The following is a 54,506-nucleotide window of genomic DNA, read 5'->3' on the forward strand; positions in this document are numbered from 1 at the left end:
CCGCTGCGCCTCGCGCTCGTCGCCGCGCTGGTCCTCGCCGGCCCGGCGGCGGCCAGGGCGCCGACGGATGCGGCCGGCCTCGCGTTCGCCGCCGACCCGGTGGCCGACTGCGACCGGCTGGCCGCCTGGGCGACCGACCCCCAGCGGGAGGCCGCGCCCGTCGCCGGCCCGACCCTTTCCGCCGAGCCCGCCCGCGCCGCCTGCACGGCGGCCGTGGCCGAGCGTCCCGACCTCCCCCGCCTGCGCTTCCAGCTCGCCCGCGCCCTGTGGCGGCTGGGCGACCAGGACATCGCCTACGCGCTGCTGGAGCAGGCCGCGCAGCAGGGCTCGCCCGCCGCCTATCTGGTGATCGGATCGCTGTTCGAGGCCGGCGAGCACGTGCGCCAGGACGACGTCGTGGCCCTCCTCCACTACCTCGAGGCCGCCCGCCGCGGCGCGCCGGAGGGGCTGAAGGCCGCCGCCGGGATCTGGGGGGATCCGCAGAACCCCTCGCACGACGCCCGCCTCGCGGCCACCGCGCAGGGCGCGCTGGACCCAAGGGTGATCGCCGACTGGTAGGCCTCAGCCCCGCCGCCGCGCGGCCAGCGTGGCGGCGCCGAGCCCGCCGAGGATCAGGGCGGCCGCGACCCAGAAGCGGGGCGAGGGCGCCTCGCCCAGCCAGACCGCGCCGCCCGCCAGCGCGATCAGCGGCACCGCGAGCTGCGCCACCGCGGCCATCGACGCCTCGAGCCTGGGCAGCGCCGCGTACCACACCGCATAGCCGCAGCCCGAGGCGAGCGCGCCGGAGGCGACCGCCAGCGCCGCCTCCCGCCCGCCCAGTCCCGGCGCCGCGTCCAGCGCCCAGGCGACCGCCCACAGCGCCGCGCCCAGCGGGGCGGCCAGCACGAAGGCCCCGGCGGTGTCGGCGAGCGGGCGGGAGGACCCCCGCCCGCGCAGCGAATAGACCCCCCAGGCCGCCCCCGCGCCCGCCATCATCAGCGACGCCCCCGGCGGCGGCGCGCTCGCCCCTGGCGCGGCGAGCCAGGCGAGCCCCGCCAGCCCGAAGCCGGCCCCGATCCAGCGCAGGAGCGGCGGCCGCTCCCCCATCCACAGGGCACCCGCGAACATCGAGGTCTGCACCGCCCCGAACAGGATCAGCGCCCCGATCCCCGCATCGAGGTCCAGATAGGCCAGCGAGAACAGCCCCGCATAGGCCAGCAGCGCCAGCGCCGAGACCGGCTGCGCGCGCTTCAGCGCCGGCCCCAGCGGTGCGCGCAGGGCCAGCAGCAGCGACAGCATCGCCGCCCCCGAGAGCAGGCGCAGCGCGGTGAAGGCGGCCGCGTCCGGCGCGGCGCCGCCCAGCGCCGAAGCGTCCAGCGCCGCGCGGCACAGCACCGAGTTCGCCGCGAACGCCGCCAGCGCCGTCAGCGTCAGGCCCAGGGTCCGGATCATGCGCTCACTCCGGCAGACGTTCGAGCCAGTCGCGCGCCAGCGCCGCCCAGCCGGGCGGCGTCTCGTGCCCGCCCGCGTGGAGCGCGAAGGCGAGCGGGGCGCCGGCGCAGCCGGTCCACTCGCGCAGCCAGAAGCGGGGGTCGAGCCGGTAGCCGTCCGGATCGTCCTTCGCGCAGCCGTTCGCCGCGCGCATCAGGCCGAGCCCCGCGAAGAGGTCCCCCTGCGTGATCCGCCCGCCCGCGACCGAGCGTCCCTCGAGCGGGACCACCGGGTCGCTCCAGCCGTGCAGGTGCAGCATCGGGGCGGGGCCGGCGCAGGTCTCGGGCAGGGGGCGCCACAGCAGGCCCGCGACCGGGAGATAGGCGCGGAAGGCGTCGGGCGCCTCGCAGGCGACCCGCCAGGTCATCATGCCGCCGCCCGAGAAGCCGCCCAGCAGCGCCCCCGCGGCGTCGATCGGCGCGCGGCTCGCCGCATCGGCCAGCGCCGCGCGCAGGAAGGCCACGTCGTCGCGCGCGCCGGGCTCGCCGCGCGCGTTCCAGGCGCCTCCCGGGTCGCCCTGGGACCGCGGGGCCCCCTGGGGGGCGATCACGGCATAGCCCGCCGCCAGCCACTCGCCGGCGAGCGTGGGCGAGCGGATCGCGACCGCGGCCTGGCCGCCGTAGCCATGCAGCACCATCACCACCGGCAGGGGCGCGGCGGAGGCGCCTTCGGCGCCCTCCGGCAGGGCGAGGCGATACTCGCCCGCGCCGAAGGGGCCGGAGACGGCGCAGGCCGTCTCCGCCGTGCCGCAGGCCGCGGCCGGCCCCGCCGGCAGCGCCGCCGTCGCCAGCGCCAGCGCGGCGGCGAGGGCCCGTCCGATGCCCGCGCCCCTCATGCCGGCTTCGACGCCCGCACCGTCAGGCTCAGGGGCACGCGGGGCGCGCCCTCGGGCAGGCGGTAGAGCCCGTCGGCGCCCTTCGCGGTCCAGCCCGGCCACATGTCCCAGACCAGGAAGTCGTGCTCCTCGACGCCGTCGATGCGCAGCCCCGCCGCGATCAGCCCGCCGAGAATGTCGGAGACGGGGTGGATCCACTCGTGATCCGCCACCGCCGGCAGCGCGGTCCCGTCGCCGTTGTAGCTCGTCGCCTCCTCGAAGCGCAGGGGCGCCTCGCGCGGGGTGCGCCAGTCGAAGCAGGGGACGAGCCGCCCCTCGACCGGGTCCAGCATCTGGGCGAAGGGGTGGCAGTCGCGGAAGAACAGCCGCCCGCCGGGCTTCAGCAGCGCCGCGACCTGCGCCCCCCAGGCGCGCACGTCCGGCAGCCAGCAGATCGTGCCCCAGGTCACGAACGCCATGTCGAAGCGCCCGGGCCCCATGGTCTGCGCCGCCTGCAGGGCGTCGCCGAGGTGGAAGCTCGCCGGCAGCCCGGCGCGGGCGGCGAGGGCGCGCGCCGCCTCGATGGCGACGGGGGAGAAGTCGAGCCCCTCCACCACCGCGCCCTTGCGCGCCAGGATCAGGCTGTCGAGGCCGAAGTGGCACTGCACATGGGCGATGCGCAGCCCCTCCACCGGGCCGAGGTCCGCGTCGCTCACCCCCTCGAAGCCGCGCGTTCCCGCGACCACGCCCTCGACGTCGTAGAAGCCGGTGCGGTCGGCGAGGTGGATCTCGGCCCGCGCGTTCCAGCGGGCGAGGTTGGCGGCGAGCGGCTGGGACGTCTCCGGGGGCATGGCAGGCCTCGATGGGCTGGATCGCGGGCGGCGGAGCCTGCGCCCCGGCGGCGCGAGCATCGCCCGGCCGGCGTCCCGCGTCCAGCCGCGCGACGGGCCCGCGCCGCCCCGTCCCACGCCGCCCCACGCCGCCCTCGCGCGACCGTGGGCCGGCGAGGGCGGCCGGCGAAGGGCGGGGCGGGCTCCGGGCGGCGGAGGGAGGCGCGCGGCCGGCCCCGCCCTCACGTCTGCGGGAGCGTCGCGGCGGCGGCTTCGTAGAGGCGGAAGCCGTCCTCGATGGCGGGCAGGATGTCGACCACCTCGAAATGGTCCCGGGCGAGGAGGGGCGAGTCGCGCAGCCGCTCCATCGCGCAATGCCAGGCTAGGGGGCCGTCCACCTCGGCCATGGCGATGTCGGAGACGCGGCCATGGAACGCCTCGGCATCGAAGTGGCGAAGGCGGATGCCGCGGGCGCCGAAGGCCTCCGCGAGCGCGGGCCCCGCCAGCGCCTCCCGCGCGGAGCGGTCCAGCGCCAGCCACGAGGGGCGGGCGCGCAGCAGCAGGAACACGGTCAGCGGCACGGGCGCCGGCCCGGTCGTCTGCGGGGGACGGGCAGGGGTCTGGGTCATCGCGAAAGCCTCGTGGGGGTTGCGTCGCGGACCAGAATCCGAGCGGATGCTCGCATCCGCAACTCGCATCCCAGGCCGCCCGCGCCCGATGGCCCATCCCCCGAGAAAGACGCCCAGACAGGCCCGCTCGCGCGCCACGGCCGAGGCGCTGGTCGAGGCGGCCGCTCGCATTCTCGAGACCGAGGGCCGCGGCGCCCTGACCACCAACCGCATCGCCGAGCGGGCGGGGGCGGGCATCGGCTCGCTCTACCAGTATTTCGCGAACCGGGAGGCGATCGTCGCCGCCCTCGCCGCGCGCGAGCGGGCGGCGCTGCTGGCGGAGGTCCGCGCGGCCGCGGCGGCGGGCGGCAGCCCGCGCGCGACGCTGTCGGCGATGCTGGAGGCGGCGCTGCGCCACCAGTTCGCCCGCCCGCGCCTCGCCCTGGCGCTGGAGGCGCTGGAGCAGGAGGTCGACCAGCGCGAGGACGCCGCCGCCCTGGCGCAGGCGCTGGAGGCGGAGGTGCAGGCCGCGGTGCGCGCCCTCGCCCCCGACGCCCCGCCGCAGGCCGCGCGCGACGCGCTCGCCATCGCCCGGGGGCTGGTGGACGCGGCGGCGCGGGCCGGCGAGACCGACCCCGCCCCCCTGCGCCCGCGGCTGGAGGCGGCGGTGCTGGGCTACCTGACCTGGCCCCGCCCGGGAGATGCCGCGGCGGCGCCCGGGCAGGCCGGCGAGGGCGGGGGACCGCAGACCGGGAGCGTCTGACGGGAGGGGCGGGGCCGGGCGGCCGGAGGCCTCGGGCGTCGGCGGCGGGCGTCGGCGGCGGACGGGGCGTCGACCGGGAGGGTGCAGGCCGGGAGGGCCGGACGCCATCGGCGCGCCGGGCGGCCATGGGCAGGGCCTGAAACGCGAAGGGCGCGCGCCTTGCGGCGCGCGCCCTCGGGACGTCGGCAGGGGCCCTGGCCCCGCGCGTCTTACTCGCCGGCGCCGGGCAGGGCGCGGCCGCCGGAGAAGCCCTCGCGGGGCTTGTAGTTGGTCTTCTCGACGATGCGGGCCGATTTGCCGCGACGCGCGCGCAGGTAGTAGAGCTTCGCGCGGCGGACCTTGCCGCGGCGCACCACCTCGATCGAATCGATGTTGGGCGAGTGGATGGGGAACACGCGCTCCACGCCCTCGCCGAACGAGATCTTGCGCACGGTGAACGAGCCGCCGATGCCGTTGCCGCCCTTGCGGCCGATCACGACGCCCTCGAAGGCCTGGACACGGGTGCGGGTGCCCTCGGTGACCTTGTAGCCGACGCGGATGGTGTCGCCCGCCTGGAAGTCGGGGATCGCCTTGCCAAGTTCCTTGGCGTGCTCGAGCTCGAGCGTCTGCAGGAGGTTCATGACCTCTATCCTTATGACTGGCCGTCTTTGTTCCCTTCGCCCGGATGGGCGGGGGACGGACTGTTTCGCGACCGAGCGCTCTGGGCTTCCTTCGGGTCCGGACCGGAGCCTTGCCGCTCCCGGTGCGCCCGCCAGAGATCGGGTCGTCGTTCCTTGGTCAGCCTTTCGGCCTCTTGCCGACGCCACTCCGCGATCCGGGCGTGATTGCCGGAGAGAAGCGTCTCCGGGATCTCGCGCCCTTCCCACACGGGGGGCCTCGTATACTGCGGGGCTTCCAGCAGTCCGTCGGAGAAGGACTCCGTCTCCACGGACTCGGGGTTCCCGAGGACGCGCGGTATAAGCCGAACCGTGGCGTCGATCAATGCCATCGCGGCGATTTCCCCGCCGGTCATCACGAAATCCCCGAGGCTGACCTCGTGGATGCCGCGGGCGTCCAGCACGCGCTGGTCCACGCCCTCGAACCGGCCGCAGATGAAGGTCGCGCCGGGGGCCTCGGCCAGGGCGCGGGCCATGGCCTGGTCGAAGGGGCGTCCGCGCGGCGACATCATCAGGACGGGGCCGGGGCGGGGCGTCTCGTCCAGGGCGGCGGCCACCACGTCGGCGCGCAGCACCATGCCCGGGCCGCCGCCGGCGGGGGTGTCGTCCACCGCCCGGTGTTTTCCGAGGCCGTAGTCGCGCAGATGCACCTTCTCCAGCGCCCAGATCCCTTCGGCGAGCGCGCGGCCCAGCAGGCTTTCGCCCAGGGGACCCGGGAACATGCCGGGGAAGAGGGTCAGCACCGTGGCGCGCCAGGCGTTCTTGACCCGCGTCTCCTCCATCAGGTCGCGCGGGCGGCGCGAGGCGGAGATCGTCAGCCGCCCGTGCGAGCGGCTGGGCGCCGGCGGCTCGGGCGCGTCGGGCTCGGTCTCGTCGCTCACGCCCCGGCGTCCTCGCCGGGTCCGGGGCCGTCGTCCTCGTCGTCGTCGTCGCCGGGGAACACGCCCGGCGGCGGGTCGGCGACGATGCGGTGGGCGGCGAGGTCGACGATCGGCACCGCGGCGCGGGTGAAGGGCAGCATCACCGGCTGGCGGAACTCGGGCGAGACGATCTCGAGCATGTCGCCGGCGCCGAAGTCGTGCACCGCGCGGACCTTGCCCAGCCTGACCCCGCCGCCGTCGTAGACCGGCAGGCCCACCAGGTCGGCATGGTAGAACTCGTCCGTGGGCAGCGAGGGCAGCTTCCAGCGCGGCGCATAGAGGCGCACGCCGCGCAGCGCCTCGGCCTGCTCGCGGGTGGCGACGCCGGTGAGGCGGGCGGCGAAGCCCCCCTTCACCTGGCGGGTGATCTTCACGCCGAACTCGCGCCCGGCCTCGTCGGTCAGGGGCGCATAGTCGCCGATGGCCTCGGGCTGGGCGCAGAAGCTTTTCAGGCGCACGTCGCCGCGCACCCCGAAGGCGCCGGCGATGGCGCCCACGCAGACCTTGCCGATCGGATCTTCGTTCATTTCGCCCGCATCCTGAACGGTCCTCCGTCATTGCCGCGCGTGGCCAGCCCCAGCCCCCGCTCCAGGGCCGATACGCCGGGAGCGTCCTGCCCCTCGGCGGCGACCGCGAAATCCAGCCCGCGGTCGTGTCGGATCTCCCAGGCGAAGCCGGGCAGGTCCATCGCGTCGGCGATGCGGGCGAAATCCTCGCGTCCGATCGCCTTGCGGTCCCGGGCCAGCGAGGCGCGCCAGCGGGCCGCGTTCTTGATGAAGTCCAGCCGGGGGGCGAGCCCCTCGGCGTGGACCGGATGCGCGGGCGCCATCCAGCGGGCCTGCAGGCGGCGGATCACGCCGCCGTCGCGCCCGCGGGTCCAGGCGGTGCCGGGACCGATGATCCCGATCGCCTCGAAGCGCTCGACCAGCTCGGCGGCGTGGTCGGTGGGCCGCTTCACGAACAGCGCCAGCCCGTCGCCGGGATGCATCGCCTCCAGCGCCGTCTCCGTCGAGTGGGAGAGCAGGCAGAAGCTGCGCTGCACCGCCTCCTCGACGTGGTCGCCGGAGCCGACGCCGATCCAGAACTTCCGATCCCGCTTCTTCGTCATCGCCCGGCCTCCGCCTGTCCGCCCCTGAAAGGGCGGCAGCCTAGCGGGTCGGGTCTAACAGAGCCTTGATCGCGGAAGCGGACGCTGACCGGACGGGCGAAGCGGGCGGGCGGAGGGAGACCCTCCGCCTGGCGCCGGTCACTCGGCCGAGGCTTCCTCGGCGGGCGCCTCGGGGGCGGGAGCGGCGGCGGCGGCGGCCGCGGCCTCGGCGGCCTTCGCGGCCTTTTCCTCGCGCTCCTTGGCGCGCTCCTTGGCCTTCTTGCCCGGCTCGGCCTTCTTGAGGTTGGCGCGCTCGGCCTTGTCGCGGACGCCGGCGGCCTCGAGGAAGCGGGCGACGCGGTCGGTGGGCTGGGCGCCCTTGGCGATCCACTCCTGGATCTTCTCGACGTCGAGCTTCACGCGGTCCTCGGAGTCCTTGGGCAGGAGGGGGTTGTAGGTGCCCAGCTTCTCGATGAAGCGGCCGTCGCGGGGGGCGCGGCTGTCGGCGGCGACGACGCGGTAGAAGGGACGCTTCTTGGAACCGCCGCGGGCGAGACGAATCTTGATGGCCATGGTCTTGGTCTCCTTGGGTGTCGGTCCGGCGCAGGGCGCCGGGAGGTCGTGTCGGGCCGCTGGCCCGGGGTTTCGGGTCCGGGCGGGCGCCCGGGGTCTGGGATCCGGGCCTGGGCCCGGTTTGCCGTCCGGGCGTTCCGGCCCGTTTGCGGTCCCGGGCGCGGGGGCCCGGGCGTCTCGATCAGCTCTTCAGCTTCTCGTGGTGGCGGATGACTTCCTGGATGATGAAGGCCAGGAAGGCTTCCGCGAACTCGGGGTCCAGTTCGGCGTCGGCCGAGAGCTGGCGCAGCCGGGCGACCTGGCGGGCCTCCCGGTCGGGGTCGGCGGGGGGCAGGTCGTGCTCGGCCTTCAGCTTGCCGACCGCCTGGGTCGCCTTGAAGCGCTGGGCCAGCGTGTAGACCAGGATCGCATCGAGGTTGTCGATGTCCCCGCGCAGCTTGGCGAGCACCTCGCGCGCGCGCAGCACGTGCGCCGGCTCGCCCAGGGTCCCGGCGGTCTGCGTCGCCGTGTCGGTCCCCGTCTTCGTCATCGTCGTCCCTCCCCCGGTCATGCCGCCGCCCCGGCCGAGGCGCGCGCCGGGTGGCGCCAGACCTCGACCACATGGCCGTCGGCATAGGTGAAATCGCCCGGCTCGCGCACGCAGCCCAGCCGGCGGGCCAGCGCGAGGCTGGGCGCGTTGGCCGGGTCGATCAGGCTGATCGGCGCGTCGATCCCGTGGCGCTGGAAAGCGTCCTCGCGCGCGGCGAGCGCGGCCTCGGCCGCATAGCCGCGCCCCTCGAACCCGTCGAGCAGGGACCAGGCCATCTCCGGCTCGGGGACCTGCTCGTGCCACTGCATCCCGACGCGCCCGACCAGGAGGCCGGTGGCCTTCTCCTCGACGGCGAACATGCCGTAGCCGCGCAGCACCCACATGCCCAGGAAGGACTGGAACTTGGTCCAGGCCTGCTGGCGGGACATCGGGCCGCCGATGAAGCGGGCGCGGGGGCCGGCGTAGAAGGCGGCCAGCGGCTCGAAATCCTCCACGCGCAGGGCGCGCAGCACCAGCCGCTCGGTCTCCAGCGTGGGGATCGTCGCGACGGTGGTCATGCCGAGAGCTCCGCCGCCGAGGGGTGGCGCCAGATCTCGGCGTGCCAGCCCTCCTCGGGGTGGACGAAGTCGCCCTCGCGGTGACAGCCGAGCCGGGTGGCGACCGCCTTGCTGGCGGCGTTCTCCGGCGCGATCAGGCTGATCGCGGTGGTCCAGCCGGCGGAGCGGTAGGCCCAGTCGCGCGCCTCGAGCGCGGCCTCGGTGGCGTAGCCCTTGCCCTCGTGCCCCTCGAACAGGGACCAGCCGATCTCGGGCTCCGGCCAGCCGTCGGGCCGCCACGGGCCGACGCGGCCGATCACGGCGCCCGAGGCCTTCTCCTCGACCATCCACATGCCGAAGCCGCGGAAGGCCCACATGCCCAGCGTCCCCGCCAGACCCCACCAGGCGTCGGAGCGGCCGAGCGGGCCGCCGATATACTCGGTCCGCGGCGCGGCGAAGAAGGCCGCGAAGGGCTCGAAATCCTCCTGGCGCGGCGCGCGCAGGCGCAGCCGGCCGGTCTCGAGCGTGGGGATCTCGAGGCGGAAGGTCATTTCTTCTTCCCGAAGCCGGACAGGCCCGGCGGCATCGGCGCGCCGCCGCCCAGGCCCGGAAGGCCGCCCGGCATGCCGCCGCCCCCAAATCCACCGGGCCCGCCCATGCCCTGGGGCAGCTTCGGCGCCTGGCCCGGCGCGCCGCCCATGCCGGCGGGGGGCGTCATGCCCGCAGGCATCCCGCCTCCCTTGCCGCCGAAGAGCGCGCCCAGGCCGCCCCGCATCAGGCCCTTGGTCCCCATCTTGCCCATCTTCTTCATCATGTCCGCCATCTGGCGGTGCATCTTCAGAAGCTTGTTCACGTCGGCCACGTCCATGCCGCAGCCCGCCGCGATGCGCTTCTTGCGGCTGGCCTTGAGGAGGTCGGGGTTCTTCTTCTCCTCCTTGGTCATCGACTGGATGATGGCGATCTGGCGCTTGAGGATCTTGTCGTCGAGCCCCGCCTCGTCCATCTGCTTCTGCATCTTGCCCATGCCCGGCAGCATGCCCATCAGGCCGCCCATGCCGCCCATGGAGATCATCTGCTCGAACTGCTTCTGCAGGTCGTTCATGTCGAAGCGGCCCTTCTGGAACCGCCTCATCATCCGCTCGGCCTCTTCGGCCTCGATCGTCTCCTGGGCTTTTTCCACCAGCGAGACGATGTCGCCCATGCCCAGGATCCGGCCGGCGATCCGCTCGGGGTGGAATTCCTCGAGCGCGTCCATCTTCTCGCCGAGGCCGACGAACTTGATCGGCTTGCCGGTCACCGCGCGCATCGAGAGCGCGGCGCCCCCGCGGCCGTCGCCGTCCATGCGGGTCAGCACCACGCCGGTGACGCCGATGCGGCCGTCGAAGTTCTCGGCGACGTTCAGCGCGTCCTGGCCGGTCAGGCCGTCGACCACCAGCAGCGTCTCGCGCGGGCGCACGGCGTCGCGCACGGCGATGGCCTCGTCCATCAGCTCGTCGTCGACATGCAGACGGCCGGCGGTGTCGAGCATGTAGACGTCGAAGCCGCCCTGCTCGGCGGTCATCTTGGCGCGGCGGGCGATCTGGACCGGGCTCTCGCCCTTCACGATCGGCAGCACCTCGACGCCGGTCTGCAGGCCCAGGACCTGCAGCTGCTCCATCGCCGCCGGGCGGCGGACGTCGAGCGAGGCCATCAGGACCTTCTTCTTCTCCCGCTGGCTCAGGCGCATGGCGAGCTTCGCGGTGGTCGTGGTCTTGCCCGAGCCCTGCAGGCCGACCATCAGGATCGGCGTGGGCGGGTTGTCGACGCGCAGTTTTCCGATTTCGGCGCCGTCGCCGGCGAGCACCTTCACCAGCTCGTCATGCACGATCTTGACGACCTGCTGGCCGGGCGTGACGGACTTCGTCACCGCCTGGCCGGTCGCCTTCTCCTGCACGGCCTTGACGAAGTCGCGGGCGACGGGGAGCGAGACGTCGGCCTCCAGCAGCGCCACCCGCACCTCGCGCAGCGCGGTCGAGACGTCGGCCTCGGACAGCGCGCCCTGCTTGGTGAGTTTCTCGAAGACGCCCGAGAGGCGTTCGGAGAGGCTCTCGAACATGCCCAGCGCTCCTTCCTTCCTGGCCCGTGTTCCGACGGGGAGGTCGGAAGGGGCGGCGCAAACGTCAAGCGCTCCGGCGGGCGCGACGCGCTGGCCGGAGGCGATCCCCGCGCACGGCGGGGACCGGAAGCGTCGGGCTTCCGGGGATTGGGCCCGGCCTTTACGCGCGAGACGGGGCGGAGTCAACCGCGAGGGGCGGCGGGCGGGCCCGCGGCGGGCGCAGGCGACGGGCGCAGGCGACGGGCGCAGGCGACGGGGGCCGCGCCCGGTCCGGCCGCGCCGCCGGGGGCGCCGGAGTGGGGCAGGGGCGCCGCGCCCCGCCGCCGCCGCGTCGCGGCCGTCGGGGGAGGGCTTGACGGAGGGCGGCGCGGCGGGCTCCCTGTCGCCGTCAGTCAAGGGAGCCGAGACATGATCCGCCAGCGCCGCGACCGCCGCGAAACCCTGCCCGACCGGGCCCGTCGCGGACGCGCCGCCCGCGCCGCGGCCGCGCTCGCCGGCCTGCTGGCGCTGGGCGCCTGCGCGACCGCCGAGCCCGAGGCGACGGAGGCCGCGCCCGACGGCGTCTCCATCGCCGAGACCACGCGGATGCGCGCCGAGGTGCTCTCGGTCGACGTCGAGGCGGGGCAGGTGATGATGCGCGACCTCTCGACCGGCGACGTCTTCACCCACCGCCCCCCCGCCGAGATGACGGGCGCCATCGGCGTCGAGCCGGGCGACGTGGTCGAGGCGATGCGCACCCGCGCCATCACCGCCTGGCACGCCGAGGGCGGAGACGAGACCGGGCGCACCGAGTCCGAGGTGGTCTCGACCCCCGCGGCCTCCGGCGGCTCGCCGGCGATGGTGGGCGGGCGGCTGACCCGCTCGGTGATGAACTTCGTGGTCTGGAACGCCAAGACCGACGTGGCGGTGTTCCGCTCGCCCGAGGGCAACGTGGTGCGCTACCACCTGACCAACGACGAGGCCCGCGCCTTCGTCGCCTCCCTCGACGAGGGCGACCCGATCGAGGTCGAGATCTCCGACACCGTGGTGGTCAAGCTGGTGGAGTGACGGCGCGCCATCGCCGGTGGGTTGGGAGGGGGCCTGCGGGCCCCTTCCGCGTTTCCGGGCGCCGGCGGTTCCCGGCGCCGGCCGATGGCGCCGCCCCGGAGGGCGGCGCGCGCCCCCGAGCGCTCCCCACCCGCCCGCCCTCGCGCCCGGGGGCGCGGCGCGCCGCCGGCGAGGGGAGCCGCCAGGCGGCGAGGGCGAGGGGAGCCCGGGCGCGGCGGGATCGCGCCGGGGCGAGGGGCGGGCGCGTCGAGCCCGGGGGGCGCCCCGGCCTCAAGCCGGGGCCTCTCCCCCATATCCGCCGGCCGGGCTGCGGCGGGAGGGGGCGCGACGGCGCCGCCAGGCGGCGATCAGCGCGGCAGGCGGGTTCCGACGCCGGCCGCCTGCGCCTTCTCGTGGCAGAGCGCGGCGAGCGCGAGGTCGCCCATGGCGAGGCCCCGAAAGGCGAAGGCGATGGTCTCGGAGGGGTCGCGGCGCCCCTGCGCCTCGCCGCTCGCCAGCGCCGCGAGGTCGCCCTCGATCAGCGAGAACGCCAGCAGCGGGTCGGCCATCTGCCGCTCCTGCTCGCGGTCGTCGGTGAACACCCGGGCGCGGCCGGCGAGGCGGTCGACCTGCCAGGCGCGGGCGAGCTCGACCATCGACACGAACGCGCCGGGCGCGAGCCAGGCGGGGTCGAGGAACCGCGGCAGCTCCGGCGTGGGCGTGACCGAGGAGACCACCAGGTCCGCGCCCTCGACCGCGGCCTGGGGCCCGTCGGGCTCTTCGGTCGCGAGGCCCAGCGCGTGGGCCTCGGCCGCCAGCTTCTCGATGTTGGCCCGACCGCGGCCGAGGATGCGCACGGTCTTCAGCGGGAACAGCTCGGAAAAGAGCTGCAGGTGGCAGGAGCCCTGCACGCCGGTCCCGATCAGCGACAGCACCTGCGCGTCGGGCCGCGCCAGGTGCTGGGCGGCCAGCGCCGACAGCGCGGCGGTGCGCACGCCGGTGATCCAGTCCCCGTCCATCACCGCGATCGGCGCGCCTGTGGCGCTGTCGTGCAGGCAGATCAGCGCCCCGATCGAGGGCAGGCCCCTGGCCGCGTTGGCGGGCGACAGGCCCAGCGACTTGGTGGCGAAGCGGGGCGGGTCGTCCGAGGACGCCAGCATCGACATGTAGAGCCGCCCGTCGTCCCGGTTGATCGCGCGCTTGGGCGTGTTCTCCGAACGCCCCGAGCGCAGCCCCTTGAGCAGCCGCGCGAGCATCCCGGTCATCTCCCGCGCGGTGAGGCCCAGGCCCTCCACGTCCGCGCGCGTGAGGTAGAGCAGGTCGGACATGGCGGGGGCTCCTTGAGGCTGTCGGGGGTCGAGGGGGACGATGATCGGTGAGCGGACGGGGCGCAAGGGGGGCCGGCAAGGGGGGCGGCGCCCGGGCGGGTGAGCGGGGGCGCGGGGGGCTCCGCTTCTGAACTCACCAGGGAACAGGGCCGCGCCTGCTCCCCGCAGCCGTCCGTCGCTTGCGATGCCTGAGCTGCGGCGGGGGCCGGGTCAAGGACGAGCCGCCTTCGGCGGTCGCTTCGCGATCCTTGACCCGGCCCCCGCCGCAGCTCCGGTCGGCATCCGCGACGGACGGCTCCGGGGAACAGGCGCTTCGCGGGAGGCTCCCGGCGGGGGCGCCCGGGGCGGGCGTCGTCGGGGGGCGGGAAGGGACGGGGCGGCTTCGGCCGGCGAGGTGCGGGCCGCGATCCCGCCGGGCGGCGGACGCGGGCGCGCGGCGTCAGGCGCACGGCGTCGGGGGCACGGCGTCGGGGGCGCGGAAACGACGAAGGGCGCCGCTTGGGGCGCCCTTCGGGTCGGTCGGTCGTCCGGCCGGGCCCTCAGCGCGGGCTGCGCTTGGCCAGTATACGCTGCAGCGTCCGGCGGTGCATGTTCAGGCGGCGCGCGGTCTCGGAGACGTTGCGGTCGCAGAGCTCGAACACCCGCTGGATATGCTCCCAGCGCACCCGGTCGGCGGACATCGGGTTCTCGGGCGGGGGCGGCTTCTGCTCGCCCTCCGACAGCAGCGCCGCCTCGACGTCGTCGGCGTCCGCGGGCTTGGCGAGGTAGTCGGTCGCGCCGATCTTCACCGCGGCGACCGCGGTCGCGATGGCGCCGTAGCCGGTCAGCACCACGATGCGGCTGTCGGGGCGCGCCTCGCGCAGGGCCTCGACCACGTCGAGGCCGTTGCCGTCCTCGAGCCGCAGGTCGATCACCGCGAAGGCGGGGGGCGCGCGACGGACGAGGGCGAGGCCCTCGGCCACGCTCTCGGCGGGGGTCGGCTCGAAGCCGCGACGCTCCATCGCGCGGGTCAGGCGGCGGCGGAAGGGCTCGTCGTCGTCAAGCACAAGGAGCGACTTGTCGGGTCCGATGTCCCTCGGGGCCCGGTCGTCTTCTTCTTGGTCGGTCATGGACAGCTCGTCTCCCGTTCGCCCGGCGAATCTGGGGGGACACTATGGAAATCGAGCGCCGTGTCAAAGGCGCGCGAGGACGGATCGTCGCGGGCGGGCCAAAAAAACGCGGAATTCACAGTCTGTCCGCGAAACACTGCACCCGCTCGGCCACGTCCGCCGGCGGGATGTCGCGGCGGAACACGTCCAGGAAGCTCCCGTCCGGCGCCATCAGGTAGGTGAAGGTGGAGTGGTCCATCAGGTAGACTTCCGGGTCGTCGCCCTGCTTGGCGTAATAGGCCTTGTAGGCCTTGGCGATGGCGGCGGTCTGCTCGGGCGTGCCGGTCAGGCCGACCATGCGCGGGTGCAGGGCGCCCACGAAGTCCGACAGCGCCTGCGGCGTGTCGCGGGCGGGGTCGATGGTGACGAACACGGGCGTGACGTCGATCCCGCGCTCCTCGAGGATCTCGGTGGTCTGGGCCATGTTGGCGGTGTCGAAGGGGCAGACGTCCGGGCAGAAGGTGTAGCCGAAGTAGACCAGCGTCAGCCCGTCGATCACCTCCTTGTCGGTGACCGTCGCGCCGGTGTGGTCGGTCATCTCGAACGGGCCGCCGATGCTCGCCGCGCCGGGGGCCAGGGCCGAGGCGCGGCACTGGGCGAAGCGGTCCTCTCCGTCGGCGGGGCCGAAGGCGAACCAGGCGCCGGCTCCCAGCCCCGCGACGGCGACGGCCAGACCGGCGAAGGCGGCGGCGCGGGCGGCGTTGGGCTTGGGCATGGGGGGTCCTCCGGCAGCGGCGCGGAGACAGGGTCCGTCCCGCGCGGCGCATAGATGGCCGAGCCGGCGCGCCGGGGAAACCCCGCGCGACGCGAGGCCGCGCCGCGCCGCGCCGCGGCCCGCAGGGGCGTTCGGGGGCGGTTCCGACCCGGCCGACCCGTGCCGCAGGCCCTGCCGGGTCGTCGGGGCGCCGGGGCGTCGGGACGCCTGCGGCGTCGGAGCGCCTGCGGCGGGGAGCGGCCGGCCCGGCCGCTCCCCGCCCGCTCACAGGAAGGCGTCGGCGTCGTTGAGCGTGGCGGCGTCCACGCCCAGCACCGTGCCGACCAGCGCGCCGCCGGAGGTGCGGATCTCGGTCCCGCCCTCGATGTCCGTGAAGGTCAGCTCCGCGAAGGGGACGTCGGCGCGGATCCGGTCCTCGCCGGGCTGGAAGTCGGCGGCCACGTCGGCGCCGGTCTGCGAGCTCAGCCGGAACTCGTCCGCCCCGCCGCCGCCGGTCAGCGTATCGGTCCCGCCGCCGCCCTCGAGCGTGTCGTCCCCCGAGCCGCCGTCCACCACGTCGTCGCCCGAGCCGCCCGAGACCGTGTCGTCGCCCTCGCCGCCCCGCACCACGTCCGCGCCCGAGCCGCCGTTCACCGTGTCGTTCCCCGCGCCGCCCTCGAGCGTGTCGTCGCCGCTGTCGCCGTCCACCGCGTCGTGCCCGGCCCCGCCGTAGACGAAATCGTCGCCCGAGCCGCCCGAGACCTCGTCGTCGCCGTTCCCCCCGTCCACGTAGTCGTCGCCCGAGCCGCCGAACAGCCGGTCGCGCCCGTTCCCGCCGTAGACGAAGTCGTCGCCCCCCGCCCCGTCGAGCCGGTCGTCGCCGTCCCCGCCCGACAGGTAGTTGCCCCGCGCGTCGCCCTTGATCTGGTCGCGCCCGTCGGTGCCGCCCAGCTCGACGAACTTCCTGATCTCCTGCTTGTCGCCCAGGATCGTCGCCTTGTTCTTCGACAGGTCCGCCTTCAGCCCCTCCTGCCTGGTCTTCACCTCGACCGAGCCGTAGAACAGCGAGTTGTACCCCCCGCCCCCGTCCACCATGTCCCGCCCCAGCGAGCCCAGGATCACGTCCGAGCCGCCCCGGCCCAGGATCGCGTCCGCGCCCGTGGTCCCCAGGATCCGGTCGCCCGCCCGGGTCCCCACGAAGCGCATCGGCAGGTCCTCGTAGAGGTTCGCCAGGTGGTGCAGCGCGCCGTCGACGTCGCCGTCCTCGTAATGGTCCAGCGCCCGGTTCAACTCGCGGAAGAAGCGGTCCACGTCCGCCTCCAGGTTCTCGCCGCGCGCCAGCAGCCGCCCGGCGGCGTCGCGGATCTCGACCTGCTCGATGTCCTTCTCGCGCCCCTTGCGGTCCAGCGTCACCCGCAGCACGGCGCGCAGGCCGGCGCCCTCCAACACCAGCTCGCCCTTGCGGCCCGTGCGCTCGAAGGTCAGGTCGAAGTCTTCCGCGCCGTAGATGCGCGCCAGCGCCTCGGCCGGCGACTCGTAGCCCTCCGCCAGCGCCGAGGTCTGCTTGAACTTCGCCTTGCGTCCCGGCATGGCCGGCCCTCCCGTTGTCCGGGCCATTCCCCTTGACCCAGGGGAATGCTACGATGAACGCCGCCGCCCCGCCAGCTCTCCCGCGCGCTTCCCAGCGCCCGGGCGCCGGGCTATACCGGGCCCATGGCGGACGGACTTCCCTTCGGCATTCCCGCGCGCGGGCGGGTGGACTGGGTGCGGCTGCGCACCCTGACCTCGCTGCGCTGGCTGGCGGCGCTGGGGCAGGGGGCGGCGGTGCTGTTCGCCGACCTGGTGCTGCACATGTCGCTGCCGATCGGGGCCTGCTTCGGGGCGATCGCGGCCTCCGTCTCGCTCAACATCGTGGCCGAGGCGGTGCACGCCCCCAACAAGCGCCTGTCCGAGCGGGGCGTGGCGCTGACGCTGCTCTTCGACCTCGCCCAGCTCGGGATGCTGCTGTTCCTCACCGGGGGGCTGACCAACCCGTTCGCGCTGCTGGTGCTGGCGCCCGTGATCGTCTCGGCGACCGCGCTGTCGCTGCGCTCGACGCTGGTGCTGGGGCTGTTCGCGGCGGCCGAGATCTCGCTGCTGGCGCTGGTCTACATCCCCCTGGTCTTCGCCGACGGCACGGTGGTCGAGCCGCCGACCACGATCATGGCCGGAAGCTGGGTGGCGATGATGACCGGCCTCGCCTTCGTCGCCGGCTACGCGCGCCGGGTGACGGCCGAGATGTGGACGATGACCAAGGCGCTGGGCGCAGCCCAGGAGGCGCTGGGACGCGAGCAGCGCCTGACCGCCATCGGCGGGCTGGCGGCGGCGGCGGCGCATGAGCTGGGCACCCCGCTCGCCACCATCAAGCTGGTGGCCGGCGAGCTCTCGCGCGAGCTGCGCGACCAGCCGGAGCTGCACGAGGACGTGGAGCTGATCCGCCAGCAGGCCGAGCGCTGCCGCGAGATCCTGCGCGAGCTCTCGGCCACGGGCAAGGACGACCGGCACATGCGCACGGCGCCCATCTACCGCCTGGTCGAGGAGGCCGCCGGCCCTCACCGCGACCGCGGCAAGCGGGTGATCCTGCGCCTGCAGGGCCGGCCCCTGACCGATCCGCCCCCGCCCCAGCCCGAGGCGATGCGGCGTCCGGAAGTGATCCACGGCCTGCGCAACCTGGTGCAGAACGCCGTCGACTTCGCCGAGGCCTCGGTCTGGATCGACATCGACTGGAACGACCGCCACCTGCGCATCGCGGTGGGCGACGACGGGCCGGGCTTCGGCGCCGACATGCTGGGCCGGCTGGGCGACCCGTTCGTGCGCGCCCGCCTGCGCCCCGGCGCCGCCGGCGGCGACAGGCCCGGCCCCGCCGAGGAGGTCGAGCCCGAGGACGCCCCCTCCGGCGACGACGGCCGCGCCGGCTACGAGGGCATGGGCCTGGGCCTGTTCATCGCCAAGACCCTGCTCGAGCGCACCGGCGCCCGCGTCTCCTTCGCCAACGGCGGCGACGCCGAGGCCCGCGCCCCCGACGCCCGCGACCCCGAGATCCGCCTGTTCCCCGAGACCGCCCGCGCCCCCGGCGCCGTGGTCGAGGCGGTCTGGCCCCGCGGCGCGCTCGACCTGCCCGAGGGGCGGCCGCGCGGGGCGCTGGGGGCGAACGAGTCGTTCTCGCTCGGGAATGTTTGAACTCCGCAAACTTTCGTATAGGTTGAGTTCGCCGAGAGGGGGGGCCCTCCCCACGCCGCTCGCGGGAGATCGCCGGTGCTGGAGCTTGCCGAAGTCACCGCCCTGCTGACGGCCGCGCCCGCGGCCGCGCTGGAGGCGCTGCGGTCCGGGAACCAGCTGGTCCTGGCCGTCGCCGGCGGCTGCGCCGGGGCGGTGGCGGCCGCGCTCGGCCTTCGGACCCTGCGCCTGCGCGCCGGCCACCCCGGCCCGGGCCTCGCCGGCGTCGTCGCGCCGGGCGCGGCGGGGCTGGGCTCCCGCGGCCTGCGTCCCGGCGCCGGGACGCAGGGGGGCGAGGCCGGCCTCGGATTCCACCTCGAGGGCGGGCGCCTGCGCGCCCGCGACCGCGCCGCCCGCGGCTTCCTGGGCGATGAGACGCGCCCGCTCGACGATTTCACCCGCCGGCTGACCCCGGTCGAGGGGGCGATGGACCTGGGCCTCGCGCTCCGCGCGCTCGAGGCCGACGGCCGCCCGTTCCGCACGCTCGCCGACGACGACGAGGGCCGGAGCTGGGAGATCGCCGGCCGGCCCGAGGCGGGCGAGGCGCGCCTCGTCCTCGTCCCCGCCGGCCCCTCCCGGCGAGAGATCGCGCGGCTGCGCGGGATGCTGGCGATGCTCGCCGCCGACCGCGACCAGGCGACCGAGGCGCTGGAGGCGGCGCCGCTGCTGGCCTGGCGGCGCTCGCCCGCGGGGCACGTGGTCTGGGGCAACGCCCTCTATCGCCGGATCGCGGGGGCGGAGGAGGCGCACGGCTCCGACGCGGCGCCTCTGCCGGAGCTGCACCACGACGGCGGCGAGTCCCGCGGGGCCCGCCCGCCGGAGGGGCGCCGCTCGGTCTTCGACGCGCGCACCGGGGAGCGGCGGTGGTACGAGCTGGCGGAGCTGCCCGCCTCCGACGGGGGAGAGCTCGGCTACGGCGTCGACGCCGCCGCGGCGGTCCATGCCGAGGGGGCGCTGCGCCGCTTCGTGGAAACCCTGACCGAGACCTTCGCGCATCTGGCCATCGGTCTCGCGATCTTCGACCGCGAGACGCGGCTGGGCCTGTTCAACCCTGCCTTCGCCTCGCTGATGCGGCTCGACCCGGCCTGGCTGGCGGGACGGCCGTCGCTGTCGGACGTGCTCGAGCGGCTGCGCGCCGAGCGGCGGCTGCCCGACCACGAGGATTTCCAGCGCTGGCGGGCCGACATGCTGGGCCTGTTCCGGGCCGAGGGCGGGCAGGAGCGGCCGGAGCGGACCGAGGTTTGGCACCTGCCGGGCGAGCTGCAGATCCGGGTGGTGGCGCGGCCCCATCCCCAGGGGGCGGTGGCCTTCCTGTTCGAGGACGTCTCCGAGACCGCGCGGCTGGAGCGCCGCTTCGCCACCGAGACCGAGATCCGCCGCGCGGTGATGGACCGGCTGGAGGAGGGCGTGATCGCCTTCGGCCCCGACGGGGCGGCGCGGTTCGTGAACCCCGCCTTCGCCGCGATCTGGCGGCCGCGGGCCGAGGACCTCGACGGGGGGCTCGACGACGTCGACGTCGGGCTCGCGGAGGGCGGGGCCGAGCGGCTGCGCCTGCCCCAGGCGCTGGAGATGTTCCGCGCGCGCAGCGGCGCGGCGGCGGTCTGGGACCGGCTGGCGGAGTTCTTCGGCGCCCCCGCCGACCGCGCCGCCTGGTCCGAGGAGGTCTCGCTGACCGACGGACGGCGGCTGCGGGTGCGGGTGGCGGCGCTGCCCGACGGCTCGGTGCTGGCGGCCTTCACCGACGTCACCGACACCGCGCGCGCCGAACTCGCCACGCGCGAGCGCACCGCCGCGCTGGAGGCGGCCGAGGAGATCCGGGGGGCGCTGCTCGAGCAGGTCTCGGGCCGGGTGCGCACGCCGCTGGCGCGGATCCTGGGCCTGGGCCTCGCGCTGCGCGACGAGGCCGAGGACGCCGGCGCCGAGCCCGGGGCGCTGGAGCGGATCGACGCGATCCTGGAGGCGGCGAGCCAGGTGCAGGCGGCGCTGAGCGGGGTGGCGGACCTCGCCTCGGCCCAGGCCGGGGTGTTGTCGCTGACGCCCGAGACGGTGGACCTGCGCGCCGCGCTGGTGGCGGCGCTGGACATGGCCCAGCGCCGCGCGGCGGAGCGGGGCGTGACCCTGTCGCTGGAGCCCGCCGCGGGGGCGGAGGGGGGCGAGCAGGTGCTGGGCGACGCCGCCCGGGTGCGCCAGCTCCTGTTCAACCTGGTGACCGATGCGGTGCACCGCGCCGGGGCCGGCGACGAGGTGCGCGCGGGCGCCTGCCGTCGGGGCGGCGAGATCGAGATCTGGACCGAGGCGCCCGACGACGGCGCCCCTTCCGACGCCGGCCCCGCCCCGGGCGAGCCGCGCCATGGCGGCCTCGCCCATGCCCTGGTGCGCCGCTTCTCGGAACTGCACGGCGGCTCGGTGCGCACCGAGCGCCTGGAGCGCGCCGGCGCCCTCCGCCGGCGGGTGATCTGCACCCTCCCCGCCGAAGCCCTGCGCGCCCCCGCCCCCCGCCGCGCCCCCGCCGTCGCCTGACCCCGGCCGTCGCCTGTCCCCCGCCGTCGCCTGAACCCCGGCCCCGCGGCTTCGGGCCCTTCGGCGAACGGCGGCCTCCCATGCGGAGCGTCCGCGCGACATCCTCCCCCTCCTCCTCCCCCTCCTCCTCCTCCCCCTCCCCCTCCTCGTCCGCCGCCGCTCCGGCGGCCTTCTCGTTTTGCCCCGCCGTGCCCGCGTCCTCGGGCGGCGGGACTGCGGGCGGGGCCGGACCGGGCGAGGCCGGACTGGGCGAGGCCGGACTGGGCGAGGCCGGCCGACGCGGGGCCGAACTAGGCGAGGCCGGACCGGGCGCGGGCCGGGACGCAGGGGCGGGCCGGGACGCAGGGGCGGGCCGGGACGCAGGGACGCAGGGGCGGGCCGCGCCCGCGGGGCCGGCCGCTCCCGGCGCCGGCGAAGCGGGGCCCGGGGCGGGCGGAGCCGGGCGTTCGGGCGTGGGCGGGGCGCCGCTCCGGACCTGCGGGGCGGGGCGCGGCAGGGGGCGAAGCCTCGCTTCGCCGTCTGGGGACGGGCGGCGCGGCGCGGGGGCAGGGCGCCTGTGCGCGGGCGGGGCATTGCTCCGGGGAGGCGGGATCGCCATGATCGGGGGGCGTCCCACGCGCCCCCGTTTCTCCCCGCCACCGGAGCCGCCATGTCATTGCGATCCGACGCCGCCGCGCCTGCGCCTGCGCTCCGCCGCCTGCTGGCGGACGCGGAGGCGACCGACCGGCTCGGCGCCGCGCTGGGCCTCGCGCTCGCGCCCGGCGACGCGGTGATGCTCTCGGGCGACCTGGGGGCCGGCAAGTCGGCGCTGGCCCGCGCCGCGATCTCGGCGATCCTGGCGCAGGAGGACCGGGTCGAGGACATCCCCTCGCCCTCCTTCACGCTGGTGCAGAGCTACGACAGCGCCCGCGGCGAGATCTGGCACGCCGACCTCCACCGCCTCGGCGGCCCCGCCGCGATCCCCGAGCTGGGGCTGGAGGAGGCCTTCGAGGACGCGATCTGCCTCGTCGAGTGGCCCGAGCGCCTCGGCCCCCTCGCCCCCGCCCGCCGGCTGGAGATCGCGCTCGCCTTCCCGCCCGGCGACGGCGAGGGCCGCCTGCTGGAGGTCCGCCCGGTCGGCCCCGGGTGGGAGGCCGCGCTGGCGGCGCTGGGCCGGTGAGCCCCCGTCGCCGCCCGCTTCCCCGCCCCCGTCGCCGTCCCCGTCGCCATGACGAAATCCGTCGCCCCCGCGCTTGACGCAGCCCCGGCCGCGATCCCAGAACAGCTGTCCCGCAACCCGACCCCGCGAGCGCCCGTGCCCGAGACCTCCGCCTCCCCCGCCCCCGACCGGGACGCCCTGCGCGCCGCCTTCCTGGCGCAGGCCGGCTGGGCCGCCGCCACGATCCGGCCGCTGGCCGGCGACGCCTCCAACCGCCGCTACGAGCGGCTGAGCGAGGGCCCCGGCGGGGCCGGCGCGGTGCTGATGGACGCGCCCCCCGAGAAGGGCGAGGACCTGGTCCCCTTCCTGGGCGTCACGCAGGCGCTGCGCGCCCGCGGCTTCTCGGCCCCCGAGATCCTCGCCGCCGACCCCGCCACGGGCTTCGCGGTGATCGAGGACCTGGGCGACGACCTCTACGCCCGGGTCTGCGCGCGCGATCCCGCGCTGGAGACCCCCCTCTACCTCGCCGCGGCCGAGCTGCTGGCCGAGCTGCAGTCCGCCCCGGCCCCCGAGATCGCCGGCGACCACGCCGTCCCCCCCTACGACCGCGGCACGCTGGAGCGGGAGGCGATGCTGCTGCCCGAGTGGTATCTCGCGGGCCTCGGGCAGGGCTCGGCCGCGCTGGCCGAGGAGTTCCGCGGCCGCGTGACCGCGGCCCTCGCGCCGGTCGAGGACGTCCGCGGCGCGCTCGCGCTGCGCGACTTCCATGCCGAGAACCTGCTGTGGCTGCCCGCGCGCCGGGGCGCCGCGCGGGTGGGGCTGCTCGACTACCAGGACGCGCTGCGCGGCCACGGCGCCTACGACCTGATCTCGCTGACCGAGGACGCCCGCCGCGACACCTCCGAAGGCCTGCGCGCCGCCGCCACGCGGCGCTACCTGGAGGCCTCGGGCCAGGACCCCGAGGCCTTCGGGACCGCCGCGGCCCTGCTCGCCGCCCAGCGCAACATGAAGATCGTGGGCATCTTCGCCCGCCTGCACCTGCGCGACGGCAAGGCGGGCTACCTCGACCTGATCCCGCGGGTCTGGGGGCACCTGGCGCGCGACCTCGCCCACCCCGCGCTCTCGGAGCTTCAGGCCTTCGTGAAGGCCCACGTGCCCCCGCCCGCGCCCGGCGCCCTCGCCCGCCTGCGGGGCGCGCGATGACGCCGTCGCGCGCGATGATCATGGCGGCCGGCAAGGGCACGCGGATGGGGGCGCTGACGCAGACCGCGCCCAAGCCGATGCTGCCGGTGGCGGGGCGTCCGCTGATCGACCACGCCCTCGACCGGGTCGTCGAGGGCGGGGCCGCCGAGGCGGTGGTGAACCTGCACCACCTCGGCGAGCAGATCCGCGCCCATCTCGCCGGCCGCGAGGCGCCCCGCGTGACCTTCTCCGACGAGACCGAAGCGCTGCTCGACACCGGCGGCGGCGTGCGCAAGGCCCGCCCCCTGCTGGGCGAGGCGCCGGTCTACGTGCTGAACTCGGATGCCATCTGGACCGGCGCCGCCCCCCTGCCGACGCTGGCCGCCGCCTGGGACGAGGGGCGGATGGACGCGCTCCTGCACTTCGTGCGCCGCGAGGATGCGGTCGCCTACACCCGCGCCGGCGACTTCTTCCTGGAGGACGTCGCGGACGGCGTCGGCCGCCCCGTGCGGCGGGGCGAGGCGCCGCTCGCGCCCTACATCTACGCCTCGGCCCAGATCGTGCGCCCCGCGGCCTTCGAGGGCTTTCCGCCGGGCCCCTTCTCGACCAACCTCGTCTGGGACCGCCTGCTGGAGGCGGGGCGCCTCTTCGCCGTGGTCCACGAGGGCGCCTGGGTCGACGTCGGCACGCCCGAGGGGCTCGCCGCCGCCGAGGCGCTGCTGGCATGAACCGCCGCCCGTCCCGCCCGCGCCCGCGGGCCGGATCCGTCCCCCGCGTCGCGCCCGGCGCCTCGACCCCGCAGGCCGCATGACCCTCTTTCCCCCCTCGAGCGCCCCGCGCGTCTTCTACGTGGCCCCCGGCGCGGACTTCTCCGCCGCCCTCGCCCGGGGCCTGCGCGAGCGTCTCGCCGCGGCGCCGGGGGGCGAGGCGCCCGAGGCCATCGCCCGCGTCCAGCTCTACCTCAACACGCGGCGCACCGGCCGCGCCCTGATCTCGGCGCTGGAGGCCGGGCGCCCCGCCGCCTGGCTGCCCCGCCTCTCCTACGTCGGCGAGATGGCGGAGGAGGCGCTGCTCGCCGGCATCCCCGCAGGCTCCAGCCCGATGCGCCGCACCCTGGCGCTGATGCGCCTGACCGAGGCGTTCCTCGCCGCCAACCCCGAGTTCGGCGATCCGCTGGGCGCCCCCGCGCTGGCGATGTCGCTGCGCGGGCTGCTCGACGAGCTGCAGGCCGCCGGCCTCGACGCCCAGGCGCTGCGCGAGCTGGACCTCGCCCAGCACGCCGCCCACTGGGACCTGACCGCGCGCTTCCTGACCATCGCCGCCGAGCACTGGCCCGCCTGGCTCGACGAGAACGAGCACGGCGCGCCGGACCCCGAGACCCGCCGCCGCCTCGCCGTCGCGGCCCTGCGTGCGGAGTGGGAGGCGCAGCCGCCTGCCCATCCCGTGATCGCCGCAGGCTCCACCGCCTCGACCCCCGCCACCGCCGAGCTGCTGGCCGCCGTCGCGCGCCTGCCCGACGGCGCGGTGGTGCTGCCCGGCTGGGATCCCGACCTGCCGCAGGACGTGTGGGAGGAGCTGACCGGCGACGCCCCGCGCCCCGAGCACCCCCACCACTTCCAGGCCCGCTTCCTCGCCTCGCTCGGCCTCGGGCCGCAGGACGTGACGGCCTGGGGCGAGCCCTCGCCCCCCTCGCCGCCCCGCCTGCGCCTCCTGACCCAGGCCCTGCGCCCCGCGCCCGTGACCGACCACTGGCTCGACGCGCTGGAGGAGCTCGCCGCCGAGGCCCCCGCGGCGACCGCGGGGCTCGCCCTGCTGGAGGCGGAGACGCCGCGCGACGAGGCCGCCGCCATCGCCGGCGCCCTGATGGCCGAGGCCGCCGCCGGCGGCACGGCGGCCCTCGTCACCCCCGACCAGGTCCTCGCGCGCCGGGTGAAGGCGGAACTGGGCCGCTGGGGGATCGAGCCCGACGACAGCGCCGGCCGCCCCCTCGGCCTGACGCCCCCCGGCATCCTCCTCGGCCTCGCCGCCGGCCGCCTCGGCCGCCCGATGACGGCCGAGGCGCTGGCCGCCCTGCTGCGCCACCCCCTCGCCTGCGCCCCCGCCCGCCGCGCTCACCTGCGCTGCCTCGCCTTCCTGACCCGCGAGGCGCTGCGCGGCGGCGCCCGCGAGATCGACTGGGACCGGCTGAGCCAGCGCCTCGACGCCCGCCGCGCCGACCCCGAGCGCCCCGCCAAGGCCCCCGAGGGCTTCGATCCCTGGCTCGCCTGGCTGCGCGGCCTTCTCGCCCCCCTCGCCTCGCCGCCCCCGGGCGCCGCCGCCTGCGTCGCGCTCCACCGCGCCGCCGCCGAGGCTCTCAGCCGCGGCCCCGCCCATTTCGCCCCCGAAGACGCCGCCGAGGCGGGCGCCGAGCTCGCCCCCCTCTGGTCCGACGCCGACGGCGCCGACGCCCTCCGCTTCGTCGAGGAGCTGGCCGAGGCCGCCCCGGCCCACGGCGACGGCCTGCCCCCCGCCGCCTACGGCGCCCTGTGGACCGCGCTGATCCGCGCGAAGCAATCGCGTCCCCGCCCCGAGCGGGTGACCGAGCGGATCCGCATCCTCGGCGCGCTCGAGGCCCGGGCGGAGACCGTCGGCCTGATGATCCTCGGCGGGTTGAACGAAGGGGCCTGGCCCGCCCATCCCGCGCCCGACCCCTGGCTGAACCGGGGCCTGCGCGAGCAGCTCGGCCTCGCCTCGCCCGAGCGGCGCATCGGCCTCGCCGCGCACGACTTCCTGATGGCCGCGAACGCGCCCCGTGCGGTGCTCAGCCGCTCGAAACGCGACGACGGCGGCCCCTCGAACCCCGCGCGCTGGCTGGTGCGCCTGTCGAACCTGCTCGACGGCGCCTCGAAGGAGTCCCTCGCCGCCATGCGCGCCCGCGGCCAGGCCCTGCTGCGCGCCGCCGACGCCCTCGACCTGGGCCCCACGGTTCCGCCGGAGCCCCGCCCCAATCCCAAGCCGCCGGTGGAGACCCGCCCCCGCCGACTGTCGGTCACGGCGGTCGAGACGCTGGTCCGCGACCCCTACGCGATCTACGCCCGCCACGTCCTGCGCCTGCGCAAGCTCGAGCCCCTCGGCCGCGCCCCGGACGCGCGCGACATGGGCACCGCCCTGCACGCGGTGATGGAGGCCTTCGCACGGGACATCGCGCCGCTGCCGTCGACGGCGGGCGTGCCCGAGCTCCGCGCCAAGCTGATCGCCGCCGCCGAGCGCCTGTTGCCCGATCTCGTCCCCTGGCCCGCCCAGCGTCGCCTCTGGCTCGCGCGCATCGCGCGGGCCGCCGACTGGATCGCCGCCGGCGAGGCCGGACGCCGCGCCCACGGCGAGGTGGCGGCGCTGGAGGCGAAGGGCGAGCGTCTCCTGGAGGGGCAGGGCGGCGCGTTCCGCCTGACCGCCACCGCCGACCGCATCGACCGGCTGGGAACCGGGAGCCTCGCCATCTACGACTACAAGACCGGCACGCCCCCGTCCGAGAAGCAGATCGGCGTCTACAACGTCCAGCTCCAGCTCGAGGCCGCCATCGCCGAGGCCGGCGGCTTCCCCGACCTGCCCGCAGCCCCGGTCGCCCATCTCGAATACGTGGGCCTGTCGGGGTCCGGCGTCGGCGGAACCTCGCGGCTGGTGGACCTGGTGAAACGCTCCGCCGCCGACGCCTGGGGAGAGCTGGGGGAGCTGGTCGCCCGCTACGACGATCCCGCCCAGGGCTACCGCTCGCGCGAGCGCCTGCCGCGCGAGGAGTTCGTGGGCGACTACGACCAGCTCGCCCGCCATGGCGAGTGGACCGGCGCGGAGGACGGCGAATGAGCCCGCTCGACAAGCCCCCCCATGAGGCGACGCTGGCGCAGGTGCGCGCCTCCGCCCCCGGCGCCTCGGCCTGGGTGGCGGCCAACGCCGGCTCGGGCAAGACCTCGGTGCTGACGCGGCGCGTGGCGCGCCTGCTGCTGGACGGCTGCCGGCCCGAGAAGATCCTCTGCCTGACCTACACGCGCGCCGCCGCCGCCGAGATGCAGGCGCGCCTCTTCAAGCTGCTGGGCGAGTGGTCGCTGCAGAGCGACGCCACGCTGGCGACGACGCTGACCGACCTCGGCCTCCCCGGAGATCCCGACCGCCAGGCCCTGCGCCGTGCGCGAAAGCTCTTCGCCGAGGCGCTGGAGACCCCCGGCGGCCTGAAGATCCAGACGATCCACGCCTTCTGCGCCTCCCTCCTGCGCCGCTTCCCGCTGGAGTCCGGCGCTCCCCCGGGGTTCTCGGAGCTCGACGACGCCGCCCGCGCCCGGATGCTGGACGAGATCCGCGACCGCCTCGCGGCCGAGGCCGAGGCCACGCCCGACGCCCCCTTCGACGCCGCCGCCAACCGTCTCTCCGAACAGGGGCTCGAGAGCCTGACCGCCGCCATTCTCGGGGCCCGGGACCTGTTTCCCGAAAACCCCGAGCCGCTCTTGCGTGCGGCCTTCGACCTCTCCCCCGCCTCCGACTTCCGCCGCGCCGCCGAGCGGGAGATGTCGGGCATCGACGCGGACGACCTCGGCCGCCTGGTCGAGACGATGTCGAAGGGCAAGAGCACCGACGCCAAGTTCGCCGACGAGCTGCGCCCCGCCTGGCAGGCGCTGGAGGCCGCCGACGCGCTGACCGCCGCGCGCGCCGTCGAGACCGCGCTGCACACGAAGTCGGGCGAGCCGCGCAAGCTCTCCCGCCTGCCCACCAAGGGCGTGGCCGAGGCGCATCCCTGGACGGCGGAGCTGATCGAACAGCTCTCGGGCCAGGCGCAGGAGCTGCGCGCCCTGCGCGTCGCCCATGCCGGGTTCGACAAGGCCATGGACCTGCACCGCTACGCCCGTGCCGTGCTGGACCTCTATGCGAAGGAGAAGGCGCGCGAAGGCGTCATCGACTTCGACGACCTGATCCGCGCGGCCGGCGCGCTGCTGACCACCTCCGAGACCGCCGCCTGGGCGCTGTGGAAGCTGGACGGCGGGCTCGATCACATCCTGATCGACGAGGCGCAGGACACCTCGCCCGCCCAATGGGCCCTGGTGCGCGCCATCGCCGAGGAGTTCCTGGCCGGCCAGGGCGCCCAGGACCGCCCCCGCACCGTCTTCGCGGTGGGCGACGAGAAGCAGTCGATCTATTCCTTCCAGGGCGCGGCCCCGCGCGAGTTCGGGCGGATGCGCGCCCATTTCCGCCAGTTTCTCGCCGCCGCCGCCGAGGCCGGCGAGGGCATCCCCCTGCAGGAATCCTCGCTCGACTACTCCTTCCGCTCGGCGCCGTCGCTGCTGGCGCTGGTCGACGCGGCCTTCGCCGACGCGGCCGCCGCCCTGACCGCGGACGCCGAGACCCCCTCCCACATCGCCTTCCACGAGCAGGCCCCCGGCCGCGTCGACCTCTGGCCCCTGCTGGAGACGCCCGAGCGCGCCGAGCCCCCCGCCTGGCACCTGCCGGTGGACGCGCTGCCGGCCCAGGCGCCCGTCCTGCGCCTCGCCGACGCCGTCGCCGCCCACGTCCAGGACCAGATCGGCGCCCCGATCCCCGACCGCGACGCGCCGGGCGGCTGGCGTCCGATGCGGGCCGGCGACGTCATCGTGCTGCTGCGCCGGCGCGGGGCGCTGGCCGGCGCCCTGGTCGACCGGCTCAAGCAGCGCGGGGTCCCGGTGGCGGGGGCCGACCGCCTGCGCCTGACCGCCTCGCTGGCGGTGCGCGACCTGCTCTCGCTGCTGCGGGTGGCGCTGGACCCCGACGACGATCTCTCCACCGCCGAGGTCCTGCGCTCCCCCCTCGGCATGGTCTCCGCCGAGGAGCTGGAGACCCTGGCCCTGACCCGCGACCGCAGCTCCCTCTCCCGCTTCCTGCGCGAGACGTTCCCGGATCACCCCGCGGCGCGCCTGCTGACCGACGTGCTCAACGCCGCCGACTACGAGCGCCCCCACGAACTGCTGCAACGCGCCCTCGTCGGCCACGGCGCCCGCGCCCGCATCCGCGCCCGCCTGAACCCGGAGGAGGAGGACGCCGTCGACGAGCTCCTCGCCCGCGCGCTGGCCTACGAGGCGACCGAGACCCCCACGCTGCCGGGCTTCCTCGCCTTCATGGAGGCCTCCGAGGACCTGACCCTGAAGCGCGAGATGGACGGCGCCGGGGACGCGGTGCGGGTGATGACCGTCCACGCCGCCAAGGGGCTCGAGGCGCCCTTCGTGATCCTCGCCGACGCGGGGCCGTCGAAATCCCCGCCCGGCTCCGACGTCCTGACCCACCCCTCCGACCCGCCCGTCGCCCTGTGGTCCTCGCCGAAAGCCGACGAGGCGCCCCCGATGACCGAGGCCAAGGCCGCGCGCGCCGAGCGGGAGGCGGACGAGTCCCTGCGCCTGCTCTACGTGGCCCTCACCCGCGCCCGCTCTCGGCTGCTGATCTGCGGCACGCTGGGCGCAAAGGCGGACCCGGAGGGGAGCTGGCACCACCGCGTCGCCGGCGCGATGCTCGACTGCGACGCGACCGAGACCCCGGCCCCCGCCTGCCTCGCCGCCGAGCCCTTCGAGACGGTCCTGACCCTCGCCGACCGCTGGACGCCGCCCGCCGAGGTCGCCGCGCCGGCCGCGGCCACGGACGACGCCGAGGGTTTCGCGCCGGCCGCGGCGCCCGCCGACCTCGGCGCCGCCGGACCCTTCCGACCGGCCCCGCCTGCCGGCGCCCGTCCGGCCTCGCTGCCCCGCGCCCGGCGCCGGGTGGCGGCGAGCGCCCTGGACCGCGAGGGCGAGGCCGCGGCCCCCGCGCCCCACGCCCCCTCGCCCCACGCCCCCTCGCCCCACGACCGCGAGACCGCGCGCCGCCGCGGCGACGCCATCCATCGCCTGCTGGAGGCGTTGCCGCCGCTCCCGCCCGAGGCCCGCGGGACCCGGGCCGAGGCGCTGCTCGCCGCCGCCCATCCCGAGCTCCCGCCCGAACTGCGCGCCGGCTGCGTCGAGGAGGCGCTGGCGGCCCTCGCCCACCCCGACGTCGCCCCCTGGCTCGCGCCCTCGGCGCTGGCGGAGGCGACGCTTTCGGCCGACCTGCCCGGAGACCTGCGCCTGATCGGCCGGGTCGACCGGCTGGCGGTCGAGCGCGGGCGGCTGCGCCTGCTGGACTGGAAGACCGGCCCCGCGCCCGAGACGGCGCCCGAGCCCTACCTGCGCCAGATGGCGGCCTACCGCCACGCGCTTCAGGCGCTCCACCCCGGGGCGGAGATCGAGGCGGCCCTGTTCTGGACCGCCTCCCTCCGCCTCGAGACCCTGGCGCCGGAGGCCCTCGACGCCGCGCTCGCCCGCCTCTCCGCCGACCCGAAGGCCGACCGGCTCGCGGAGGCCGCCGACCCGCCCAACCCCGCAGCCGAGCCTGCCTGAGGCCGGGCGCGGGTCTCGCCCCGCCCCCCGACCCGCCCCCCCGACCCGCCCCCCGACCCGCCCCCGACCTGCTGCGGCGCGACGCAGCCGGACGCGCCGGCAGGGCGTCTCCGGCCCCCGCCGCCCGCCCCCTGCATCCGGCGCCGTGGCGCCGCGGAGACCCCATATCTGCGCCCTGCCGCCCCGGCGCATGCGCGATCTTGACCCGTCCGCCCCGCCTACCTAGCTTCAACCCTCCCGGCGCCGGACCTCCGGACGCCGCCGAATTCAGGAGAGCGACCATGGGCACGACCCCCGTGACCGACGCCACCTTCGAGAGCGACGTCATCGCGTCCGACACCCCCGTGGTGGTGGACTTCTGGGCCGAGTGGTGCGGCCCGTGCAAGCAGATCGGCCCCTCGCTGGAGGAGCTGGCGGGCGAGCTCGACGGCAAGGTCAAGATCGTCAAGCTGAACGTCGACGAGAACCCCAACGCCGCCTCGCGCTACGGCGTGCGCGGCATCCCCACGCTGCTGGTCTTCAAGAACGGGGCCGTGGCCTCGTCCAAGGTCGGCGCGGCGCCCAAGTCGGCGCTCAAGCAGTGGATCGAAGGCGCCCTGTGACGCCTGCGGGAGGGCTTGCGCCATGATCGGGTTCAAGCCCTCCCTCCCCCCGCCCGAGACGCCGCTGGACCGTCCCGGCCTCTCGGACTGGACCGAGGCCTACGACAATTCCGGCCACATCCCCGATGCGGCCGCCTTCCTCGAAGCCTGGCCCCGCGACGCCGCCGCCTTCCGCGCGGCGCTGGGGCCGAGGGCGCACCTCGACCTGCCCTACCGCGGCGGCCTGAGCGACCCCGAGCGCGAGCGGCTGGACCTGTTCCTGCCCGAGGGCGAGCCCCGCGGCCTCGCCGTCTTCGTGCACGGCGGCTACTGGCTGCGCTTCGGGCGCGAGATCTGGTCCCACCTCGCCGCCGGGGCCGTCGCGCGCGGCTGGGCGGTGGCGATGCCCTCCTACACGCTGGCGCCGCGCGCCCGGATCTCCGCGATGGTCCCCCAGGTCGCGCGCGCGGTGGAGGAGGCGGCCCGCCTCGTCCCCGGCCCGATCGCGCTCGCCGGCCACTCCGCCGGCGGCCATCTCGTCTCGCGCCTGGTCTGCGCGGGCTCGGCGCTGTCGCCCGAGGCCGCCTCGCGCCTCGTGCGCACGGTCTCGATCTCCGGCCTGCACGACCTGCGCCCGCTGCGCTTCACGGCGATGAACGAGAGCCTTGGCCTCGACGCCGCCGAGGCCGCGGCCGAGAGCGCGGCCCTCCACGCGCCCGCCCCCGGCGCCCGCCTCGCGGCCTGGGTCGGGGCGGAGGAGCGGCCCGAGTTCCTGCGCCAGTCGACGATGATCGCGGCGATGTGGGGCGGGCTCGCCGAGACCCGCCTCGTGGTCGATCCCGGCCGCCACCACTTCGACGTGATCGCCCCGCTCGCCGAGGCCGACAGCCCCCTGACGCAGACCCTCGCGGACTGGTAGACCGGGGGGCAGACCCGCACCCGGAGGACCCCCATGCAGTGCTTTTTCGTGCAGCTGAAGACCAGGCTCGGCCGCGCCTACGACGTCGCCGACGCGCTGGCCCGGCGCGAGCTCGCCTCCGAGGTCTATTCCACCTCCGGCGAATACGACCTGCTGGCCAAGTTCTATGTCGAGGACGACGTCGACGTGGGCCATTTCGTGAACCAGAACCTGCACGACATCGACGGCATCGAGCGGACCTACACCACCCTGACCTTCAAGGCGTTCTGAGGGGCGGCCGGGCTGCCGCCACGGCGCGTCGCCCGCCCCCGAATTTCCCTCCCGAAACCGTCGCGCAGGGCGTTGACACCCCCTCCGCCGGGGGATAATCACCCGCCTCGTGACGGGCGCGTAGCTCAGTGGGAGAGCACTACGTTGACATCGTAGGGGTCGCTGGTTCAATCCCAGCCGCGCCCACCATCACACCCCCCTCCGCCGACGGACCGGCCCCTGCGCAGGGCCCCCTTTCCGGGCGGCGGGTTAATCAAGCCTCAACATCCGCCGTGTACCTCCGCCCCACCTGTCGGTCGCGCGGAGTGCGTCATGTCGCTTGAGAACCTGCCTGCGGGACGAAAGATCCTTCTCGTGTTCGCGGCCCTTTTCGGGATCGCCGCCGCCTTCCTGGCGGCCACCGCGGGCGCCGGGCGGATGGCCGCGGGCAGCGGGCTGACGGTGGGGGAGGCGCTGGCCCCCCTCGCCGACACGGCGTCGGGGATCAAGCTGCAGGGCGCCCTCGCCCGCATGGAGATGCAGGCGATCGCCGCCGGCGACGCCGACGGCTCCCTCGACGACTTCGAACAGCGGCTGGAGGAGGCGCGCGGCCACGCCCGCACGCTGCTCGACGGGACGGGGACCGGGGACGCGCGCGTGCCGCCCTCCGACTCCCCCGCCGTGCGCGAGGCCGCGGGCGAGGTGCTGGCCCAGGCCGACCTGCTGCTCGCCGCCGGGCGCGCCCGCCACGACCTGCTCGCCGCGCGCACCGGCGTGGGCAGCGGCGCGGACGAGGAATTCGACGGCCTCTACGACCGCCTGATCGAGGGGACGGAGGGGGCGGTGGCCCTCGCCGGCGCCGACGGCGAGGCTCAGCGCCGCCTCGGCGAGGCGCGCCGCCTGATCGCTCACGGCCACCTGCTGGTCGAGGAGGTGCTGGGCGGCGACGCGGGCGAGGACATGGGCGAGGCGCTGGAGGCTTTCGCCCGCGCCCGGACCCTGCTGGGCGAGGTTCCCGCCCTCGTGCCCGCCGCCGCCGCCGCGCTGGCCCCGCTCGCGGAGGCCGTGACCCGCTTCTCCGCCCTCGCCGAGACCCGGCGCGCGGACGGCCTCGCCCAGGCGCGCGAGGACGCCGCGACGCTGGCCGCCTTCGACGCCGCGCACGCGCGGTTCAAGGCCGCCGCCGACCGGGCCGACCGCGAGATCCACGAGGCCATGCAGGAGGGTCTCGCCGAACTGCGCGCCAACGAGCGCCTCGCCACCCTCCTGCCGGCGGCGGCGCTGCTGGCGCTGGGGGCGTCCTCGCTGCTCGCCTGGCGCTGGCTGACGCGGATCATCGGCGGCCGCCTGCAGGACCTGGCCGAGACGCTGCGCCGGGTGAACGCGGGCGACCTCGACGCGCCCCCGCCCGCCTGGCGCTCCACCGACGAGGTGGGGGAACTGCGCGACGGGCTCGAAGCCTTCCGCAAGGCCCAGGCCGACCGCGCCCGGATGGAGGCCGAGACCCGCGCCCGCGAGCAGGAGGCGACGCTGCGCGCGGAGCAGTCCGCCCGGCTCAACGCCCGCCTGTCCGATCTCGCCGAGGCGGCGGCGAAGGGCGACCTCTCCCGCCGGCTCGGCGCCGGGCACGGCGCGGCCGAGCTCGACCGGCTCGCCGCCGACGTCGACCGGCTGATGGCCGCGGTCTCGCAGGCGGTCTCGGCCGTCGGGGGGGCGCTGGCGGCGCTGGCGCAGGGGGACCTCTCGCGCGGGATGCCCGGGCGCTTCGACGGCGCCTTCGCGACGCTGGCGGCCGACGCGCAGCGCGCCGGCGCCAATCTCTCCGAGATGCTGGGCGAGGTGCGCGCGCGCGCCGGCCGCGCAGGCGCGGAGACCTCGACCCTTGCGCAGGACAGCCGCGAGCTCGCCTCGCGGGCCGAATCCCAGGCCGCCGCGCTGGAGCAGACCTCCGCCGCGGCCGAGGAGATGTCGGCCCGCGTGAAGTCCACCGCCGAGCGCTCCGGCGCCGCCGCCGGAGACGCGCGCCTGGCCGAGAGCCGGGCGGAGGAGGGGCGCGCCGTGGTGGTCCGTTCCTCCGAGGCGATCCGGGCGATCCGCGACAGTTCCGGCCGGATGGCGGAGATCGTGGGGGTGATCGACTCGATCGCTTTCCAGACCAACCTGCTGGCCTTGAACGCCGCGGTGGAGGCGGCGCGTGCGGGCGAGGCCGGCAAGGGCTTCGCCGTGGTCGCGGCCGAGGTCCGCACGCTGGCCCAGCGCAGCGCCGAGGCCGCCCGCGACATCGGCCGGCTGATCGAGGATTCGGGCGCCAAGGTCGAGCAGGGCGTGACCCTCTCCGAAGATGTCGACGGCGCCCTCAACGGCATCCTGGAGGTGATCACCCGCCTCAGCGGCGCCATCGCCGAGATCAGCGACGAGAACCGCCAGCTCTCCGCCGCCGTCTCCGAGACGACGGCGGTGCTGCGCGCGCTCGACGACGACACGCAGCGCAACTCCGCCGCCGCCGAGCGGACGGCCGCCGCGGCTGCGGCGCTCGACGGACTGATGAGCGAGGTCGACGAGCTCACCGCCCGCTTCCACCTCGCCCCCTCCGCCGCCCCCTCCGCCGCCAGAGCCGCCTGAGCGCCGCCGCCCCGGGGCGGGGGAGGCCGCCCGGCCTGGGGGCCGTCCGACGCCGGGGGGCGGCGAGCCCCGGACGCCGATGCCGGACGCCGCCCGAACTCGGGGGGCGTGACGCATGGGCGCCTGCGACCGGGGCGCCCCGGCCCGGCCAGTCCGGGACGCGGCGGAGACCCGGGAGGGGCGCGGCGTGCCCGCGGGCGGTCGTCAGACCTGCATCACATAGGTTCCGGGCGCGTCGCAGAGCGGGGCGAGGCCGGTCTCCGGGCGCCCCATCGGCGGCGGGGCGGCCTGCGCTCCGGCGCGGGCGGAGAGCCAGTCGAACCAGGCGGGCCACCAGCTTCCCTCGCGCGTCGCCGCGGCCTCCAGCCACTCGTCCGGCGTCCGCCAGGGCGCGTGGGCGGGGGTGGTCAGCAGCCGGAACCGGCGATGCGGATGGCCGGGCTCGGAGACGATGCCGGCGTTGTGCCCGCCCGAGGTCAGGGCGAAGGTCACCTCCGCGTCGAACAGCAGATGCGCCTTGTAGACCGAGCGCCAGGGCGCCACGTGGTCGGTCTCGGTCCCCACCGCGAACACCGGCTGGCGGATGTCCGACAGCGCCACCGCCGCCCCGTCGACCTCGTAACGTCCTGCCGAGAGACTGTTTTCCAGGAACAGCCGGCGCAGATACTCGGAATGCATCCGGCAGGGCATCCGCGTCGCGTCCGCGTTCCAGGCCATCAGGTCCGAGGAGGGCGCGCGCTCGCCCATCAGGTATTCGCGCACGATCCGCGACCACACCAGGTCGTTCGAGCGCAGGATCTGGAAGGCGCCGGCCATCTGCCGGCTCTCCAGCACGCCCTGCTCCCACATCATGTCCTCGAGGAACGCGATCTGGCTGTCGTTGATGAACAGCATCAGCTCGCCCGCTTCCGAGAAATCCGCCTGCGCCGCCAGCAGCGTCAGCGAGCCCAGCCGCCGGTCCCCGTCCCGCGCCATCGCCGCCGCCGTCAGCGTCAGCAGCGTCCCGCCCAGGCAGTAGCCGCAGGCGTGGGCCTGCTCCGCCCCGGTGATCTCCAGCGCCGCCTCCAGCGCCGCCAGCAGCCCCTCGCGCCGGTAGTCGTCCATGCCGAGATCCCGGTCCGAGGCCGTCGGGTTCAGCCACGAGATCGCGAAGACCGTGAAGCCCCGATCCACCAGATGCCGGATCAGAGAGTTTTCCGGCCGCAGGTCGAGGATGTAGTATTTCATGATCCAGGCCGGGACGATCAGCACCGGCTCGGCCTGCACGGTCGGGGTCGTGGGCGCGTACTGGATCAACTCCATCAGCCGCGTGCGCAGGACCACCTTGCCGGGCGTGACCGCCACCTGCTCGCCGGGGGTGAAGGCCGGATCGCGGGGCGCGGGGCGGCCGGAGAGCACCCGCTCGAAGTCCTCCTGCCAGTTGCGGAACCCCTGCACGAGGTTGCGCCCGCCGGTCTCGCGCGTGCGCTCCAGCACCTCGGGGTTGGTCCAGAAGAAGTTGGCCGGCGAGACGACGTCGAGCATCTGGCGCGCGGCGAAGGCGACGGCCCGCTCATGGGCCGGCGTCACGCCGCGCACGTCGGTGGTGGCGTTCCACCACCACTGCTGGGTCAGCAGGAAGGCCTGGTGGATCGCATTGAACGGCGGCCGGCGCCAGCCGGGCGCGTCGAAGCGGCGGTCGTGCTCGAGCGGCGCGATGCAGAGCTCGCCCTGGCCGCCGGCCATCGCGCAGGCGGCCATGTAGCGCTGCAGCTTCAGGGTCTTGCGCAGCGCCTTGTCGACCAGCAGCATTCGCTTGCCGGGGGAGGCGGCGAGATGCACGGCCCAGTCGGACCAGATCGCGAGCAGGGCGGCGGGCGACAGCCCCAGGGTCGCGCGCGCCAGCAGGGCGTGGAGCGCGCGGTCGAAGACCTCGCCCAGGGCCTCGGCGGCGGGCGAGGTCTCGGGCTCGGCCGGGCGCGGCGGCGCCGGGCGGCGGCGGCGGCGGGCGATGGAATCAGGCTTCATCTCGACCTCCTGGCCGGTGCGACATGGGGCCGACATGCCCTTTCAGAAGGGCGCGCGCCTTGATGCACCGCAATGCGACCTGCCGCGCTGCTGGGCAGATTGCGCCCGAAGCCCCCGCCGGCGACGGCCGGGCGGGGGCGTCCAGCAAGACGGGAGCGGACGGATGACCTCGCGGATCGGACGGATCCTGCTGATCGCGGCGGCTGCGCTGGCCGCGGGCTACGCCGTCCTCGCCTGGCGGGGGGCGGGGGAGGGCCTGCCCGAGGGAATCGTCGTCGGCAACGGGCGGCTGGAGGCGACGCAGGTGAACCTCGCCCCCCCGCGCGCCGGGCGCGTGGTCGAGGTGGCGGCGCGGGAGGGCGACCGGGCCTCGGCGGGCGAGAAGCTCGCGCGGCTCGACACGGCGGAGTTGGAAGCCTCGCTCGACCGGGCGGAGGCGGAGGCGGCGCTGGCCCGCGAAAGCCTCGCCCAGGCCGAGGCGCAGGTGGAGCTGAGACGCTCCGAGACCCGGCTGGCGGTCCACGAATACGAGCGCGCGGCGTCGCTGGTGGCCAAGGGGCACGCGTCGCAGGCGACGCTCGACGCGCGCCAGTCGGCCCGCGACGTGGCCCAGGCGGCGGAGCGCGCGGCCCAGGCCGCGGCCGCCACCGCCTGGCGCGCCATCGCGGCGGCCGAGGCGGAGGTCCGGCGCATCGTCTCGCTGATCGGCGATTCGACCCTGGTCGCGCCGGCGGACGGGCGGGTGCTCTATCGCCTGGTCGAGCCCGGCGAGGTGGTCGCCGCCGGCCAGCCGGTGCTGACCCTGCTGGACCTGGGCGACGTCTACATGGAGGTGTTCCTCTCGGCCCGCGACGCGGCCCGGGCGACCCTGGGGGGCGAGGCGCGCATCGTGCTCGACGCGTTCCCCGAGGCGGCGATCCCCGCGACCGTCAGCTTCGTCGCCCCCGAGGCCCAGTTCACCCCCAAGCAGGTCGAGACGCTGGAGGAGCGCGAGAAGCTGGTGTTCCGGGTGCGCGTGCGGGTGCCGCCGTCGCTGATCGACGCCTATTTCGACCGGGTGAAAACCGGGATGCGGGGGCTCGCCTACCTGCGGCTCGACCCTGCCGTCGACTGGCCCGAGGCGCTGGCCGACCCGGTGACGGCGCCCGCCGGATGAGCCCGCCCGCGATGCGCATCGCAGGCGTCAGCCATCGCTACGGCAAGGTCCTGGCGCTGGACGAGCTGTCGCTGGAGATCCCCGAGGGCCGCCTGGCCGGGATCATCGGCCCCGACGGAGTCGGAAAATCGACCCTGCTGGGGCTGCTCGCCGGCGCCCGCCGGCTGCAGTCGGGGCGGATCGAGGCGCTGGGCGGCGACATGGGCGAGGCCGGCCACCGCCGCCGCGTCGCCTCGCGCATCGCCTACATGCCCCAGGGGCTGGGGCGGAACCTCTATGCCGAGCTCTCGGTGCACGAGAACCTGGCGTTCTTCGGCCGGCTCTTCGGACAGGAGCGGGCGGAGCGGGACCGGCGCATCGCCTCGCTGCTGGCCGCGACCGGGCTGGACCCGTTTCCGGACCGGCCGGCGGGGAAGCTCTCGGGGGGGATGAAGCAGAAGCTGGGGCTGTGCTGCGCGCTGATCCACGACCCCGACCTGCTGATCCTCGACGAGCCGACGACGGGGGTCGACCCGCTCGCCCGCGGCCAGTTCTGGGACCTGGTCGGGGAGATCCGGGCGCGCCGGCCGGGCATGTCGGTGGTGGTCTCGACCGCCTACATGGACGAGGCCGCGCGTTTCGACTGGCTGGCGGCGATGGACGCGGGCCGGGTCATCACCGCGGGCACGCCCGGGGAGATCGCCGCGCAGGCCGGCGCCGAGGACCTGGAGGCCGCCTTCCGCGCCCTGCGCCCGGGGGAGCGCAAACCGGCGCTGACCATCCCGCCGCGCGGCGCGGACGGGGCCGAGACGGTGATCGAGGCCCGCGGCCTGACGCGGCGTTTCGGCGATTTCGCCGCCGTCGACGGGGTCGATTTCGAGATCCGCCGCGGCGAGATCTTCGGCTTCCTCGGCTCCAACGGCTGCGGCAAGTCGACGACGATGAAGATGCTCTGCGGCCTGCTGCCCCCCTCGGAGGGGGAGGCGCGGGTCTTCGGCCGCCCCGTCGACGGCCGCGGCGGGCGCGAGGCGCGCCGCAGGCTGGGCTACATGAGCCAGGCGTTCTCGCTTTACGGAGAGCTCACGGCGCGGCGGAACCTCGACCTGCACGCGCGCCTCTTCGAGCTGCCGGCGGAGACCCGGCGCGCGCGGATCACGGATCTCAGCGAACGATTCGGCCTCGCCGCCCATCTCGACCAGCGCGCCGACGCCCTGCCGCTGGGGGTGCGCCAGCGTCTGTCGCTGGCCGTCGCGGTGATCCATGCGCCGCCGCTGCTGATCCTGGACGAGCCGACCTCGGGCGTGGACCCCGACGCGCGCGACGACTTCTGGCGCCTGCTGGCGGAGCTGGCGCGCGGGCAGGGGACCACGATCTTCGTCTCGACCCACTTCATGGCCGAGGCGGAGCTCTGCGACCGCGTGGCCCTGATGCACGCGGGCCGGGTGCTCGCCTGCGACGCCCCTGCGGCGATCGTGGCGCAGGCCGGGGCGGAGAGTTTCGAGGCGGCTTTCGTGGCCCATCTGCGCGCGGCCCTTGGCCCCCAGCCCGAGGCGCCCCCGCCGCCCGAGGCGGGGGAGATCGCGCGCCCGCCCTCGGGCTGGTTCTCGCCCGCGCGCTTCACGGCCTTCGCCGCGCGCGAGACGCTGGAGCTGGTGCGCGATCCGATCCGGCTGGCCTTCGCCTTCCTCGGCTCGGCGATCCTGCTGACCGTGTTCTGCTTCGGCATCACCCTCGACGTCGAGGACCTGCGCTTCGTCGTCCTCGACCAGGACCGCACGCCCCAGAGCCGGGCCTATGTCGCGGCCTTCGAGGGCTCTCGCTATTTCGCCGAAGGGCCGCCCGTGACCTCGCCCGCCGAGGCCGACCGCGCCCTTGTCGAGGGCCGCGCCTCGCTGATGCTGGAGATCCCGCCGGGCTTCGGCCGGGCGCTGGAGCGGGGCGACGCGCCCGAGGTGCTGGCGGTGGTCGACGGCGCGGTCCCCTACAAGGGCGAGACGGTGGAAAGCTACGTCGCCGGCATCCACGCGGCCCACCTCGCCGAGCTGGCCCGGGAGGGGGGCGAGCGGGCCTCCGCCCTCGCCTCGATCGAGACGCGGTTCCGCTACAACCCCGGCTTCGAGAGCCTGGCCGCCATGGCCCCGGCGATGCCCGCGCTGCTCCTGATCCTGCTGCCGGCGATCCTGACCGCGGTGTCGGTGACGCGCGAGCGGGAGCTGGGCACCATCGCCAATTTCCACGCCACGCCGGCGACGCGGCTGGAGTTCCTGCTGGGCAAGCAGGCGCCCTACGTGGGCGTCGCCTTCGTCAACTTCCTGCTGCTGTCGGTGATGATCGCGGGCGTCTTCGGCGTGCCGATCAAGGGGGGCGCGGCGCCGCTGGCGCTGGGGGCGCTGCTCTACGTCTGGGCCACGACCGCCTACGGGCTGGTGATGGCGACGCTGGTCTCGAACCAGGTGGCGGCGGTCTTCGCCACCGCGCTCAGCGCGCTGCTGCCGACCCTGCAGTTCTCGGGCCTGCTGCAGCCCGTCTCGACGCTGGAAGGGGGCGCGCGGGCGATCGGCACGCTGTGGCCGGCGGGGTGGTTCCTGCATCTCAACGTGGGGGCCTTCGCCAAGGGGCTCGGCTGGGCCGGGCTCTGGCCCGACATCGCGGCGCTGGCGCTGTTCGGGCCGGCGTTCCTGGGCCTCGCCTGCCTGCTGCTGAGGGGGCAGGAGCGATGATCGGACGGGCGCGGCGCATCTTCTGGCTGGGGCTGAAGGAGATCCTGAGCCTGCGGCGCGACATCGCCATGTCGCTGCTGCTGGTCTGGGCCTTCTCGGCCGCGGTCTACATGGACGCGACGGGCAAGACCGGCTCGGTCAACAACGTCTCGGTCGCGGTGGTGGACGAGGACCGCTCGGCCCTCTCCCGCGCGCTGGTGGCGGGGCTGCGCCCGCCGGAGTTCCAGCCGCCGGTGGAGATCGCCGCCGGCGAGGCGGACGCGCGGATGGACGCGGGCGAATACCTGTTCGTGATCTCGATCCCCCCGCGGTTCGAGGCCGACCTGATCGGCGCGCCCGCCGCCGGGCGGGGGCCGCAGATCCAGGTTCTGGTCGACGCCACCGCGATGGAGCAGGCGGGGCTGGGCGCGGGCTACATCCAGCGGATCCTGGGCGACGAGATCGCCCGCTTCGCCGCGGGGCGGGAGGGGGAGGCCGCCCAGGCGATCCGGCTGGTCTCGCGCTCCGCCTTCAACCCCAATCGCGACCCGGTGCAGTTCCAGGGCGTCACCAGCCTGATCGGCCACGTGACCATCCTGTCGGTGATCCTCGCCGGCGCCGCCCTGATCCGGGAGCGCGAGCACGGCACGCTGGAGCACCTGCTGGCCATGCCCCTCTCGCCCTTCGAGATCGCGGCGGCGAAGATCTGGGCGAACGGGGCGGTGGTGCTGGGGGCCACCACGCTCTCGATGCTGCTGCTGGTCGAGGGGGCGCTGGGGGTGGAGGTGGCGGGCTCGCGCCTGCTGTTCCTGGCCGGGACGGTGGTCTACCTGTTCTCGACCACGGCGCTGGGCATGTTCCTCGCCACCGCCGCGCGCTCGATGGCGCAGTTCGCGCTGCTGTTCTTCCTGGTGATCCTGCCGATGCAGCTTCTCTCGGGCGCCGAGACCCCGATCGAAGGCCAGCCCGACTGGCTGCAGCCCTTCACCCTGCTGCTGCCGTCCCGCCATTTCGTCGGCTTCGCCCAGGCGGTGATCTTCAAGGGCGCGGGCTTCGAGGTGGTCTGGCCGCAGTTCCTGGCGCTGGGGCTGATGGGGGCGACGCTGCTGGGGCTGAGCCTCGCGCGGTTCCGCGCCTCGGTGGCGGAGGAGCGCTGAGGGAAAACGACCTGCAGTTGACCGGCGTCAAGGCGGCGTCTTGAATCGGGTGCAGACTGGCGCAAAGCCCGCGAGCCCGAGTCGCGGCCCGTTCCAGGAGGAGTCGCCATGACCCGTTCCCCGACCGCCGGCGTCCCGACGCCGGACCTCTCCGCCACGCCCTTCGCGCTGCTGGACCCCGCCCACGCGATGCGCGCAAGCCAGCGGTTCCTGTCGCTGGCGGCCGAGACCAACGCCCACGCCTTCGAGGGCCTGCAGCGGATGCAGCAGCAGTGGCTGGGCTTCGTCGCCGGCCGGCTGGAGGACGACCTGGCCACGATGCGCGCGCTGGCCGCCTGCCGCAGCGCGCCCGAGGTCTGGGAGACCAGCCTGAAGTTCTGGGACCGCGCCGGGCGCCAGTACGCCGAGGAGGCGGAGGTGGTCGCCTCCGAGACCATGACCCAGGCGCGCGAGGGGGCCGAGGACCTCAAGCGCGAGGCCGCGGCCCTGGCCGAGGCCGACTGAGCGCGGCCGGAGGCGAGGGCCGGCGCGCGGGCCCCGGGGCGATCCCGGGGCCCGGGCGCGTCACAGGCGGTTGCGGAACTCGTTCACGTCGTCGTCCTCGCCCTTGGGCCCGCGGGAGCGGCCGCGCCAGAAGCGCCAGATCAGCGCCAGCGAGAGGCCCGAGAACAGCATCCACGCCACCAGCAGCGCCAGCAGCCCGCCGGTCCCCGCGGGGTCGGGCAGCACCAGACCCAGGCCGATGCGCCACACCAGCAGGGCCAGCGCCATGGCGAAGGCGCCGAAGGAGAAGCTGAGCAGCACGTAGCCGGAGACGACGAGCTCGGCCAGCAGCAGCGCCAGGCCCAGGCCCAGCCAGATCCACGGGTCGCTCAACCAGGCCGCCAGCATCGCCTCAGTCCTTCGCCAGGATGGTGGCCGCGCGGGTGAAGCCGTCGGTGGCGTCGCCCGGAAGCACGATGATCTTGGAGTTCGAGGAGGCGGCGAGCCGCTGGAACGCCTCGATCTGGCGCTCGGCGATCTGGAAGCGGGCCGCGGCCTCGCCGCCCTCGGCCATGCCGTCGCGGATCAGGCGGTTCGACTCGGCGGTGGCGTTGGCGGTGACCATCAGCGCCTCGGCCTCCTTCTGCTGCTTGTAGAGGGCGGCGTCGGCGGCGAGCTCGACCGCGCGCTTCTCGCCCTCGGCGCGCAGGATCGCGGCGCGGCGCATCCGCTCGGCCTCCAGCACCTCGGCCATGGCGCGCTGGGTCTCGGGCTTGAGCTCGACGTCGGTGATCTCGGCGCGGGAGATGTTGATGCCGTAGTCGTCGGCCGCGGCCTCCAGCGCCTGGCGGATCTCGACGTTGAGGCTCTCGCGCTCCTGCTGGACGGCGTCGAGCTCGACCTTGCCGATCTCGGCGCGCACCAGAGACTTGATCAGGCCGATCACCAGCTCGTTGACGTTGGAGACGCGGAACACGGCGTATTCGGACTTCACGATCCGGTAGACGCAGAGCAGCTCGATCGAGAACACCACGTTGTCGCGGCTGACCACGTCCAGACGGACGTCGGTGATCACCTGGTCGGCGATCGAGATCCTGGAGTGGACCTGGTCGAGGTAGGGCACCACCAGGTTCACGCCCGCCGACAGCGTGCGGTGATACTTGCCCAGGCGCGTGACCACGTACTGTTCGGACTGGGGCACGATGCGCACCCCCAGGATCAGGGTGACCGCGAAGAACAGGATCACCACCACCAGCACCACCGAGCTGGCGTCGAACATCGTGAGGAAGTTCATCGGATCGTCCATCGGCGCGCGGCCTCCCCTCGTGGTTGCGTCCGTCCATATGGACCCGCCGCGAGGCGCGTGCAACGCGCGAGGGGCCGGGGGCGGCGCCGGGCGACGTGGCGTCTGGGGCGTGGCGATCCGCGGACTCCGGCGGATCGCGGCGTTGCGATTCCGCGCCGCGCACCCCACACTCGGGGCATGACCGGGCCGAGCATGCATCGACCGGCGGGGCCTGCGCGCCCCGTCGCGGGGGCCGCGGAGGTCCCCGGCGCGACCGCGCTCGCCGCGGCCGCGCCGGTGGAGCCGCGCGCCCCGGCGTCGCCCGCCTACACCCGCGCCGAGCAGGTCGCCGACGCCGCCGTCCACTGCGTGGGGGTGGCGCTGGCGCTGATGGCCGCGCCGGTGATGATCGTGATCGCCGCGCTGCTGGACGGGACCGGGCCGGTGATCGCGGGCGTCTCGGTCTATGCGGCGGGGCTGATGCTGATGCTGGGCTGCTCGGCCGCCTATCACCTGCTGCCGCCGGTCAGGCCGGCCTGGCGCGAACTGCTGCGCCGGCTGGACCACGCCGCCATCTACCTCAAGATCGCCGCCACCCAGACCCCCTTCGCGGTGCTGATCGGGGGGGCGGGGGCGGCCTGGCTGCTGGGCTCGGTCTGGGTCGCGGCGCTGGGCGGGGCGGCGCTGCGGATCTTCTGGCCGCGCGGCTTCCGCCGGCTGGCGGTGCCCTTCTACCTGGCGCTGGGCTGGGCCGGCATGGCCCTGTTCTGGCCCGGTGCGGGGGAGGACGCGCTGGGCCTCGCCACCGTGATCCTGGTGATCGTGGGGGGGCTGCTCTACACCTTCGGCGTGGTGTTCCTGCTGGCCGAGCGGCTGCGCTACCACAACGCCATCTGGCACGGCTTCGTGCTGGTCGCGACCTTCGTCTTCTACGCCGCGGTGGTGTCCGAGATGGGGATCCGCGCCGTCGCGGGCCCGGTCTGAGGCGCCGCCGCGCCCTTGACCCCCGCGCCGCGCGCACGATCTGGAAGGACGCGCCGGCTCCCGGCGCGTGACCGCAGACCGCACGGAGACCCCATGTCCCGCACCCGTTCCGCCCTGGGCGCGACGCTCGCCTGCCTGCTGGCGGCCGCGCCGGCCGCCGCCGAGCAGATCGGCGAGGTCGACACCGCCTTCAAGCTGGTGGGCGCCAACCACAAGATCGTGGTCGAGGCGTTCGACGATCCCAAGGTCGAGGGCGTCTCGTGCTTCCTCAGCCGGGCGAAGACCGGGGGCATCTCGGGCAGCCTGGGGCTGGCGGAGGACACCTCCGACGCCTCGATCGCCTGCCGCCAGGTGGGGCCGATCCGCTTCCTCGACGAGCTCGACGCCGGCGAGGAGGTGTTCCAGCGGCGGACCTCGATCGTCTTCAAGTCGATCCAGGTGGTGCGCTTCTGGGATCCCGAGCGCGCGACGCTGGTCTATCTGACCTATTCGGACAAGATGATCGACGGCTCGCCCAAGAACGCGATCTCCGCCGTCGCCGTGGGCCCCTGGGGCGACCAGCCCGCGCCCGAGCCTCCCGTCTACGACGACTGACGCCCGAGGGTCTCGCGACCCCTGCCGTGGGAGACGTCCCCGCCAGGCCCGCCCGCAGGGCGCCTGCAGGCCGCCTGGCGAAGCGGTCTACAGGCGCCCTGCGGGCGGGCTTGGCTGCGTCGCGCCCGAGGCCCGGGCGCGCCCCAAGGACGGGTCAGCCCGCGTGGGGCGTGCCGGAGAAATCGGCGGACGGGTCCGCCTCGAACGGGTGGAAGGGCCCGGGCTCGACCGGGACGGTCTTCACGGTCAGGCCGAGCGCGGGGGACCAGTCGTGCAGGCGGATCGCCGGCGCCTCGAGCGCGAAGCCGGGCCAGGCGCCGTCCTGCACGGGGGGGATCTGCACGCCGGTGGCGGGGCAGGCCGCGACCAGCGTCCCCGCCCAGTGCCGCTCGGCCGCCGCGTGCACATGGCCGGTGGCGACGCGCAGGACGCCGCGGCCCTGGAAGGTCTCCGCCGCCAGGTCCGCGCCCCGGAACACGAAGCGGTCCATGAACGGCAGGCCCATCGGGCAGGGCGGGTGATGGGCGAAGACCAGCGCCGGGCGGCCGCGGGCCAGGCGCTCGCGCGCCCAGGCCGCGCGCTCGGCGCAGAGACGGCCGGCGGTCTCGCCCTCCTCGATCGTGTCGAGGCCGAGGATCAGCAGGCCGTCCGCCTCCTGCGCGAAATGCAGGAACGGGCCGGCGGGCAGGTCGACGCGGGCGCCGAAGGCCGCCCGCATCCGCTCGCGCAGGTCGTGGTTGCCGGGCAGCAGGCGCAGCGGAGCCTTCAGGTCCGACAGGATCTCGGCCGCGAGCGCGTATTGCGCCTCGCCGCCGCCGTCGACGATGTCGCCGGTGTGCACCACCAGGTCCGGCCCGATCTCGTTGAGGCGCGCGACGGCCCGGGCGAGGCCCGCGGCCATGTCCACCCGGTCCTTCCACAGGGTCCCGGCGGCGGTGATATGGCTGTCGGTGATCTGGGCGATCCTCATCGCGCGCTCCCCTTGCGCGCCGACGCCGCGCCGGTCCGACGCTCCCGCCAGAAGGCGTAGAGGCCGGCGGCCACGATCATCGCGGCGCCGATCATGGTCCGGGCGTCGGGGATCTCGCCGAAGACGGCGAATCCCAGGATCAGCGCCCACAGGATGACGGTGTAGCGGAACGGCGCGGTGAAGCCGATCTCCCCCGTGCGCATCGCCACCACGCCGGCGTGATAACACACGAAGATCGCCACCGAGGAGGCGACGATGGCGGTGACGTGCCACAGCTCCATCGGCGCCCAGGGCGAGACCAGCGAGCCGACCGCCCCCGTCGTGCCCACCGTCATCAGGGTGATGAAGGTGATCAGCAGGTGCGGCGTGGCGGGATCGGTGCGCCGGGTCACCACCTCGCGCACGCCGAAGCACAGCATGCCCCCCACGGCGTAGAGCGCGTCGGGGTCGAAGGCCTCGCCCCCCGGGCGCACGATCAGCATCACGCCCGCGAAGCCCGCGAGGATCGCGAGCCAGCGCCGCCAGCCCACCCGCTCCCCCAGCAGCACGCCCGCGAGCGTCAGCAGCAGCGGCAGCACCTGGTTGATCGCCGAGACCTCGGCCAGGCGCAGGCGCATCACCGCCTCGAGGTAGAGGATCGTGGCCCCGATCTCGGCCGCCGAGCGCAGGGCGAGCCACGGCAGGTCCTGCCGGGGTGGCGGGCGCAGCACGCCGCGCCGGGCCAGCACCGCCGCCACCGCCGCCGCCGCCAGCGCCGAGCGCAGCAGGATCGCCTGGAACATGCCGATGTCGGGAAGCACCAGCTTCATCAGCGCGTCGTTGCAGGCGACGCCGAACATGGCCAGCGCCATCCACCCCGCCCCCTGCAGATTGCGGGCGAGTCGGTCGGCAGGGGCGAGGGCGAGCGCCATGGAGGCTCCGGAGGCTGGGGGAGTTTTCAGCCTCCCTTATCTCCTTGGCGGGGCGCGCGCGGTCAAGCGGCTTGCACGGCGCGGACGGGGCCGCGAGGTCATGGCGCCCCCGGGGGCGCGCGCGGCTTTCCTCGGGCGCCGCGGCGCGCCATGTTGCGGCCATGACCCGCGGGCGCCCCGAGATTCTGTTTCCGCTCTTCGCCGAGCTGACCACCCTCGACAAGGTCGGGGAGAAGACGGCGAAGCTGTTCGAGAAGCTGCACGTGACCCGCCCGCGGGACCTGCTGATGCACCCGCCCTCGCGGCTGGTGGACCGCCGGATGCGCCCCGACCTGAACGGCGTGCCCGACGGGGAGGTGGCGACGGTGAAGGTCACGGTCGCCGAGCACCGCCGCGGCCGCACCCGCGCCGCCCCCCACCGGGTGGTGGTCGAGGACGCCGCGCAGGGCTTCACCCTGGTCTTCTTCCGCCTGCCCCCCGCGCGGGTCGAGGCGATGCTGCCGCTGGGCGAGACGCGCATCGTCTCGGGCAAGGTCGAGACCTGGAACCACATGCGCCAGATGGTGCAGCCCGACCACGTGCTGACCGAGGCCGAGGCCGGCGAGCTGCCGGAGTTCGAGCCGATCTACCCCACCACCGAGGGCCTGGGCCAGCGCACGATCTCCGCCGCCGCGCTGTCGGCGCTGTCGCGGGCCCCCGACCTGCCGGAGTGGATCGAGCCGGGCCTGGTCTCCGCAAAGCTCTGGCCCGGCTGGCGGAATGCGATGGAGGCGCTGCACCGCCCCGTCTCCGACGACGCCCTGCGCCCGCGCAGCCCCGCGCGCGAGCGCATCGCCTACGACGAGCTGCTGGCCCACCAGATGGCGCTGGCGCTGGCGCGCGAGACGCAGCGCAAGGGCAAGGGCCGCCCGACCGTGGGGACCGGGCGGCTGGTGGCCCGCGCGCTCGCCGCGCTGCCCTTCGAGCCGACGGGGGCGCAGAGACGCGCGATCAGGGAGATCGCCGCCGACATGGCGGCCGAGGAGCGCATGAACCGCCTGCTGCAGGGCGACGTCGGCTCGGGCAAGACGCTGGTGGCGCTGGCGGCGCTGCTGAGCGCGGTCGAGGCCGGCGGCCAGGCCGCGCTGATGGCCCCGACCGAGATCCTCGCTCGCCAGCACATGGAGGGGCTCGGGCCCCTCTTCGCGGCGGCCGGCGTGGTTCCGGTGCTGCTGACCGGCCGCGACAAGGGCCCGGGCCGGCGCGAGAAGCTCGCCGCCATCGCCTCGGGCGAGGCGGGGGTGGTGATGGGCACGCACGCGCTGTTCTCGGCCGACGTGGACTTCGCGGACCTGCGCCTCGCGGTGATCGACGAGCAGCACCGCTTCGGCGTGCGCCAGCGCATGGAGATCAGCCAGAAGGGCCGGCGTCCCGACGTGCTGGTGATGACCGCCACCCCGATCCCGCGCTCGCTGGCGCTGGCGAGCTACGGGGACATGGACGTCTCGATCCTCGACGAAAAGCCCCCCGGCCGGAAGCCGGTGGAGACGGTGCTGGTCTCCTCCGGCCGGCTGGAGGAGGTGGTGGCGCATCTTCGCCGGGCGGTCGAGGCCGGCCGCCAGGCCTACTGGGTCTGCCCGATGGTGGAGGAGAGCTTCGAGAGCGACCTCACCGCCGCCGAGGCCCGCCATCGCGAGCTTCAGGCCGTGTTCGGCGACCGCGTGACCCTGGTTCACGGACAGATGCCTCCCTCCGAGAAGGACGCCGCCATGGCCGCCTTCACCGGCGGGGAGGCGCGCGTGCTGGTGGCGACCACGGTGATCGAGGTCGGGGTGAACGTGCCCGACGCCTCGATCATGGTGATCGAGCATGCGGACCGCTTCGGTCTGGCGCAGCTCCACCAGCTGCGGGGGCGCGTGGGGCGGGGCGAGGCGGCCTCCTCCTGCCTGCTGATGTACGATCCGCCGCTGGGCGAGACCGCGCAGGCGCGCCTGAAGATCCTGCGCGAGACGGAGGACGGGTTCCGGATCGCCGAGGAGGACCTTCGTCTGCGCGGGGCGGGGGACGTGCTGGGCACGCGCCAGTCCGGGCTGCCGGATTTCCGGGTGGCCGATCTCGAGATGCACGCCGATCTGATGGCGGTCGCCCAGGACGACGCCCGCCTGCTGCTGACCACCGACCCGACGCTGGAAGGCGAGCGGGGCCGGGCGATGCGCACCCTCCTGTGGCTGATGGAGGCCGACGAGGCGCTGCGGCTGCTGAAGGTCGGTTGAGCGCCGCACGTGGCCGCGGCGCCACGGCGGGGCCGCCGTGCGGGGGCTGCGCAGGCGACGCCCTGTTTCGGTCCGGAGCGGTCGCCCGGCCGCCCGCCGGCAGGGCCCGGACCCGTCCGTCGCGAACGTCTCTCCCTCTCGTTTTCCGTTTGCGCTCCGACACTTCGGACCCGCCGTGTCGGCGGCGCCCAGCGGCCGTCGCGCCCCGTGCGTCGAGCCGCGCGATGGCCGGAGGGGGGCGCCGGTGCGGGAGCGAATCGGCATGTGGATGACAAAACATGTCCATGATGGTGGGGATGATCTCTTAATGTTCCGTTATCGTTCTTGACCCGACTCGGGAATCAAGGGAACGTTCAGGCAACACGGAACGGATCTGCAACGCCTCGGGATCGGAGCCACGCCATGAAGACCCTCGCTCGCCTCGCCGCCTCCGCCGCCCATCGCGCCGGTCGGGAGACCTCGGACACCGCCGTGGAGGACGCGCTGGGCCTGGCCGTGTTGAGCCTGATGGTGGCCGCCGTCTTCGCGATGACCTCGCTGACCTGAGTCTCCCTTCGCCTGCGGCCGCGCGCGAAGGTCCCCCGAAACGGTCCCTGCCGGTTCCCTCGTCCGGCCCCTCCGGCTCTGCCTGCCTGTCGCCGGAGGCCGATCTTCGCAAAGCCGCACACCTGCCGCCGCGAGCGTCTCGCGGCGGCCTTTTCTTTTTGTTAACCCTTCGCAGGGCAGGGTGTTCCTGCTTTGTTTCGGGATGGGGATCCCGGGACGAAGCCTCGGGCGGACGGGGCGGGGCCGGCAGGCGGCCTGCGCGGTCGCGCCGCTCGATCGACCGCGGGAAGGGCCGCTGGGTCCGGGCCTGGACGGGATGGAGGCCAGGGCATGGACAGGCGGTTCGCGGCGGCGTCGGCCGAGCATCCGGCCGCGCTCGTCGGGCTCAGGGCGACAGGTCGCCGGCGGCCGATGCGGTCGGACGGGTTCGCGGCGCAGAGCGGGGACGGCAAGCCCTTCCTGCGCCGCGAGCTGCGCGGTGCGCTCGGCGCGCGTCGCGAGCTGGTCGGCGTCTCGCCGATCTTCGCGCCGCCCGGGGCGCTGGTCGTCGCCCGGGCGCGATGCCGCGTCGAGGTCGCCGGCCCGGGTGGAGACGGTCGCGGGCGCAGAGGCAGGCGAGCGTCGCCGAAGAGGTCGGAATCGGCCGGTCCGGTCGCCGGGAGATAGCGCGGAGCGCGCGCGCGCCGCCGTCCGCGCCAATCGCGCGAGGGCGGGGACCGGCGGTCGTCGCTCGGATAAAGAGGAGGGCCTGCGGAAGCGCAGACGTGAGATGCACGCCGGTCCCTATGGCCGCCGCCGTTCGACGGAGCGGCGCGGACCGGCCGACCGGCGAGGATCGGCGGACCGGCATGGGCCGGCGGAACCGGAGAGATCAGCCCTGGGCGGCGCCGGTCTCTCCCGCGGCCTGGTCCATCGCCTCGAGCGTCGCCTCGAGAGCGAGGAGGATGGAGGCGTGACGGTGCTTGTAGTCGCGGGCGGGCAGCAGGGCCTCGTAGCCGTCGAAGGGGGCGTCGGGAACCTCGCCGCCCGACTTGAGCATGGCGCGGAGCTGGGCATGGGCCGTCGCGATCTCGTCCCGGGTGCGGCCGATCGCCTGGGCGCCCAGCACCGCGGCCGAGGCCTGGCCCAGGGCGCAGGCCTTCACGTCCTGGGCGAAGCGGGCGATCTTCCCTTCCGCCACGTCCAGATCGACCGTCACCGTCGAGCCGCAGACCGGCGAGCGGCGGCGGGCGCTCGCCTGCGGGCTCTCCAGCCGGCCCGCGTGGGGGATGTCGGAGGCCAGCGCCAGGATGCGCCTGGAATAGAGGCCGATCAGGTCCTGCTCTGCACTCGCGTCGGTCATGGCGGTCCTTTCCGGGGCGCGCGCAGGAGGGGCGGCGCCTGAGACCCTAGATAGCGGCCCCGGTCGGAGTGTAAAAGACGCGGGCCCGCACGATAAGGAGACCTTCGCGTTGTCCGTCCCCCTGCCGCCGCCCGTCGACCCCGCAGCCCCCGCGCCCGGCTTCGATGCCGCGACCCTGCGCTGGGACGACAAGGGCCTGATCCCCGCCATCGCCCAGGACGCCGGCGACGGGACGGTGCTGATGGTCGCCTGGATGAACCGGGCGGCGCTCGACGAGACGCTGGCGACGGGCCAGGTCACCTACTGGTCCCGCTCGCGCAACCAGCTGTGGCGCAAGGGCGAGACCTCGGGCCACCGTCAGCGGCTGGTGGAGCTGCGCGTCGACTGCGACCGCGACGTGCTGCTGGCGCTGGTCGAGCAGACCGGCCCCGCCTGCCACACCAACCGCCGCTCGTGCTTCTACACCGCCGTGCGGGAGGGCGCGGAGGTCGAGATCCTCGCCCCCGAACAGGCTTGAGCGCCCCCTGGGACGCCGCCGGCCGCGCCGTCTGGGCGGAACGGCTGAGCGGGCCGAACCTGAAGCGGCTGGTCCTGGGCCTCGCCATCGGGGCCACGGGCGGCTTCATCTTCCACCTGCTGGGCGTGCCGCTCGCCTGGATGCTGGGGGCCCTGTTCTTCAACATGTTCGCGACCGTCGCGGGCGCCCCGGCGGACGTGCCGATCTGGCTCAGGATGATCTTCCTCTCGGTCGTCGGGCTGTTCCTGGGCGAGAGCTTCTCGGCCGCCGACGCCGAGAGCCTGTCGCGCTGGCCCGCGACGCTGGCGATGGCGGTGGCCTACGTGCCTGTCGGCGCGGCGGTCTGCTACGTCATGTTCCGCGCGCTGTCGCGGATGGACCGGGCGACCTCGCTGCTGATCTCGATGCCCGGCGGGCTGACCGCCATCGCGATGTTCGCGGGCGAGGCGGGGTCGGACGAGCGGCGGGTCGCCCTCTACCACTCGCTGCGGGTGGCGCTGGTGGTGGTGGCGGCGCCCGTGGTGGCCTTCGGCTGGCTGGGGCTGGCCCAGCCCGAACATGCGCCGGAGAACCCCGCGGGGCTGGTCGCGGGGCTCGATCTCGCGCTGCTGATCGGGCTGGCGCTGCCGCTGATCTGGCTGTTCCGGCGGATGAATCTTCCGGTGCCCTACCTGATGGGGCCGCTGATCGCCTCGGCCGCGCTGCGCTTTCCGGGCGTGATCGACGGGGGGCTGCCGGGGTGGCTGGTGGAGGCGGCGCTGGTGGTGACCGGCTCCTCCATCGGCACGCGGTTCCGGGGCGTGCCGCTGCGCTTCTTCGCCGAGACGGCGCTGTGGACGCTGGCAGGCACGGTGCTGCTGATGGTGGTCTCCGTCGGCTTCGCGGGCTTCGCGACCTGGGCGCTGGGGATCGACCTCTTCGCGGCGCTGCTGGCCTTCGCGCCGGGCGGCGTGGCCGAGATGTCGCTGATCGCGATCTCGATCGACGCGGACCCGGCCTTCGTCGCCACCCACCACCTGACCCGGATCTTCGCGGTGCTGTTCTCGCTGCCGCTGCTCTCGGGGCTGATCCGGCGGCTGATCAGGGAAGACCGACGCGCGCGCGGATTTCCGAGGGAGTGACGCCGGCCTCGCGCAGCTCGTGAAGGCCGGCGTCGCGGTCGCGCTTGGCGAGCCGCCGGCCGGCCGCGTCCCGGATCAGCCGGTGGTGACGGTAGAGGGGCGTGGGCAGGCCCAGCAGCGCCTGCAGCAGGCGGTGGATCGGCGTCGCCGGGAACAGGTCGCGGCCGCGGGTCACGTGGGTCGCCTCCTGGAAGGCGTCGTCCACCACCACCGCAAGGTGATAGGCCGCGGCGCCGTCCTTGCGGGCGAGCACGACGTCGCCGCAGGCCCCGATCAGCCAGTCGGCGCAGAGCGGCTGCGTGCCGGTCTCGCCCTGCGGGCCGCGGTCGAGCTCCTCGAAGGTCAGGTCGGCGAGGGCGCGGGCGCCGCCCAGGGCCTCGACGGCGGCGGCCATGTCGAGGCGCAGGGCGTGGGGCAGGGCCGGATCGGGGGGCGAATGCCGGCAGGTTCCGGGGTAGACGGGGCCGTCGGGGCCGCCTTCCTGCGGGGCGTCCAGCGCCGCCAGGATGTCCTTGCGGGTGCAGGCGCAGGGGTAGAGCAGGCCGCGGGCGCGCAGGGTTTCCAGCGCGGCGGCATAGGCCGCGCCGCGGGCGGACTGGCGCAGGACGGGCGTCTCCCATTGCAGGCCGAGCCAGGCGAGGTCCTCCTCGATGGCGCGCTCGAACTCGGGGCGGGCGCGGGAGCGGTCGATGTCCTCGAGGCGCAGCAGGAAGCGGCCGCCGGCGGCGCGGGCGGCGTCGTGGGCCAGCATCGCGGAGAAGGCGTGGCCCAGGTGAAGGCGGCCGTTGGGGGAGGGGGCGAAACGCTCGGTATGCATGGGCGCGAGGGAAGCCGGAGGGCGAGGGGGCGTCAAGCGGGGACGGAGGCGCCCTGCGGGCGGGCTTGGGCGTGGGACGGGGGGACGCGCCGGGGCGGGGGGCGGGAGCCTCCGGCGGGCTCCTGACTCACCCGGGAACAGGGCCGCGCCTGTTCCCCGCAGCCGTCCGTCGCTTGCGATGCCTGAGCGACTCGCCCGCCCCGGTCAAGGACAAGCCCGGCTTCGCCGGGTCGCTGCGCGATCCCTGACCGGGGCGGACGAGTCGCTCTGTCCGGCATCCGCGACGGACGGCTCCGGGGAACAGGCGCTCCGCGAGGCGACCGTTCCGCGCGCCCGGGGCGCAGGTTGCGGGTTGACCGGGGCCGGGGGGCCGGGTTTCGTCGGCGCCATGAGCGTGGGGCGGATCATCGAGACGGGGGCCTGCGTCGCCGAGGGCGCGGCGTGGCTGGCGGCGCGCGAGCCGCGGTTCGCGCAGGCGCTGGAGCTCTGCGGGCCGCCGCCCCTGCGCCGGCGGGCGGACGGGTTCGAGGCGTTGCTCTCGGCCATCGTCTCCCAGCAGGTCTCGGTGGCCTCGGCTGCCGGGATATGGGCGCGGGTGCAGGCCGCCGGCGCGGTGACGCCGGAGGCGGTGCGCGGGCTCGACGACGACGCGCTCAGGGCGCTGGGGCTGTCGCGGCCCAAGGTGCGCTATGCGCGGGCGCTGGCCGAGTCGGGCTTCGACTTCGAGGCGCTGCGCACGATGC

At 75.4% G+C, this 54,506-nt stretch carries 50 protein-coding genes and 1 tRNA gene (2 of these 51 running past the window's edge); 27 read left to right on the forward strand and 24 right to left on the reverse strand.

Annotation, left to right across the window (positions count from 1 at the left end; translation table 11 throughout):
* Positions 1 to 558, forward strand: the 3' portion of a protein-coding gene (locus BM064_RS04565; RefSeq protein WP_092858306.1) for an SEL1-like repeat protein. Its footprint begins 15 nt before the window's first position; only the last 558 of its 573 coding nucleotides appear in the window; its start codon lies off the left edge, out of view; the stop codon is at positions 556 to 558.
* A gap of 3 nt (positions 559 to 561) precedes the next feature.
* On the opposite strand, the gene BM064_RS04570 is transcribed toward BM064_RS04565, so the two are convergent.
* The 4 genes from BM064_RS04570 to BM064_RS04585 form a co-directional block, all read right to left on the reverse strand.
* A complete protein-coding gene (locus tag BM064_RS04570) occupies positions 562 to 1,431 on the reverse strand; it encodes a DMT family transporter (RefSeq protein ID WP_092858308.1) in 870 nt (289 codons plus the stop codon).
* Positions 1,432 to 1,435: 4 nt separating this feature from the next.
* The gene (locus BM064_RS04575) at positions 1,436 to 2,305 is read right to left on the reverse strand and encodes a CE1 family esterase (RefSeq protein WP_092858310.1); all 870 of its coding nucleotides are present in this window, start codon (positions 2,303 to 2,305) and stop codon (positions 1,436 to 1,438) included.
* The gene (locus BM064_RS04580; protein WP_177236142.1) at positions 2,302 to 3,135 is read right to left on the reverse strand and encodes a class I SAM-dependent methyltransferase; all 834 of its coding nucleotides are present in this window, start codon (positions 3,133 to 3,135) and stop codon (positions 2,302 to 2,304) included. Before BM064_RS04580 ends, BM064_RS04575 begins: the two co-directional genes overlap by 4 nt.
* A 221-nt stretch (positions 3,136 to 3,356) precedes the next feature.
* Positions 3,357 to 3,743: a darcynin family protein gene (locus BM064_RS04585; protein ID WP_092858314.1), complete on the reverse strand. Its 387-nt coding sequence runs from the start codon at positions 3,741 to 3,743 to the stop codon at positions 3,357 to 3,359.
* Positions 3,744 to 3,831: 88 nt separating this feature from the next.
* Here BM064_RS04585 and BM064_RS04590 point away from each other — a divergent pair, with 88 nt between their 5' ends.
* A complete protein-coding gene (locus tag BM064_RS04590) occupies positions 3,832 to 4,485 on the forward strand; it encodes a TetR/AcrR family transcriptional regulator (RefSeq protein ID WP_218160952.1) in 654 nt (217 codons plus the stop codon).
* A gap of 209 nt (positions 4,486 to 4,694) precedes the next feature.
* On the opposite strand, the gene rplS is transcribed toward BM064_RS04590, so the two are convergent.
* From rplS to ffh, 9 genes are all read right to left on the reverse strand, one after another.
* Entirely contained in the window at positions 4,695 to 5,105 is a 411-nt protein-coding gene (gene rplS / locus BM064_RS04595) for a 50S ribosomal protein L19 (RefSeq protein WP_092858318.1), read from the reverse strand.
* An 11-nt stretch (positions 5,106 to 5,116) separates the two neighbouring features.
* The gene (trmD, locus tag BM064_RS04600) at positions 5,117 to 6,022 is read right to left on the reverse strand and encodes a tRNA (guanosine(37)-N1)-methyltransferase TrmD (protein ID WP_425426138.1); all 906 of its coding nucleotides are present in this window, start codon (positions 6,020 to 6,022) and stop codon (positions 5,117 to 5,119) included.
* The gene (gene rimM / locus BM064_RS04605) at positions 6,019 to 6,588 is read right to left on the reverse strand and encodes a ribosome maturation factor RimM (protein WP_092858320.1); all 570 of its coding nucleotides are present in this window, start codon (positions 6,586 to 6,588) and stop codon (positions 6,019 to 6,021) included. Before rimM ends, trmD begins: the two co-directional genes overlap by 4 nt.
* Positions 6,585 to 7,169, reverse strand: coding sequence for an EVE domain-containing protein (locus BM064_RS04610; protein ID WP_092858323.1), 585 nt, complete (start codon positions 7,167 to 7,169; stop codon positions 6,585 to 6,587). Before BM064_RS04610 ends, rimM begins: the two co-directional genes overlap by 4 nt.
* A gap of 138 nt (positions 7,170 to 7,307) precedes the next feature.
* Complete coding sequence (gene rpsP, locus BM064_RS04615) at positions 7,308 to 7,721, reverse strand: 30S ribosomal protein S16 (protein WP_092858326.1); 414 nt, start codon at positions 7,719 to 7,721, stop codon at positions 7,308 to 7,310.
* A 181-nt stretch (positions 7,722 to 7,902) separates the two neighbouring features.
* A complete protein-coding gene (locus BM064_RS04620) occupies positions 7,903 to 8,250 on the reverse strand; it encodes a chorismate mutase (protein ID WP_092858328.1) in 348 nt (115 codons plus the stop codon).
* Positions 8,251 to 8,267: 17 nt separating this feature from the next.
* Complete coding sequence (locus BM064_RS04625; RefSeq protein ID WP_092858330.1) at positions 8,268 to 8,807, reverse strand: GNAT family N-acetyltransferase; 540 nt, start codon at positions 8,805 to 8,807, stop codon at positions 8,268 to 8,270.
* Complete coding sequence (locus BM064_RS04630) at positions 8,804 to 9,337, reverse strand: GNAT family N-acetyltransferase (protein ID WP_092858332.1); 534 nt, start codon at positions 9,335 to 9,337, stop codon at positions 8,804 to 8,806. The genes BM064_RS04625 and BM064_RS04630 overlap by 4 nt, the downstream gene beginning before the upstream one ends.
* Complete coding sequence (gene ffh / locus BM064_RS04635; protein WP_092858334.1) at positions 9,334 to 10,881, reverse strand: signal recognition particle protein; 1,548 nt, start codon at positions 10,879 to 10,881, stop codon at positions 9,334 to 9,336. The genes BM064_RS04630 and ffh overlap by 4 nt, the downstream gene beginning before the upstream one ends.
* A 408-nt stretch (positions 10,882 to 11,289) precedes the next feature.
* On the opposite strand from ffh, the gene BM064_RS04640 reads away from it, so the two are divergent.
* Complete coding sequence (locus BM064_RS04640) at positions 11,290 to 11,928, forward strand: hypothetical protein (protein ID WP_092858337.1); 639 nt, start codon at positions 11,290 to 11,292, stop codon at positions 11,926 to 11,928.
* A gap of 347 nt (positions 11,929 to 12,275) precedes the next feature.
* Here BM064_RS04640 and BM064_RS04645 read toward each other — a convergent pair whose 3' ends face one another.
* The 4 genes from BM064_RS04645 to BM064_RS28310 all read right to left on the reverse strand — a co-directional run bounded on the left by BM064_RS04645 (position 12,276) and on the right by BM064_RS28310 (position 16,667).
* The gene (locus BM064_RS04645) at positions 12,276 to 13,235 is read right to left on the reverse strand and encodes an ornithine cyclodeaminase family protein (protein WP_092858339.1); all 960 of its coding nucleotides are present in this window, start codon (positions 13,233 to 13,235) and stop codon (positions 12,276 to 12,278) included.
* A gap of 539 nt (positions 13,236 to 13,774) precedes the next feature.
* Complete coding sequence (locus BM064_RS04650; protein ID WP_092858341.1) at positions 13,775 to 14,344, reverse strand: ActR/PrrA/RegA family redox response regulator transcription factor; 570 nt, start codon at positions 14,342 to 14,344, stop codon at positions 13,775 to 13,777.
* A 115-nt stretch (positions 14,345 to 14,459) separates the two neighbouring features.
* Positions 14,460 to 15,098, reverse strand: coding sequence for an SCO family protein (locus BM064_RS04655; protein ID WP_092858343.1), 639 nt, complete (start codon positions 15,096 to 15,098; stop codon positions 14,460 to 14,462).
* Positions 15,099 to 15,362: 264 nt separating this feature from the next.
* Positions 15,363 to 16,667 carry a calcium-binding protein gene (locus tag BM064_RS28310; protein WP_177236143.1) on the reverse strand — a complete coding sequence of 435 codons (1,305 nt, stop codon included), beginning with the start codon at positions 16,665 to 16,667 and terminating at the stop codon, positions 15,363 to 15,365.
* 123 nt (positions 16,668 to 16,790) lie between these two features.
* On the opposite strand from BM064_RS28310, the gene BM064_RS04665 reads away from it, so the two are divergent.
* From BM064_RS04665 to BM064_RS04720, 12 genes are all read left to right on the forward strand, one after another.
* Positions 16,791 to 18,296, forward strand: a complete 1,506-nt coding sequence (locus BM064_RS04665; RefSeq protein ID WP_092858347.1) for an ActS/PrrB/RegB family redox-sensitive histidine kinase — start codon at positions 16,791 to 16,793, stop codon at positions 18,294 to 18,296.
* A 75-nt stretch (positions 18,297 to 18,371) separates the two neighbouring features.
* The gene (locus BM064_RS04670; RefSeq protein ID WP_092858349.1) at positions 18,372 to 20,852 is read left to right on the forward strand and encodes a sensor histidine kinase; all 2,481 of its coding nucleotides are present in this window, start codon (positions 18,372 to 18,374) and stop codon (positions 20,850 to 20,852) included.
* Positions 20,853 to 21,501: 649 nt separating this feature from the next.
* Positions 21,502 to 22,011, forward strand: a complete 510-nt coding sequence (gene tsaE / locus BM064_RS04675; protein ID WP_092858351.1) for a tRNA (adenosine(37)-N6)-threonylcarbamoyltransferase complex ATPase subunit type 1 TsaE — start codon at positions 21,502 to 21,504, stop codon at positions 22,009 to 22,011.
* Positions 22,012 to 22,146: 135 nt separating this feature from the next.
* Positions 22,147 to 23,193 carry an aminoglycoside phosphotransferase family protein gene (locus BM064_RS04680; RefSeq protein WP_245779053.1) on the forward strand — a complete coding sequence of 349 codons (1,047 nt, stop codon included), beginning with the start codon at positions 22,147 to 22,149 and terminating at the stop codon, positions 23,191 to 23,193.
* Complete coding sequence (locus BM064_RS04685) at positions 23,190 to 23,900, forward strand: nucleotidyltransferase family protein (RefSeq protein ID WP_092858355.1); 711 nt, start codon at positions 23,190 to 23,192, stop codon at positions 23,898 to 23,900. The genes BM064_RS04680 and BM064_RS04685 overlap by 4 nt, the downstream gene beginning before the upstream one ends.
* A 79-nt stretch (positions 23,901 to 23,979) precedes the next feature.
* Complete coding sequence (addB, locus tag BM064_RS04690) at positions 23,980 to 27,012, forward strand: double-strand break repair protein AddB (RefSeq protein ID WP_092858357.1); 3,033 nt, start codon at positions 23,980 to 23,982, stop codon at positions 27,010 to 27,012.
* A complete protein-coding gene (gene addA, locus BM064_RS04695; protein WP_092858359.1) occupies positions 27,009 to 30,572 on the forward strand; it encodes a double-strand break repair helicase AddA in 3,564 nt (1,187 codons plus the stop codon). The genes addB and addA overlap by 4 nt, the downstream gene beginning before the upstream one ends.
* Positions 30,573 to 30,853: 281 nt before the next feature.
* Positions 30,854 to 31,174 carry a thioredoxin gene (gene trxA / locus BM064_RS04700; protein ID WP_092858361.1) on the forward strand — a complete coding sequence of 107 codons (321 nt, stop codon included), beginning with the start codon at positions 30,854 to 30,856 and terminating at the stop codon, positions 31,172 to 31,174.
* A gap of 22 nt (positions 31,175 to 31,196) precedes the next feature.
* Complete coding sequence (locus BM064_RS04705; protein ID WP_092858363.1) at positions 31,197 to 32,072, forward strand: alpha/beta hydrolase; 876 nt, start codon at positions 31,197 to 31,199, stop codon at positions 32,070 to 32,072.
* A gap of 33 nt (positions 32,073 to 32,105) precedes the next feature.
* Positions 32,106 to 32,342: an Lrp/AsnC ligand binding domain-containing protein gene (locus BM064_RS04710; RefSeq protein WP_092858365.1), complete on the forward strand. Its 237-nt coding sequence runs from the start codon at positions 32,106 to 32,108 to the stop codon at positions 32,340 to 32,342.
* 114 nt (positions 32,343 to 32,456) lie between these two features.
* Positions 32,457 to 32,531, forward strand: a tRNA-Val gene (locus BM064_RS04715).
* Positions 32,532 to 32,654: 123 nt separating this feature from the next.
* The gene (locus BM064_RS04720; protein ID WP_092858367.1) at positions 32,655 to 34,943 is read left to right on the forward strand and encodes a methyl-accepting chemotaxis protein; all 2,289 of its coding nucleotides are present in this window, start codon (positions 32,655 to 32,657) and stop codon (positions 34,941 to 34,943) included.
* Between the two features lie 204 nt (positions 34,944 to 35,147).
* Here the strand turns inward: BM064_RS04720 and BM064_RS04725 are convergent, their stop codons facing one another.
* A complete protein-coding gene (locus BM064_RS04725) occupies positions 35,148 to 36,950 on the reverse strand; it encodes a PHA/PHB synthase family protein (RefSeq protein ID WP_218160953.1) in 1,803 nt (600 codons plus the stop codon).
* A 163-nt stretch (positions 36,951 to 37,113) separates the two neighbouring features.
* Between BM064_RS04725 and BM064_RS04730 the strand changes: the two genes are divergently transcribed.
* From BM064_RS04730 to BM064_RS04745, 4 genes are all read left to right on the forward strand, one after another.
* A complete protein-coding gene (locus BM064_RS04730; RefSeq protein WP_092858371.1) occupies positions 37,114 to 38,106 on the forward strand; it encodes an HlyD family secretion protein in 993 nt (330 codons plus the stop codon).
* An 11-nt stretch (positions 38,107 to 38,117) separates the two neighbouring features.
* Entirely contained in the window at positions 38,118 to 40,805 is a 2,688-nt protein-coding gene (gene rbbA / locus BM064_RS04735; protein WP_245779054.1) for a ribosome-associated ATPase/putative transporter RbbA, read from the forward strand.
* On the forward strand, positions 40,802 to 41,941 hold the full coding sequence (locus BM064_RS04740) for an ABC transporter permease (RefSeq protein ID WP_092858375.1): 1,140 nt from the start codon (positions 40,802 to 40,804) through the stop codon (positions 41,939 to 41,941). Before rbbA ends, BM064_RS04740 begins: the two co-directional genes overlap by 4 nt.
* A 108-nt stretch (positions 41,942 to 42,049) precedes the next feature.
* Positions 42,050 to 42,445 (forward strand): phasin family protein, encoded by a 396-nt coding sequence (locus tag BM064_RS04745; protein WP_092858377.1) that lies wholly within the window; start codon positions 42,050 to 42,052, stop codon positions 42,443 to 42,445.
* A gap of 60 nt (positions 42,446 to 42,505) precedes the next feature.
* On the opposite strand, the gene BM064_RS04750 is transcribed toward BM064_RS04745, so the two are convergent.
* The gene (locus BM064_RS04750; protein ID WP_092858379.1) at positions 42,506 to 42,832 is read right to left on the reverse strand and encodes a hypothetical protein; all 327 of its coding nucleotides are present in this window, start codon (positions 42,830 to 42,832) and stop codon (positions 42,506 to 42,508) included.
* Between the two features lie 4 nt (positions 42,833 to 42,836).
* Positions 42,837 to 43,730, reverse strand: a complete 894-nt coding sequence (locus BM064_RS04755; protein ID WP_177236144.1) for an SPFH domain-containing protein — start codon at positions 43,728 to 43,730, stop codon at positions 42,837 to 42,839.
* Positions 43,731 to 43,922: 192 nt separating this feature from the next.
* Here BM064_RS04755 and trhA point away from each other — a divergent pair, with 192 nt between their 5' ends.
* Both trhA and BM064_RS04765 read left to right on the forward strand, forming a co-directional pair.
* Positions 43,923 to 44,693: a PAQR family membrane homeostasis protein TrhA gene (trhA, locus tag BM064_RS04760; RefSeq protein WP_092858383.1), complete on the forward strand. Its 771-nt coding sequence runs from the start codon at positions 43,923 to 43,925 to the stop codon at positions 44,691 to 44,693.
* 93 nt (positions 44,694 to 44,786) lie between these two features.
* Entirely contained in the window at positions 44,787 to 45,287 is a 501-nt protein-coding gene (locus tag BM064_RS04765) for a CreA family protein (RefSeq protein WP_092858385.1), read from the forward strand.
* Between the two features lie 154 nt (positions 45,288 to 45,441).
* Here the strand turns inward: BM064_RS04765 and BM064_RS04770 are convergent, their stop codons facing one another.
* Positions 45,442 to 46,257 carry a metallophosphoesterase gene (locus BM064_RS04770; protein WP_092858387.1) on the reverse strand — a complete coding sequence of 272 codons (816 nt, stop codon included), beginning with the start codon at positions 46,255 to 46,257 and terminating at the stop codon, positions 45,442 to 45,444.
* Positions 46,254 to 47,168 carry a DMT family transporter gene (locus BM064_RS04775; RefSeq protein WP_092858389.1) on the reverse strand — a complete coding sequence of 305 codons (915 nt, stop codon included), beginning with the start codon at positions 47,166 to 47,168 and terminating at the stop codon, positions 46,254 to 46,256. The genes BM064_RS04770 and BM064_RS04775 overlap by 4 nt, the downstream gene beginning before the upstream one ends.
* Positions 47,169 to 47,329: 161 nt before the next feature.
* Between BM064_RS04775 and recG the strand changes: the two genes are divergently transcribed.
* The 3 genes from recG to BM064_RS04785 all read left to right on the forward strand — a co-directional run bounded on the left by recG (position 47,330) and on the right by BM064_RS04785 (position 50,632).
* On the forward strand, positions 47,330 to 49,420 hold the full coding sequence (gene recG / locus BM064_RS04780) for an ATP-dependent DNA helicase RecG (protein WP_092858391.1): 2,091 nt from the start codon (positions 47,330 to 47,332) through the stop codon (positions 49,418 to 49,420).
* Positions 49,421 to 49,822: 402 nt separating this feature from the next.
* Positions 49,823 to 49,966 (forward strand): hypothetical protein, encoded by a 144-nt coding sequence (locus BM064_RS27355; protein WP_177236145.1) that lies wholly within the window; start codon positions 49,823 to 49,825, stop codon positions 49,964 to 49,966.
* A gap of 330 nt (positions 49,967 to 50,296) precedes the next feature.
* Positions 50,297 to 50,632 carry a hypothetical protein gene (locus BM064_RS04785; RefSeq protein ID WP_092858393.1) on the forward strand — a complete coding sequence of 112 codons (336 nt, stop codon included), beginning with the start codon at positions 50,297 to 50,299 and terminating at the stop codon, positions 50,630 to 50,632.
* Positions 50,633 to 50,837: 205 nt separating this feature from the next.
* Here the strand turns inward: BM064_RS04785 and BM064_RS04790 are convergent, their stop codons facing one another.
* Positions 50,838 to 51,308 (reverse strand): iron-sulfur cluster assembly scaffold protein, encoded by a 471-nt coding sequence (locus BM064_RS04790; protein WP_092858395.1) that lies wholly within the window; start codon positions 51,306 to 51,308, stop codon positions 50,838 to 50,840.
* 109 nt (positions 51,309 to 51,417) lie between these two features.
* On the opposite strand from BM064_RS04790, the gene hisI reads away from it, so the two are divergent.
* Together hisI and BM064_RS04800 are read left to right on the forward strand one after the other, a co-directional pair.
* On the forward strand, positions 51,418 to 51,825 hold the full coding sequence (hisI, locus tag BM064_RS04795; protein ID WP_245779055.1) for a phosphoribosyl-AMP cyclohydrolase: 408 nt from the start codon (positions 51,418 to 51,420) through the stop codon (positions 51,823 to 51,825).
* Positions 51,822 to 52,946: an AbrB family transcriptional regulator gene (locus tag BM064_RS04800; RefSeq protein WP_092858399.1), complete on the forward strand. Its 1,125-nt coding sequence runs from the start codon at positions 51,822 to 51,824 to the stop codon at positions 52,944 to 52,946. The genes hisI and BM064_RS04800 overlap by 4 nt, the downstream gene beginning before the upstream one ends.
* On the opposite strand, the gene gluQRS is transcribed toward BM064_RS04800, so the two are convergent.
* Positions 52,906 to 53,763 (reverse strand): tRNA glutamyl-Q(34) synthetase GluQRS, encoded by an 858-nt coding sequence (gene gluQRS / locus BM064_RS04805; protein WP_092858401.1) that lies wholly within the window; start codon positions 53,761 to 53,763, stop codon positions 52,906 to 52,908. The two genes, BM064_RS04800 and gluQRS, sit on opposite strands and share 41 nt — an antisense overlap.
* Positions 53,764 to 54,151: 388 nt before the next feature.
* Between gluQRS and BM064_RS04810 the strand changes: the two genes are divergently transcribed.
* Positions 54,152 to 54,506 carry the 5' portion of a DNA-3-methyladenine glycosylase family protein gene (locus BM064_RS04810; RefSeq protein ID WP_092858809.1) on the forward strand. Its footprint extends 278 nt past the window's final position, so the window shows 355 of its 633 coding nt (coding positions 1–355); its start codon is at positions 54,152 to 54,154; its stop codon lies beyond the right edge, outside the window.

This window comes from Albimonas pacifica, assembly GCF_900113695.1.
Taxonomy (GTDB): Bacteria; Pseudomonadota; Alphaproteobacteria; order Rhodobacterales; family Rhodobacteraceae; genus Albimonas; species Albimonas pacifica.

What these genes read in the sequence shown, in the direction of transcription:
- BM064_RS04570 (WP_092858308.1), bottom strand. Translation starts at nt 1,431, where the DNA reads ATGATCCGGACCCTGGGCCTGACGCTGACGGCGCTGGCGGCGTTCGCG.
- BM064_RS04575 (WP_092858310.1), bottom strand. Translation starts at nt 2,305, where the DNA reads ATGAGGGGCGCGGGCATCGGACGGGCCCTCGCCGCCGCGCTGGCGCTG.
- BM064_RS04580 (WP_177236142.1), bottom strand. Translation starts at nt 3,135, where the DNA reads ATGCCCCCGGAGACGTCCCAGCCGCTCGCCGCCAACCTCGCCCGCTGG.
- BM064_RS04585 (WP_092858314.1), bottom strand. Translation starts at nt 3,743, where the DNA reads ATGACCCAGACCCCTGCCCGTCCCCCGCAGACGACCGGGCCGGCGCCC.
- BM064_RS04590 (WP_218160952.1), top strand. Translation starts at nt 3,832, where the DNA reads ATGGCCCATCCCCCGAGAAAGACGCCCAGACAGGCCCGCTCGCGCGCC.
- rplS (WP_092858318.1), bottom strand. Translation starts at nt 5,105, where the DNA reads ATGAACCTCCTGCAGACGCTCGAGCTCGAGCACGCCAAGGAACTTGGC.
- rimM (WP_092858320.1), bottom strand. Translation starts at nt 6,588, where the DNA reads ATGAACGAAGATCCGATCGGCAAGGTCTGCGTGGGCGCCATCGCCGGC.
- BM064_RS04610 (WP_092858323.1), bottom strand. Translation starts at nt 7,169, where the DNA reads ATGACGAAGAAGCGGGATCGGAAGTTCTGGATCGGCGTCGGCTCCGGC.
- rpsP (WP_092858326.1), bottom strand. Translation starts at nt 7,721, where the DNA reads ATGGCCATCAAGATTCGTCTCGCCCGCGGCGGTTCCAAGAAGCGTCCC.
- BM064_RS04620 (WP_092858328.1), bottom strand. Translation starts at nt 8,250, where the DNA reads ATGACGAAGACGGGGACCGACACGGCGACGCAGACCGCCGGGACCCTG.
- BM064_RS04625 (WP_092858330.1), bottom strand. Translation starts at nt 8,807, where the DNA reads ATGACCACCGTCGCGACGATCCCCACGCTGGAGACCGAGCGGCTGGTG.
- BM064_RS04630 (WP_092858332.1), bottom strand. Translation starts at nt 9,337, where the DNA reads ATGACCTTCCGCCTCGAGATCCCCACGCTCGAGACCGGCCGGCTGCGC.
- ffh (WP_092858334.1), bottom strand. Translation starts at nt 10,881, where the DNA reads ATGTTCGAGAGCCTCTCCGAACGCCTCTCGGGCGTCTTCGAGAAACTC.
- BM064_RS04640 (WP_092858337.1), top strand. Translation starts at nt 11,290, where the DNA reads ATGATCCGCCAGCGCCGCGACCGCCGCGAAACCCTGCCCGACCGGGCC.
- BM064_RS04645 (WP_092858339.1), bottom strand. Translation starts at nt 13,235, where the DNA reads ATGTCCGACCTGCTCTACCTCACGCGCGCGGACGTGGAGGGCCTGGGC.
- BM064_RS04650 (WP_092858341.1), bottom strand. Translation starts at nt 14,344, where the DNA reads ATGACCGACCAAGAAGAAGACGACCGGGCCCCGAGGGACATCGGACCC.
- BM064_RS04655 (WP_092858343.1), bottom strand. Translation starts at nt 15,098, where the DNA reads ATGCCCAAGCCCAACGCCGCCCGCGCCGCCGCCTTCGCCGGTCTGGCC.
- BM064_RS28310 (WP_177236143.1), bottom strand. Translation starts at nt 16,667, where the DNA reads ATGCCGGGACGCAAGGCGAAGTTCAAGCAGACCTCGGCGCTGGCGGAG.
- BM064_RS04665 (WP_092858347.1), top strand. Translation starts at nt 16,791, where the DNA reads ATGGCGGACGGACTTCCCTTCGGCATTCCCGCGCGCGGGCGGGTGGAC.
- tsaE (WP_092858351.1), top strand. Translation starts at nt 21,502, where the DNA reads ATGTCATTGCGATCCGACGCCGCCGCGCCTGCGCCTGCGCTCCGCCGC.
- BM064_RS04685 (WP_092858355.1), top strand. Translation starts at nt 23,190, where the DNA reads ATGACGCCGTCGCGCGCGATGATCATGGCGGCCGGCAAGGGCACGCGG.
- addB (WP_092858357.1), top strand. Translation starts at nt 23,980, where the DNA reads ATGACCCTCTTTCCCCCCTCGAGCGCCCCGCGCGTCTTCTACGTGGCC.
- addA (WP_092858359.1), top strand. Translation starts at nt 27,009, where the DNA reads ATGAGCCCGCTCGACAAGCCCCCCCATGAGGCGACGCTGGCGCAGGTG.
- trxA (WP_092858361.1), top strand. Translation starts at nt 30,854, where the DNA reads ATGGGCACGACCCCCGTGACCGACGCCACCTTCGAGAGCGACGTCATC.
- BM064_RS04705 (WP_092858363.1), top strand. Translation starts at nt 31,197, where the DNA reads ATGATCGGGTTCAAGCCCTCCCTCCCCCCGCCCGAGACGCCGCTGGAC.
- BM064_RS04710 (WP_092858365.1), top strand. Translation starts at nt 32,106, where the DNA reads ATGCAGTGCTTTTTCGTGCAGCTGAAGACCAGGCTCGGCCGCGCCTAC.
- BM064_RS04720 (WP_092858367.1), top strand. Translation starts at nt 32,655, where the DNA reads ATGTCGCTTGAGAACCTGCCTGCGGGACGAAAGATCCTTCTCGTGTTC.
- BM064_RS04725 (WP_218160953.1), bottom strand. Translation starts at nt 36,950, where the DNA reads ATGAAGCCTGATTCCATCGCCCGCCGCCGCCGCCGCCCGGCGCCGCCG.
- BM064_RS04730 (WP_092858371.1), top strand. Translation starts at nt 37,114, where the DNA reads ATGACCTCGCGGATCGGACGGATCCTGCTGATCGCGGCGGCTGCGCTG.
- rbbA (WP_245779054.1), top strand. Translation starts at nt 38,118, where the DNA reads ATGCGCATCGCAGGCGTCAGCCATCGCTACGGCAAGGTCCTGGCGCTG.
- BM064_RS04740 (WP_092858375.1), top strand. Translation starts at nt 40,802, where the DNA reads ATGATCGGACGGGCGCGGCGCATCTTCTGGCTGGGGCTGAAGGAGATC.
- BM064_RS04745 (WP_092858377.1), top strand. Translation starts at nt 42,050, where the DNA reads ATGACCCGTTCCCCGACCGCCGGCGTCCCGACGCCGGACCTCTCCGCC.
- BM064_RS04750 (WP_092858379.1), bottom strand. Translation starts at nt 42,832, where the DNA reads ATGCTGGCGGCCTGGTTGAGCGACCCGTGGATCTGGCTGGGCCTGGGC.
- BM064_RS04755 (WP_177236144.1), bottom strand. Translation starts at nt 43,730, where the DNA reads ATGGACGATCCGATGAACTTCCTCACGATGTTCGACGCCAGCTCGGTG.
- trhA (WP_092858383.1), top strand. Translation starts at nt 43,923, where the DNA reads ATGCATCGACCGGCGGGGCCTGCGCGCCCCGTCGCGGGGGCCGCGGAG.
- BM064_RS04765 (WP_092858385.1), top strand. Translation starts at nt 44,787, where the DNA reads ATGTCCCGCACCCGTTCCGCCCTGGGCGCGACGCTCGCCTGCCTGCTG.
- BM064_RS04770 (WP_092858387.1), bottom strand. Translation starts at nt 46,257, where the DNA reads ATGAGGATCGCCCAGATCACCGACAGCCATATCACCGCCGCCGGGACC.
- BM064_RS04775 (WP_092858389.1), bottom strand. Translation starts at nt 47,168, where the DNA reads ATGGCGCTCGCCCTCGCCCCTGCCGACCGACTCGCCCGCAATCTGCAG.
- recG (WP_092858391.1), top strand. Translation starts at nt 47,330, where the DNA reads ATGACCCGCGGGCGCCCCGAGATTCTGTTTCCGCTCTTCGCCGAGCTG.
- BM064_RS27355 (WP_177236145.1), top strand. Translation starts at nt 49,823, where the DNA reads ATGAAGACCCTCGCTCGCCTCGCCGCCTCCGCCGCCCATCGCGCCGGT.
- BM064_RS04785 (WP_092858393.1), top strand. Translation starts at nt 50,297, where the DNA reads ATGGACAGGCGGTTCGCGGCGGCGTCGGCCGAGCATCCGGCCGCGCTC.
- BM064_RS04790 (WP_092858395.1), bottom strand. Translation starts at nt 51,308, where the DNA reads ATGACCGACGCGAGTGCAGAGCAGGACCTGATCGGCCTCTATTCCAGG.
- gluQRS (WP_092858401.1), bottom strand. Translation starts at nt 53,763, where the DNA reads ATGCATACCGAGCGTTTCGCCCCCTCCCCCAACGGCCGCCTTCACCTG.